The organism is Helicobacter sp. 11S02596-1 (genome assembly GCF_002272825.1).
GTDB lineage: Bacteria > Campylobacterota > Campylobacteria > Campylobacterales > Helicobacteraceae > Helicobacter_J.
The window spans coordinates 1-57671 of sequence record NZ_MLAM01000004.1 but is presented as its reverse complement, the minus strand read 5'-3'; the positions used below and the strand labels follow the sequence as shown (position 1 = coordinate 57671).

The window sequence follows — 57671 nt, the reverse complement described above, 5'->3', positions numbered from 1 at the left end:
AAGAAAGCTAGAAATGCTATAGTTTTATGTATAATGAATTAATAAAATCTCAAGCAAACCCAAATGGGTAAAAAAATATTTATCAGAACGCTCAAAAACACTAAGGTATAGAATGAAAGGGAGTTGGTGGCATTTTTGGAAGATGTTTTGAATGTGTATGAAAAACACCAGCTCAAGGGGCGTTTTGTGTGGGGAATAAAACATTCAGAACGACTTGATAGTGCTAAATAACAGGATTTGAGAGGATAAAGATATGCCAGATAGAGAAAAATTTTTCACCCAAAAAACGCCTCTGTATGTTTTTGCCACAAGGCGGAAGCTAAAGGAATTTTATCTCTCGTGTGGGGAGGGCTTTTTGCCTGTGGCGATGAGTGTGAGCGAGTTTTTTGAAAGCATTTTGTTTGTGAAAGATCGCAGAAAAATCCCCAAAAATATCCGCAAGGTTTTTTTGCTTAGCGCCATCGCTTCAGTGGTTGATTCTAGGCAGGGATTTGAGCGAATGCTCGTGTTTGAAAAGAGCTTTTTAGCTTACTTGGAGAGCAGTTCGTTTTTGTTTGGATTTTTTGATGAGCTGGCTTTGTCTTGTTTGGATTTTGAGGATATTCCTTTGAAAGACACATATGGGGATTATGAGGAACATTTGGCGATTTTGGGCGAAATTTATGCGATTTATACCCAAAAGTTGCGTGATTTTGGTTTTTTTGATCTGATTTATGGTCAAGATTATGAGATTTTGAGCGATTTTTTTGAGCGATTTTCTTGTGTGGAATTCCAGCTCGATGGGTTTTTGAGCAAACAAGAAAAAAATATTCTTTACAAAATCAGCTCCCTTTTGCCTGTGTTTGTTCATATCGAATGCGATAGATACAATCAGGAGCATTTTGGATTTTTGGGGGTTGGTTTGAAGCAAGATTTTTGTTACAAAATCAATCTCTCAACCTCTGAAATCTTATCTGAAACGCCTATGCGGGCAAATATGGATGTCGATATTTTTGCCTTTGGTTCCAGGCTCAATCAGTGTGCTTTGGTTTTTGAGCGTATCACGCAATGGCTTAATCTTGGACTAGACCCGCAAAAACTCGCCATCATCACGCCTGATGAGGGATTTTGTGAATACCTCAAACTCCTTGATAAGCACCATAATTTAAATTTCGCCAGAGGTGAGGGATTGGCGAGTTTTGCCTATGTCCAAGCGCTCAAAAAAATGCTCCAAGATTGCAAGCAGACCCCAGTCGTGAGTGATTTGCACCCATTAGAATGGCTACGCCAAGAAACCGAGTCTTTGCTTGCAACAACGCAAGATAGCGAGATTTTAGCGGGCTTTCATTCGGAAATCTTGATGGGTTATGACAAGGTCGCCGGGAGTTTTGATGCGTTTTTGCCCGCAGAGATTTTGGAGCTGTATATTTTGGATTTGAATGATTTTCGCCTCGATGATGTTAGCGGGGGGCAAATCAAGGTGATGGGCGTTCTTGAGTCGCGGGGATTGTGCTTTGATCGGGTGGTTATTGTGGATTTTAACGAGGAGTTTGTTCCTAGCCTCAAAGATAGCGATATGTTTTTGAACTCTAGCACGAGAAAAGCACTTCAAATCCCTACACTACGGGATAGGCAGGATTTGCAAAAGCATTATTATCTCCAGATTTTGCATAATAGCCAAAAGGTGGATATTACCTTTGTGGATACCGATAGCGTTTCGCATTCTAAGATGATTGATGAGCTTGCTTTGGGTGAGAAGATTTGCAATGGCGATGAGAAATACCGCATTTTTCCATTTGAAGAAAAAAAGATTTATAAAGAAGAAAATTTTATTGCAAAGCTCCCGATTGATTTTAAATTTTCAGCTACTAGGATTAATACATTTTTTTCTTGTAAAAGAAAGTTTTATTATTCTTATATCAAAGGCATAGAAACCCCTGGCGAAGAGCAGGCAAATATGGGGAGTATATTTCATAATTTGCTTGCGAAAGCCTACCAAAATTATATCGGACAGACCCCAGATATTAGACATATCAGAGAAGAGCTGGCATTAAAGATTCAAGATTACCCCGGGCTTAGTGCGACAGAACGCCTTAAACTTGAATTGGACTTTAAAAAACTTGATAAATTTTGGGAAAATGAGTGCGAGCGTGCCAAAAATGGCATAAAAATCTTGGCTTGTGAGAAAGGATTTGAGACCAACATCGGGGGGTTTGATTTTAGGGGGATAATCGATCGGATCGATTCTTGGCAAGATAAAATCTTGCTTATAGATTATAAATTCAAATCCAAAGTAGAAATCCAAACAGATTTGGAAAAAGCGAGCGATTTTCAGTTGCCTATTTATTGGTATGGGGCAAGGGCGTTGGGCTATGATGGCGAGATTGAAGCTTATTTTTATGACCTCAAAGATGACAAATACAAAAAAGGTGGTGGTGAGCTAAAAAATGAAGAAATGCTAGGGCAAAAAATCGAGCTTTTAAAAGACAGGCTCAAAGACTTTCACAAAGAGATTGATTTTGTTAAAACCGAAGATAGAAAAGTTTGCCAATATTGTCCTTTTGTCGATATTTGCGGGATCGATGCTAGTCTTTGATCGCAGCGATTTGTTCTTTGGAAACAATCGTAAATTTCGTATCGTGATTGTATTTTGAGTTTCTAGCTTCTTCGATGAGCTGTTTGACATCAACATCAACATAAGGATCGATATAACCGAGTTCAAATTTTTGTTGGTTGATGTTGGAATAAAATTCCCCATCTTTTTTGACAATAATAACGCTGTAATTTTTTGAAATAGACATAATTTGGATTTTTAAGGAAGTTTCGAGTTTTTGATTGGAAGTAAAGATAAGGAATTTTTTTTCATACGATTGTTTGTATTTGTAGTAATAATTATAGACCGCCCTTTCGTTTTCGCTTAGCTTGTTTTTGTCAAGACGGCTAAGATACTGCCCCAAAAAGGTCATCGCACAATAAGAATCATTGATATTATGCTTGAAAAACATATTTTTGATAGCAGTCGAAGCCATCCCGAGTTTCCATATTTTGTCATCAAGCATTGTGGCGCAAATATCCATCGCTTCTTTTGTTTTATTCACAAGGATTTCATAAATTTTTTTGAATACAACCCCAAATATTTGGAAATTCTGGCTTTTGAAACCATCTGTAAGCGTGGTGAGATTTTCAACAGCTTTTCTGAGGATTTTGATCTCTTCTTCAGCCTTTGCCATATTCATTCTGATATTTTCAAGCTTGATATTCAGGGTTTTTTCATCATTTTTTTTGTTTTCAAGTTTGGCTTTGATTTGCTTGATTTCATAAATAGAATTTTTTATTTTATTGTTGAGTTGGAGGATTTTTTCTCTTGCGCTCAAGATTGCCTTGATCGCACCGCGGTAGTTGTATTGCATTTCCAAAAAGCATTCTTCATAGATTTTTTCAAGATTGATATTGACATTTTTTGTGAAATTTTTATAGGAATATTCGAGTTGGTTGAGCCTTTGGAGATCGTTTGTGAATGTGTCTATGGTGATGTTTCTATCGGTAAAAACCAAATAATCCATCGCTTTGATCAAAAAACGCTTGGTGGCTAGATAGTTGATTTTTCCCATCGTATTGGAGTCGTTTTCATCCATAATGAATTTGATAGCATTGAATTCTTGGGCGAAATATTCTTTGATACAATCTTGAACCGGGGAGGTTATTTCAATGGTTTTTAATGTGAAATAATTGGTCTCTTTGAATATTTTTTGTGCGATTTGATTGCGGGTATCTTGTTCTTTTTGCTTGAGTTCTTCATCGGTATCGCTTTTCCAAAAGTCAATTTCCTTGATAATGCCATTGGGCGGGAAATCTTGATAATAAGAAGCCTTGGCGTCAGTGATGGAATACCCATTGGTGTTGCACCTAAATTCCACAAGCATCCCCACAACAGGTAAGAATCTCGTATCGTGCCAGCTTTCTTTGCGAAGTTCGAAAATTTTTTTTGAGGCGTTGGTAACGACCCCAGAACCTGTCGATATGGAGTATCTTAGAATTTTTCCGTGCATTTTAAACCCTAAATGATTGTTGTAAGCGAGTGTGCTATAATTTCAAACAAATTTATCAAAGGACAAATATTAAAAAATTATACCTATTTGTAATTTTTTCTGCAATACTCATTTTTTTGTCTATCGCAACAATATTTGGAGATAGTGGGCTTGTGGGGAATTTTGGGGCTATTTTTGCAAAAATAAATATAGCATTTTTTGGTTATGGGGCATATTTTTATTTATTATTTTTGATTTATCCTGCTTATCTAATGTATCGCAATATGGCATTTACCCAGCGAAAAATCGAGGTGATTTTGGCGGGCATTTTGGGGTTTGTGGCGTTTTTGATTTTGCAAGCTATCATTGTCAAAAAAGGCGAGATAGGCAAAGCGGTTGTGGATTTTTTGCAACCTTTTATTGGTCTTTTTGGGATTTGTGTATTCATTTTTATTTTGATTTTTTTGTCTTATATGATGTTTTTTCCTAAAAATTTTGTTTTTTTGCTTGCTGGTTTGAAAAGATTTTATAAAAAAATTTCTTTTATAAAAACCTCTTTTGATAGTAAGCATTTATTGGAACAATTTTTGGCTTTAGATATGCAAAAATTTTTTCCCAAGCGCGAGATTCTGCAATCTAGCAAGCCAGCTCTCCAACAAGATTTACCGCAGGATTTGCCACAAGATACCCCACAAAATACCCAAGATGACCCTATCCCTGTTTTTAACGAAAGCAAAATCAAAATCAGCTACACCCCCGCGCCCAACAAAGACAATGAAGAAAAAAAATACGCCAGTATGGTCCGACTTGTCGATGAAAATGAGGAAGGCGAGGTGCTTGAAGCTAATATCGAAAGGATTTTGAATCGTAATAAAAAATTTTTTGAAGAGTTGAGTGCGAAGCATTTTAGTGATGAGGCTTCAAAGCCAAAACCAGAAGCGATACCAAAGGATTTGCCTAAAGAAGATAGTGCTTTCAACCCTCAAAAAGAAGCCGTTTCTTGGCTTGAAAAATTGCCAAAAAAAACTATATCTGAAGTCAATGCCACTGAAAAAAAAGTTGAAAAAAACTTGATGAAAGAAATTTTTAGAGATGATGGGTTGGATTTTCCAAAAAATATACAAACAACAGAAGATGGAGAAAAAGACAAGACATTGGTTTTTAAAAAAATATTCCCAACAATCCAAAAATCAGAAACACCAACAGGGGAAGAAAAACCCAGTCCCTCTGCTTTCAAAACTACATTCTCGACACTTCAAACCCCCACGCCCAAGCAAAAGCCTCTTATTGTCAAGGAGCTTGCAGAAAATAAACAGCTTCTTGAAGCCCTTGATTTTGGCGAAGTCGAAAAGCCCAAAGATTACCAACTCCCCAGCACGCAATTACTTGAGATTCCCAAATCCCAGTCTTTGCAGGTGGATGAAAATGAGATCGACAAAAAGATCCAAGACCTCCTTGTTAAGCTCAAGTTTTTCAAAATCGATGGCGATATTGCCCGCACGTATTCAGGACCCATCGTTACGACTTTTGAATTTCGCCCCGCACCCGATGTCAAGGTGAGTCGGATTTTGACATTAGGCGATGATTTGGCGATGGCACTTTGTGCGCAATCTATCCGTATCCAAGCGCCCATACCCGGAAAAGATGTCGTGGGTATTGAGATCCCTAATGCCAAAAGCGAGACAATTTATCTGCGTGAGATTTTAGAAAGCGATTTGTTTAAAAATTCTGCTTCGCCTTTGACATTAGCACTTGGTAAGGATATTGTGGGGAATCCCTTTATCACGGATTTAAAGAAATTGCCCCATCTTCTGATCGCTGGGACGACAGGGAGTGGGAAGAGTGTCGGGGTGAATGCGATGATTTTATCTTTGCTGTTTAGAAATTCTCCTGATAATCTCAAACTCATTATGATCGACCCTAAAATGGTCGAATTTAGTATGTATGCTGATATTCCTCATCTCCTCACGCCGATTATTACCAATCCCAAAAAGGCGATTAGTGCGCTAGGGAGTGCTGTCAAAGAGATGGAGAGGCGTTACAAAATGATGAGTGAATGCAAAACAAAAAACATCGATAAATATAATCCAAAAGCCAAGCTTGAGGGGCTTGAGGTCTTCCCATTTTTGGTGATTATCATCGATGAATTAGCCGATTTGATGATGACAGGGGGCAAAGAGGCAGAATTTCCCATCGCCAGGATCGCCCAAATGGGGCGGGCAGCCGGTCTGCACCTTATCGTCGCCACGCAACGCCCGAGTGTCGATGTTGTTACCGGGCTTATCAAGACCAATCTTCCCTCAAGAATCAGTTTCAAGGTTGGCTCAAAGATCGATTCACGGGTGGTTTTGGATACGGAGGGCGCACAGAGTTTGCTCGGTAGGGGGGATATGCTTTTTACACCTCCGGGTATTGGTGGCGTGGTGAGATTGCACGCCCCGTGGGCTTCTGAGGAAGAGATAGAAGAAATCGTCGAATTTATCAAATCCCAGCGAGAAGTTGCCTATGATAAAGATTTTTTGATTGAAGAATCTGATGTGTCGTTGCCATCGACATCTAATGGGGCTTTGAATGAAAGCGGGGAAATCCTTGATGAAGCCAAACGCATTATCTTGCAAGATAAAAAAACCTCTATTAGCTATCTGCAAAGGAAGCTTGGTGTTGGGTATAATAAGGCGGCTTCGATTATTGAGGAATTGCAAAATCAAGGTTTCCTTTCTGAACCCAATGCCAAAGGGGTTCGCGAGATTATGAACCTCTAAAATCTCGTTGATGGTTTTTTGTTAATGTTTTTAAATACAATTATTTTTTAAAATTAAAGGACAATAATGTGGATTACCCGACAGATAAGCCCAAATTTTCGTCAAGAATATACAATCGATTCCAAAATGCTTGATGCGAGGAGTTCTGAGCATATTTTGGAGATTTTTAAAAGCAATGATTTTGATCAAATCGCCATTATTGATGAATGCCATATTATGCTTAAAAAATTTCTTTATATTGAAAGCGAGCTTTATGCGCATTTGCCAGCGTGTTCGCATCCAAATCCCAAAAATGCTTTGGTATTGGGAGGATTTAATCTTGAGATTGCTTTTGAGCTTTTGAGACATCAAGAACTCCAGATTGATTTTGTGCAAGGTGATGCAAAGATTTTGGACTCTCTGATTAGCTTTTTGCCGAATTTTTCTTCGGTGAGTATGAATCCAAGATTTAAGCGCTATGAAAAAGCTATCGATTTGGATGTGAAAAAATATGATGTGATTATTTGTTTGCATAGACCCAATATCCACGAGATCGATGGCATCTCTCGAATGCTTTCTCCTGATGGGATTTTGGTGTTTGCCACCAAGCACCCGTTGCTCGAATTTGCAGATTTTGAAGCCAGCATTTTAGATGCTGGGCGGTTTTTTGGGATTGTAATGCCATTTTTTGCCCCGCTTTCTATCCTCACAGATAGGGGCTTTGTCTTTGCTTCAAAAAAATACCACCCTCTAGCAGATATGTTGCTCCAAAAAATCGATATGCTTGAAAATCTCAAATACTATAATGCCGACATCCATCAAAGTGCCTTTGCCCTGCCGAATATGCTGGTATCTAGGCTCAAGGGTGTTTTGAAAAATTGATATGGATTTGCAATACGCTATCGCTCTCACAGGTGGGATAAGTTCGGGAAAAAGCACCGTAGCAAGCCTGCTTTCCCTGTATGGTTATTGCGTTGTCGATGCGGACAAGATAGCCCACGAGCTTTTAGAAACCAACAAAGAAAGGCTTATTGAGCTTTTTTCTTCTGAAATTCTCGATACTTTTGGCAAGATTGATAGGAAGAAATTAGGCAAAATCGTTTTTGAATCCAAACACGCCCGCAAAATCCTTGAAGATTTGCTCCACCCTCAAATCCGCCAAAAGATCTTAGAAACTGCTAGAGCGCTTGAAAATCATCATAAGTTTTATTTTTTGGATATCCCATTGTTTTTTGAGGTTGGGGGCAGAGAGGTTTATGGGGTTTCAAAAGTTTTGCTTGTATATGCCCCGCAAAATATCCAGTTAGAAAGACTGATGGGCCGGGATGGTTTGAGCAAAGAAGAAGCATTGCAAAGAATCTGTGCTCAGATGGCTATCGAGGACAAAAAGACCCAAAGTGATTTTGTGATTGCAAACACCAAAGATATTAAAGCATTGCAAAAAGAAGTCGAAGATTTTCTTCAGCGCCTTTCTTGATGTTGTCGTGATGGTGGCGTGATGTTATAAGATTTTTTTATAAGCAATAAAGTTTTATAATTTTGCAAAAAAAGAATCGATTCTATTTTATTGCAAGGAATATTTGATGATAACCCTCAAAAAAGCACTTTCATTACCCAAAGAAGAACTCCAAGCTATCAAATTAGACATCTCTGAAAAGGTGAGGCAAAATATGGAACTCAATGCCTATATTGATGAACCCATCGAGAGTGCAGGCAATGAAAATGCAGGCAGTGGCGTGCCGATACTCATCAAAGATAATATCAATGTCAAGGGCTGGGAAATCACGTGTGCGAGCAAGATACTCAAAGGCTACATTGCCCCCTATAATGCCAGCGTGATCGAGCGATTGCACCAAAATGGGATGTGCGGGTTTGGGCGGGCAAATATGGACGAATTTGCGATGGGAAGCACCACAGAATCAAGCTGTTATGGCAGGACAAAAAATCCGCGCGATATTTCACGGGTGCCTGGCGGGAGTTCTGGCGGGAGTGCTGCAGCGGTTGCGGGGGGCTTGGCAATTGCGGCATTAGGGAGTGATACGGGCGGGTCGATCAGACAGCCGGCGGGGTTTTGTGGCTGTGTGGGACTCAAACCTACCTATGGGCGGGTGAGTAGATACGGGCTTGTAGCCTATAGCTCAAGCCTTGATCAGATCGGACCTATCACGCAAAACATCGAAGATTGTGCGATATTATTTGACGCTATCAGCGGGGCGGACAAAATGGATTCCACGAGTGCGCCAATGCCACCAACCCAGACATTTTCCAAACTCGATGGAGACAGGCGTTTTAAGATAGCGATTTTGGAGGATTATCTGCGTGAGGCTAGCCCGGATATCCAAAAAGCTTATGAAGAAACCATCAAAACCTTAGAATCAATGGGACATCAGATCGTTTCTAAAACAATGCTAGACACCCAATACCACATCTCGGCTTATTACATCATCTGCACGGCTGAAGCGAGTTCAAATCTTGCGAGATTTGATGGGGTGCGTTATGGCAATCGTGCAAAAACATCAGAAAATCTCAAAGATTTGTATATCAAAACCCGGAGCGAGGGGTTTGGTGAGGAAGTAAAAAGACGCATAATGTTAGGAAATTTTGTCCTAAGTAGTGGCTATTATGACGCTTATTACATCAAAGCCCAAAAAATCCGGCAAGCCATCAAAAAACAATACGAGGAAATATTTAGCGATACCGATATGATTCTCTCCCCTGTCGCCCCCAGCGTTGCCCCGAGCTTTGGGAGTATGCATTCGCCTTTGGAGATGTATTTGAGCGATATTTATACCATAGGGGTAAATCTTGCTGGATTGCCAGCGCTTTCGTTGCCTGTAGGGGCTTCAAAAGAGGGCTTGCCACTTGCGATGCAGTTTATTGGGAGAAGTTTTGATGAGCAGAGCATTTTGGATGCTGGTTATGGGCTTGAGCGGGTGTTAGAAATTAAATTTGACTAGGAGATAAAATGAAATTGATACAAAAAGCCTTGACATTTGAAGATATTTTGTTGGTTCCGGGGTATTCAGAGGTATTGCCAAAAGAGGTTTGTATAGTTTCAAAGCTCACGAAAAACATCAGCTTAAATATCCCTTTTGTTAGCGCAGCGATGGATACGGTAACCGAATACAGGACAGCCATCGCAATGGCACGGCTTGGGGGTATCGGTATTATTCACAAAAATATGGACATCGCTTCGCAGGTAAATGAAATCAAAAAGGTCAAAAAAAGTGAAAGCGGTGTTATCACCGATCCTATCTATATCCAAGCCAATCGCTCGCTTGCAGACGCCAAGGTGATTACGGATAATTATAAGATTTCGGGCGTGCCGGTGGTCGATGAAAATGGCTCGCTCATTGGGATATTGACGAATCGCGATGTGCGTTTTGAGACAGATTTGAGTAAAAAAGTCGGCGATGTGATGACAAAAGCCCCATTGATAACCGCCCCCGTTGGTATCAGCCTCGAAGAAGCTAGAGAGATTATGCACCAGCACCGCATTGAAAAACTCCCGATTGTCAATGATAAAAATATCTTGAAAGGTCTCATCACGATCAAGGATATTCAAAAACGTATCGAATATCCCAATGCTAATAAAGATGAACTTGGTAGGCTTCGGGTTGGGGGGGCGATTGGGGTCGAGCAACTCGATCGTGCTGAAGCACTGGTGCAAGCAGGCGTGGATGTGCTTGTTCTTGATAGCGCGCACGGGCATTCTATCAATGTAATGCGGACACTAGAAAATGTAAAAAATAAGTTTTCTGTTGATATTATCGTGGGGAATGTTGTTACCCCGAAAGCCACGCAAGACCTCATCAATGCGGGTGCTGATGGGATTAAAGTCGGCATTGGTCCAGGAAGCATTTGCACCACGAGGATTGTTGCAGGCGTTGGGATGCCCCAAGTTTCAGCCATTGATGGCTGTTCAAATGTCGCTATCAAGCACGGGGTCCCTATCATCGCTGATGGGGGTATTAAATATTCTGGAGATGTTGCCAAAGCGCTTGCTGTAGGGGCGTCTTCGGTGATGATTGGGAGTTTGTTGGCAGGCACTGAAGAATCCCCGGGGGATTCGATGATTTTTCAAGGACGCCAGTATAAGAGCTACCGCGGTATGGGGAGTATCGGGGCGATGAGTAAGGGGAGTTCTGATAGGTATTTTCAAGAAGGGACAGCCCAAGAAAAGCTCGTGCCAGAGGGGATTGAGGGCAGGGTGCCTTATCGGGGGAAGATCGCAGATGTCATCCACCAGCTTGTTGGCGGGTTGCGCTCTTCGATGGGGTATTTGGGTAGCAAAAACATCGAATATCTATGGGAAAATGCCGAGTTTGTAGAGATTACATCAGCAGGTCTTAGGGAATCGCACGTTCACGATGTCGATATCACCAAAGAAGCCCCGAATTATCACGGATAAGGGTTGATGATGGCGGGGGCTTGTGATGGTGCTATCGTGGTAAAAATAGGTGTGTGGGAGTAGTGAAAGTGATGTTTGAGAGTTGTGTGCAAGAATGGTGTGTAAAAATAGTGCGTGGAAGCCGTGCTTAAGAGCCGTGATGGTAGCCTGACATTTTTCAACCAAGAATTTGGCGAGTGTTACCATAGCCTCAAAGATGGGGCATATACGGAGACATTGCATAAACATATTTTGCCCCCGATTTTGTTTGCAAATTCACTCCAGAAACCTTGTTTGAAGATATTAGATATTTGTTTTGGTTTGGGATACAATACATTTACCACGGCTATAGAATATCGCAAGATGGGCTATAAAGGGAGGATTGAGATTTTTTCTCCCGAGAAAGATAGGGGCGTATTTGAGAAAATTTTAGCTTTGAAATACCCTTGCGAACTCTTAGGGCTTGATATAGCAAAAATTATTCATACATTGCAATCTACCAATAATATTTCTGGCACTTCAAGTGCCTCGAGCGTTTTTATCACACCACATACGAGTTTAGAATTATTTATTGGGGATGCGAGGGATTATTTTCATCAATTTAGCGATGGGAGTATGGATATTATTTATCAAGATGCATTTAGCCCGAGGGTGAATCCAGATTTGTGGGATAAAGAGTATTTTTTGGAGCTTTTTAGACTGAGCCATTCTGAATCGATTATCACGACATATTCTACAAATACTGAAATCTTTTTGAATGCAAAAAATGCGGGCTTTTTGGTCTATAAATACAACAGCAAGCATACAAGAAAAAGCACACTTTTCCTCAAAACACCGCTAGCAGAACACAAGGATTTATCATTATGGGGATAGGCGTGTGCTATTTTGCTTTGATATTTTTGTCTAAAATTGATTTGATTTCTTGGATATTGTTAGGATCGGTTGAGAAAAATATTTCAACGCGGTTGTTTTTGATTTTGTTTTCGGTCGAATCATTTGGGGCTAAAGGCTTGTATTTTCCATATGAGGAATAGGACAGCTGTTTGGGAGAAACGCCATCTTGGATCAATGCTTGCATTACGCTCAAAGCCCTACTGGCGGCAAGATCATAATGGTCTTTGAAGTGTGAATTTTTTGGCAAGGGAGAATTATCTGTAAAGCCCCTGACATCAATATTGACTTGAGGGGGAAATTTTTTGATGATTTGGGCAATGCGTTTGATATACATCATCATATCGCTGTTGTTAATATCAGCACTCCCTTGTTTGAAAATGAGATTGGCAGGAAGCTTCAAACTAACACCTTGTTCAATTTGTTCAAGAATGCCACCTTCTTCAAGCAGATTTTCAAGTTGGCTGATATTGTCAATAGCAACAGAAGAAGCACTTTCTTGGGATTGGTGGATCTTGCTACCTTCTGTATCTTGGGATTCTTCACCTGGATTAGGGGGGATAGGGATAACAGGTTGGATGGTTTCAGGTTTGGTAGTGGAGCTAAAAATCTTGATAAATTCGGTTTTTAACGCTTCGACTTTGGCTTTATTGGTTGCTGAAATGGCATAAAGAGCGATAAAGAGTGCCAAAAGCAATGAAAGGAAGTCCGCATAAGGAACAGCCCATTTTTCTCCGGCAGGGCATTCGACTTTTTTATTTTTTTTTGCCATCGCTTGCCTTATTCAAATTGAGAAATTTTTGGTTCATCAGGACCCAAAAAGCTCAAGAGCTTTGCTTCAAGGCTTCTGGGATTATCACCATTGGCAATCCCTACGATTCCCTCAAGCACGACGATTTTTTCTTTGACAATATCTTTTGATTTTGCTTTGAGTTTGTTTCCCCAAGGACCAAAGATAGCATAACTGCACATAATCCCCGTAACCGTTGCAGTAAATGCCCCGGCGATACCTGCAGCCATTTCTGCGGGATTATCGAGCTTTTGGAGTGCGAGCATTAGGCCCATAACAGCCCCAACAAGCCCAAATGTAGGGGCTGATTCGCCTGCGATGAGCCAGTAATGGGAAGCGCCGTGATAATATTCTTCTAGTTCTTCAATCTGGACTTCCATATCCTCTTTGACGGATTTGGCATCTTTTCCATCGATAATCATCGAAAGTGCCTCACGGGTAAAATCATCTTCGACTTGCGCTGCTTTGGCTTCAAGGGACAAAACACCATCTCTTCTTGCAAGCGTAGAAAATTCGACTAGTTGGCGGATGGTGGCGTTGAGATTGACTTTGGAGCCTAAAAAGACAATTTTGATTTCTTTATATGCTGCTTTGACAAAACGGGCGTGAGTGCCTGTCATAGCAGAAAATAATGTTGTAGGCACGATGATGATAACCGAGCTTAGATGGACAATATGTAGCGGATTTCCGCCCTCTAGGATGTCGCCCAAAGAGATTGAAGCAAGAGCCAGAACCATACCTAATAGCGTCGAAAGATCCATATTTTTTCCATTTTTTTAATTTGATTTTTTAGAAATTATATCCAATATCGGCTCTAAATTTTAAAGTTTTATGATTTCTTTGTGAATTTTTTCTTTTCCGATCCGAAAGCAAGCGATGTTTGGCTGATTTTCTAAGGAGATAATACAATAGCTTTTTGTGTCATCATCAATGTATTTTAGGTCTTCTTCTGATGGGTAGGCTTGGCTAAATGGATGGGAATGAAAGATACCAATGATGTCAAGATCTTGTTTTTTGGCTTTTTGGAGAGCTTTGATTTGATCGTTTGGGCAAAATGTAAAAAAATGCTCGGGATTTTGATGGATATTTTTGACCTTAAAAATCTCCTTGACATTATTTTGGAGGGTTTGCGTATTTTGTTTCCCCAAAAAATACCCGCAACATTCTTTGGGATAGCACGATTGCGCATAAGCAATCAGTTTGTCATAAAGCGTTTTGGGCAAAAAAATCATTGGGGGTAGTCTTGGAGCTCTTTGATACCATTTTCCCCACAAATTCGGCATTGAGGATTTTTGCATACATCTATTTTTCTAAAATTCATTGTTTTTGTATCTATGCTGAGGAGTTTATTGGTCAATAAATCCCCAATTCCTAGGCAATATTTGATGGCTTCAGCTGCTTGGATACACCCAATGAGCCCGGGCAATACCCCAAATAAGCCGGCTCGAAAGGTCGGATTGAGTTCGACTGGTGGCGGGGTGTCAAACGCACAAGCAAAGCAAGCGCTTTGATGGGGTAATATTGTCATTGTCTGCCCTCTGTATTTGAGGATTCCTGCGTGGGAATAGGGTTTGTTGGCTAATACGCACGCATCGTTGATGAGGAATTTTCCGGCAAAATTATCCGTAGCGTCGATGATAAAATCATAATCGCTGATGATTTTTAACGCATTTGAGGCGGTGAATTTTTCAAAATACGTTTCGATTTTGACTTCGGGGTTGATGGCATTCATCCTGTTTTTTGCCGAGCGGGTTTTGGGAAAGCCGATTTCTTCGGTTGTGTGGATGATTTGCCTTTGAAGATTACTGATTTCAACGATGTCAAAATCTAATATGCCGATTCTGCCTATCCCAGCGGCTGCAAGATACATCGCATTCGGAGAACCCAAGCCCCCCGCCCCAATAATAAGAACGCTGGATTGGAGCAATTTGATTTGCCCCGCTTCGCCCACATCCTCAAGCATAAGATGTCTCAAATAACGTTCTTTTTGATTTTGAGTAAGTGTCATTGTATTTCCTTTTAGGTGTAGATTCTTTGAGCCCATAGGCTGGCATTGGCTTGTTCGTCAAATAAAAAAGTTTTTTCTCCGTGTCCTGGATAGATGGTTTTGTTTGTTGCTGAGGGTAGTTTTTGGAATCTAAGTAACGATTCTTTCATATCTGCGGGGTTTGAGTAGGGGAAATCATACCTCCCGATGGAGCGATAAAAAATAAAATCGCCACTGAAAATCATATCATTGATTTCAATCATCGAACACCCGGGTGTATGACCGGGAAAATGCCAATAACTTACATCAAGATCGCCAATTTTTAGCGTAGTTTTTCCTTTTTGCCCTGCGATGAGAAAATCGGCATTACAAGGCTCTAATCCCGTGCCAAAGCAGTCTGAATGCAACATAAATGCGTCTTCTTTGGGAGAATATACCGGAACGTTTGGTAGGGCGGATTTGAGCGCTGCGACACTCCAAATATGGTCGTAATGCCCGTGTGTGATGAGGATGGCTAAAGGTTGTTTTGAATGCTCTAGCACCCATTGACTCGCCCCGATACCTGGATCGATAATATAATCTCCTGTAGGAGTTTTTAATAAATAACAATTCGTTTGGGGAGGACCAAACGCCTTTAGAAGCAACTCCATAAAGACCTTTCTTGATTTGTTTTGGTATCTCAAAAACGTATAGCGATTTTATCGAATGTTTCGATAAGATTGTATAAATATTTTGCCAAAAATAGTAGAATCTTCCCAATATCAAAGCGAAAATAATATTAAGGAGAAAGCAATGTTTGATAAAAATTACAAAATTGATGATTTGATGGGTTTTGATGAAAAATATGTATTACCGACCTATGCACGCACCAAGATACGTTTTTCTTATGGGCAAAATGCCAAGCTTTATACGCCTTGTTCACGAGAGTTTATCGATTTTGGTAGCGGGATTGGGGTGTGTAGCGTGGGGCACGGGAATGAAAAGTTAGCCGATAGTATTGCCCAGCAGGCTAGGGATTTGCTCCATTTATCAAATCTCTATCTCATCGAGCCTCAGGCTCTTTTGGCAAAAAAACTCATTGAGCTTTGCGGGTATGATATGCGGGTATTTTTCAGCAATAGTGGGGCTGAAGCCAATGAATGCGCCATCAAAATCGCTAGAAAATTTGGCGAAAAAGATGGGAAAATGGATAGGTATAAAATCGTAACCTTAGAGTCAAGCTTTCACGGCAGAACCATCAGCACGCTCAAAGCAACCGGTCAAGACAAAATGCACGTGCATTTTGCACCCTTTCCGGATGGATTTTTGCGTGCGAAAGACATCGATGATATTTATAATGTTGTAGATTCTAAAACCTGTGCGGTGCTTATTGAGTTGATCCAGGGCGAGGGGGGGATTTCTCCGATGGATAAACAAAAAGTTCAAGAATTGGCAAAATTTTTGAAAGAAAAAAATATCTTGTTGATGGTCGATGAAGTCCAAAGCGGGATTTATCGGACAGGCGAGATTTTTGCTTCTAAGGTTTATGGGATTACCCCTGATGTTATCAGCACGGCAAAAGGCTTGGGTGGGGGCGTGCCTATCGGGGCGACGCTTTGTGGTCTAAAAAATATATTTGAACCCGGCGACCACGGCAGCACATTTGGCGGGAATTTTCTCTCTAGCAGGGCAGGGTTGTGCGTGCTTGAGATTTTAGAAAACGAATACAATTCGGGGGCGCTTGCCAAGATTATTGATTTGTTTCATCATTATTTAGATGGGATGGTTTCTGATTTTCCTTTGTTGTTTGAAAAAAAGGTCGGGATTGGGCTGATGTGTGGTTTGGTAGCAAAAAATGCAAACATTCAAAAAAATGTCATCAGCACCGCATTTGAAGAGGGGCTTTTGATACTAAAATCAGGCAAAAATGTCGTGAGATTTTTACCTCCTTTGACTATCAGCGAAAAAGAGGTTTGCGAGGGCTTTACTCGATTGAAAAACGCTTGCCAAAAACTATGATACCCTTTAGCGTGTATATGCACGAGTGGCTTTATGGAAAAAATGGGTATTATCGCCACGCTTATGTAGGCAAAGGTGGGGATTTTTATACTTCAGTTTCTGCGAGTCGGTTTTTTGGCGGGACGATCGCTTATCATTTGCTTGGGCTGTTGGAAAATTCAAAACTTACCTTGCCGCTAAAGATTATCGAAATTGGGGCAGACAAGGGGCATTTATTGGGCGATGTGGCACAATTTTTGTCCGCCCTTTCTGTGGGGGTATTGCAAGATTGTGAATTTGTGAGTATCGAACCATTGCCCAATCTAGCCCTAGTGCAAAAGAAAAATTTTTTGGCACGCATTGGCTTAGAGTTGCGAGTATGTAGCGATTTGGATGAGCTAGATGTGGATTCTTCAGATTGTGCGTTTGTTTTTTGTAATGAACTTTTTGATGCGTTTGTTTGTGAGATTTTTAGAGATTCTAAGATGGCATATGTAGATAATCATCGTATATTTTGGCAGGAAGCCTGCGAAGAAATCACATCTTTAGCACAGCGGTATGGGGTGGCTTTGGGGCAGATTCCATTGGGTTTGAAGGATTTTATTTTTGGGCTTACTAGCAAGCTTGCACGAGCTAAAAAATGGAGATTTTTAACTTTTGATTATGGGCAATGGGGGGCTAGGAATGCGATTGATTTGAGGGTTTATGAAAACCATCAGGTTTATCATTTTTTAGAAGTTCAAAAAAACTTGGAACATTTTTATCAAAAATCTGACATCACTTATGATGTTGATTTTTCTTTGATTAGCGATTTTTTTGAATCTTTTGGTGCAAAAAAATTATTTTTCGAGGCACAAGGAAAGGCATTGTTGGATTTGGGGCTGGGTGATTTGCTCCAAAAGTTTAGTGAAAATACAAGCTATGAAAATTATTTACGAGAAGTTTCAAAAATCAAACCCCTGATAAGCCCGGGGGGCTTAGGGGAAAGATTTCAAGCGATAGGTTTTCAGGGGGGTTTGCAGGCAGATTAATCAATGATGAGCTTATTGGTGAGTGTTTGGATTATTTATCGTCTATTATTTGTCAATCTATCATTCATCATCTTGAGCGTGTTTTGGATAGCAAAAGCGATAGCCTCTCCGACGAACGGTTTCAACGGTGGAAATATTGAGCGGTTTATCCATTTTTTGCCTGATCTGGTTGATGGCTACTTCAATGACATTCGGCGTTACGAGTTCAGGCTCTTCCCAGATGGCATCGAGCAATTGCTCTTTGGATACGATTTGATCTCGGTGTCTTGCTAGGTGCGTGAGAACCTCGAAAGGCTTGCCTTTGACTTCGATTTCTTTACCTTTGTAGGTGATTTTTTCTTCATCAGGATTAATAATCAAATCTTCAATTTCAATAACACTAGAACCCCAGAACCTAAGTCTCGCTTCAATCCTTGCAATCAAGACATTTAAATCAAATGGCTTGGCGATAAAATCATCGACACCGATTTTGAATGCTTCGATTTCTTGTTCGGGTTTGGGTTTGGAAGCGAGCATAATGAGGGGGACGCAGGGATGTTTTGATTTTATTTGAGCAACAATGCTGATACCATCGCCATCAGGGAGTTTTGAATTGATCAAAATGAGATCGTAGTTTCTAATATTGATGAAATATTCACCATCTTTGAGATTTTCAGCAATATCGGTTTGGTAGCCGTGTTGGTTTAGGAAATCACTGATAGTCTTGCCTAGCGAAGAATCATCTTCTATTATTAAGATACGCATCCATTCATCCTTGATAAAGATATTATTAAATCTTGAGATTATAGCATAGTTTTAGATTAATTTAAACGAAATTCAATGAATTTTAAGAACCTATATATGAGTTGTGTGCATAACTCAAATCTTTTGCAAATGGGGTGGTTTAGATTTCAAAGAGGTGAAAATTTTTGAATGTTATAAAAATCCATTGACTAAATATATACTTTTTGTTTGTATTATACCCCTAACCAAATTTCAGTTTATCTGGTTTGGCCAGATGCACAGGAGTAGAGTCACCTCCCCCTCCTTTCTCTACTCTAAAATTTGTGCATCGATCTCCTTTTTGTTTTGTTAAGTTATAAAAAATACAATGTTATTGTTATCGCCATCCCTGATATTGCTTCGGGGGTGGCTTTATAGTTTTTAGAAGATATTTATGCTGGTTTTATAGGTAATTTACCAAAGACATTTGGTTGATTCTACTTGTAGAAGATAAAACAGCGTTGTAGTTGGTTGTAAGGTTTGAAAATTTATTATAGGTTTCTGCAATATCTGTCCCCATAACCTCCCCTTTTATCGATTCAACTTGAACTTTTAAGACTTCGTTTCTTCTGATGATATTTTCAAATGTTTTGCTGTGAGATCCATTTAACGCTATCATTTTTTCGATATGGTCGCTGAGATGGTCAAATGCTGTTATGCCATTTTGTATGCCAAGTTTTCTCATATCCGTTGTATAGGTATTTCCAAAGCTATCGGGTCGATAAATCCCTTTTCTGACAGATTCGATAATATCATCAATTTGTTCGAAAAAATTAATATCGGGTTCATCAATCGTGAGGGCGTTATTGGCATTGAGGCGGATACCTGAAGTATCGTTTTTCAAGGCTTGGGCAGAAAAGTCGTTGGTTGTGTTGTTGTAAATCATAAATTTCATCTTGCTGATAGAGCGCATATTGTCTTGAATCTCGATTTTTCCATTTCTTGTCATACTGACAGAGAGGACACCTTTGGCTTGATCTAGGAGTGCTTCATAGGCGTTTTTGTTTTCTTGCGATGGCGCATTGTCTCTGTTTTCGGCTTTCAGGTAAGCTTCTTGGGGCTGATTGCTGTAATTAAGCGCAATACTCATCGCATCCATTAATTGCTGGTATGTTACATCATCGGCTTTGGTGATACTGATTGCTGGAGGCTCATCGTTGGGATTATAAAGCGGGATGATGTATTCGGCTTTATTGGGGGTTTTGCTCGGGAGCTTTAGATACGAGCCATTTTTGTCAAAAAGTATTTGGGCTTCGATAGGGACGCCATTGTGATCTTCTAGCTTGAATGTGTATGATTGCCCCGCAATGCTCCCGCCAGCAACCTCTGAAAGCTTTGTGCCTGCATTGGCAAAGCCACTCCCATCGGCTAGGACTTGAGAGATATTGCCTGCGAGTTTGGAGCCTTTGTTGGCAAAATAAGTTTTTTCATATTCATTTTCGTAGTCTGTGGGGATGCCATCGGTTTCTAAGCCATTTTTATCCAGCGTTTTTAGAGAAATGCTAAAGCCGTGTTCGCCATCAAATGGGGGTGTTTTGCTATCGTGTTCTTTGTTTTTGACATTATTATCAACAATATTTAGCCTGCCATTAGAAATCTCTACATCAATATCGCCTCCAAAATGCGATTTGATCTGATCTATCAAATCGCCCATTGTGGTGTCTGTTGTATCGATATAGAGGGGTTCTATGGGTTCTATATCGGGCGTTCCATCTTTGTTATTGGGTCGTGTGCCATCAATCTGTATAGTCGCAACGCTTTCACCTAGCACATCAGAAAGTTTTGTATTTTTTGTCGCTGGTGCATTATCATTTGTGATAAACGCTGTCGGGATATGGACAAATCTAAAATCATAATTATCCACCACGCCCTGAATGCTTGAGAGGCTTTTGTCAGTCAAAAAGGGGCTTTTGTTAAATGAAGTCACCCTTGCGCCATTGGTTTTGAGCTCTTCTAAATTATCCACATCCATATCGCTAGAAATCAGATGAAAATCGATATTGGAATTTCCGGGACGCAAGTCTTTGATCTCAATCTGCCCCCACGCATTCAAAGAAATATCAACGACTTTGTTTTGGGGTGTATTGCCAAATTCTTTCCCAATACGAATGAGCAAGTCATTTACGCTGGTGGCATTTTCTTTATTGCTATAGGCTTTATCAAAGCTAAATTTTGCCTTGAAATTGCTCCCATCAGGTCGCACCCCACGCAGATAAAAATATTCTTTGGAAGCTGTGGCGGGGTCATTGTTATCATCGCCGATGAGATCTCGCAATGTGTCTTCAGGCTTGATGTATTCTTCTGATGGCGGGTTGGTTTTGTTCAAAGCGTCCATAACATCAGGATGGAGCTTGCTTTGGTTGAGCATTTTTATGTTGGTAGTGATGATTTTGTGTTTGTCAGAATCACGCCCAAAAAACAATTCGTGTCCGGTGATATTATAAGGCACGAGGTTGTTTGAGCTGATGAGGGCATTTAATCGTTCATCATTGCCATAATATTTGCCTGAAGCATCAAATGGCGCTCGATCGACCTTGCTACCCCCAAATAAAAAATCCCCGCCTATGGAGGTGTTAGCGATATTGATGATATGGTCTTTGAGTTTTTCTAAATCACTTGCGATAGCCTCTCTGGAGTTTGCGGAGTGGATGTCATTGCCTGCTTGGATGAGTTTGGTTTTGAACTGCACCATTGTTTCAGAGAGTTCGCTGAGGGCTTTATCCGTGCTTAGTGTGGAATTATGCGCATCTTGGGCGACATCTATGCCTTGATCAAGCGTATTTTTTTCAAATTCTAGCTTGAGGTTTTGATTGTTGATACTGCTATTTTGGTAGCCATATTGGATTTTGAGTCCTGAGGCGATTTTGGTGTTCATATCATTGAGCTTATTTTGGAGAACATTTTGGTAATAATTCATTTGGTTGTATTTTGTTCCAAAAGTAATGCGCATTTACAACACCTTATATCATATTAATTAGAATCGCTTTGGGTTTTTCCAAGCAAAAATAATTCCCAAAAACAATTCAAGCTGGTATTTTACTATCGGAATTTTGTTTAAATATTTAATCTGATGGAATTGCCCCCTCGATAGTTTCTTCTTGGATCAAAAAAGGGATTTGTTTTTTATCCCATTCTCTTTTTTTCTGAATAAGTGATTCATCGGGTAAGGGTTTATCGGGTTTGTTTGATGGCGTTTTTGATTCGTTGGTTTGGGGTTTGGCTAGGGATGTGATTTTTTCTATAAGAGGGCTTTTTGGCAAGGGTAGTCGCACAAATTTGCCCGTATCTGTAATCTCGATGATACCAACAGGTTTGTGGGTGCGATGATCGATGAGTAGGACTTGATTGGGCTTTAGCGGGATTTCTGCTTCGGCGAGTTCTTCAGGGGATTGGGAATTTTGGGTATCTTGGGCGACAATGATACTATCAGAGAAAAGCATTCCAGCTACCAAAAAAATCATCCAAAAAAATTTCATCATTGCAAGCCTTTTGAAATTTATGTTTTACAAATCAAACATATTATATAGTAATAAAATAAAATCTTAGGAGTAATGCAAATGACAATCGTATCGACTTCCAATGCCCCACAAGCCATTGGACCTTATTCACAAGCTATTATTCATAATGGACTTATCTATACATCGGGGCAAATCGCCCTCAAGCCCGATGGGAGCTTTCTTGATGGTGATATTACAGCACAAACCAAGCAGGTTTTGCAAAATCTAAAAAATGTCTTAGAAGCAGCGGGCAGCTCGCTTTCTGGCGTTATCAAAACATCGGTTTTTTTGTCTGATATGGATAATTTTAATGAACTTAATGCGGTTTATGCCCAATTTTTTGACAACCATAAGCCTGCACGCACGACCATTGCGGTCAAAACACTCCCAAAAAATGCACTCGTAGAGATCGAATGTATTGCCAGGGTGTAGTTTGGTGCAGGTTTTAAGTAAAAATTAGGTTTTTTTTAATATAATTCGAGGTTTTTTGTATCGCTTTGAAGCGACGTTTGAAAACAATAAACTTCTCAAGGAAAAACTAATGTATGCAGTGTTTAAGAATGGAGGCAAACAATACAAGGTCCAAGAAGGCGATATCGTCTTGCTTGATAAAATGAGCCTTGAGCCAAAGTCAAAGTTAGAATTGAGCGAAGTTCTAGCCATCTGCGATAATGATGATCTCAAATTAGGCACTCCTTTTGTTGGGGGAGCAAAGATTGAGGCGGAAGTTATCAATGAGGGCAGGGGCAAAAAAGTCGTAACATTCAAGAAGAGAAGAAGAAAAGACAGCAAAACCAAACGAGGTTTTAGACGCGACTTCACTCGAGTAAGAATCTTAAAGATAGTAGGATAAAGGAGCTATAGATGGCACACAAGAAAGGTCAGGGAAGCACCCAGAATAATCGTGATTCTGCCGGTAGAAGACTAGGTATTAAAAAATTTGGCTCGCAGTTTGTGCGGGCGGGAAATATTATCGTCAGACAACGAGGCACAAAAATCCATCCCGGTAGCAACGTTGGTATCGGCAAGGATCATACTATTTTTGCTTTGATTGATGGGGTGGTAACATTCCAGCAAAAAGACAAGCACCGCAAGAAAGTTTCTGTTATATCTGCTTCCGTTTAATACTTCGGGCTTCATATTTAGAGAGGATTCTTGATTGTAGTCCTCTCGCATCCTCATTCAAAAAATTTTCATTTTAAATTTATCCTGCGATTGTTTTGCGACCATTCTACAGATAGATTGTTCTATCATTATTTTGCGATGATTAAGTTTATTTTTCCTATAATATTTAGTTCATAATAATTTTAAAGATTAACAATAAGAAATCATCGTGGCATATAGGTTTTTTGGTGCAAAATTATTAAAAGATAAGAGTTTTCAGATTTCGATGCGTCGATATTTTCGTTTTTATCTAAGAAAAATCGCTTTTTATTCTTATGTGTTGCGATTTGAAAAATTTATAAACAAAAATCCATTTTTGATTGATCTTATCCAATCAAAGCCGATGAGTGCGTATGTGCTTATCAAGTGTTTTTGCAATAGAAAATTCAATGCAAAAGAACGTTTCAAACTCATCATCTCTGATTTGTCTTTTATGCAAAAATTCCATTTTAATTCGGGCATTTTGCCATTGTGGAAAAATAGTATTGAGATTTTTAGCATAGATGCTAAAAACCCAGATGATACGCCCTATATTTTGAGCTTGGAGGCAAATCCATTGATTTCTGAAGAGGGATTTTGGGCGCTTATTTTGAAAAATACCACGCGCGGGGGGGGGGGGTCAAAATTGGATTTATCAAGCGACATTTGCCTTTACCCCTGAGAATGATTTATTGATCGCTTCGATTCAAGGTGCTAAGATTACTGAAGTGGGCAATGATGAAATCAAGCTTTTGACAAAAAAATGTTTTGGTCTGCGCCCACCAGCTTTGTTGATTGAGGTGCTAAAAATGTTGGCAAAATCGCTGGCTTGCCAACGCACATTAGGTATCACGCAAAAGTCTCAAGTCCGTTCAAATAAGGGGCTTAAAAAGGGTTTTAATGTGGATTATGATAAAATGTTTCAAGAATCTGGCGGGGAGTTGCTTCAAGTTGGCAGGCATTACTATCACTGGCTATCACCTACACGCAAAAACCTTGAGGATATTTCAAGCCATAAGCGTTCGATGTATAAAAAACGTTTTGAAATGCTTGAAGAAATACAGGGCAAAATGGATAAAATATTTTCTGTAAAAGAAGTCAATAATTAGGGATACTCAATGTTTGTGGATAATGTAGATATTTTTATCGCTTCGGGCAAAGGTGGGGCGGGGGCGGTGAGCTTTCGGCGGGAAAAATTTGTCCTTAATGGCGGGCCTGATGGGGGCGATGGGGGCGGGGGGGGCGATGTTTATTTTGAGATTGATCCCAATACCGATACGCTCTCTAGCTTTCGTGGGACCAAGCATTACAAAGCTAAAAATGGCCAACCCGGTGGGGGGAAAAAATGCAGTGGGAAGCGTGGCGAAGATATTATCATCAAAGTCCCTCCCGGCACGCAAATTTTTGATTTTGAGAGTAATGAGTTGCTTTATGATCTGATGGGGCAAGCCCCTAAGGTCAAGGTCTTAAAAGGCGGCAAAGGTGGGCTTGGGAATGCTCGATTTAAAAATTCTGTGAATCAACGCCCTACTTACGCACAAAGCGGGCTTCCTGGTGAAGAAAAGCATATCCGATTAGAATTGAAACTCATCGCTGATGTTGGGCTGGTGGGTTTCCCTAATGTCGGCAAATCCACGCTGATTTCTGTGATTTCAAATGCTAAGCCTGAGATTGCTAATTATGAATTTACGACGCTAGTGCCTAATCTAGGCGTTGTCCAGCCTGATGAGTTGCATACGTTTGTGGTGGCAGACATTCCAGGAATCATCGATGGAGCGAGCGAGGGCAGGGGGCTTGGGATAGAATTTTTGCGGCATATTGAGCGAACCAAAATCCTGCTTTTTGTGCTAGATGTAAGTTCTCAAAAAAGCCTGTTGTCTCAATATCAAAAATTAAGAGCTGAGCTTAAAAATTTCTCCACACAATTGCATTCAAGACCCTTTGGAATCGTTTTGAGCAAGATAGACGCATTGGAAGAATCGTTGCAAAACATTCAGGAATTTTATGTTTTTTTAGGGATTGAAGGTTTAAAATGCGATCGTTTTGGATTGCAAAAGGATTGGGAGTATTTTATTGATGGAGCGTTGCTTGAAAGCACACCCCGAGCAGATGAAAAAAAATCTTTGGAGGGAATGCCTTTGTTTGTGATCCCTATATCTTCGCTTACTCAAACCAACACACGATCGTTGCAGTTTGTTCTTTTGGAAGCTATAAAAATTCAAAAACAATTAACGCAACAAGCTACAAAAGAGTGTTTGGGCTAGCAAAATAATTCATAAATTTGATGGATTTGGATGCAGATTTTAAAGGGTTTTGAATGAGAATTTTATTTATGGGAACGCCTTATTTTGCGCAAGTTATTTTGGAAAAAATCTTAGAAGATTCGCATTTTGAGGTTGTCGGATTGTTTGCCCAGCCCGATAGACCATTTGGCAGAAAACAAGAGCTCAAAAGCCCCGCAACAAAGGAATATGTCATTCAAAAAAATATCCCTATCCCTATTTTTCAACCGCAAAATCTTGATGAAGAAAGTTTTGGCGTGATTGCCAAACTCAAGCCCGATGCGATTGTGGTCGTTGCTTATGGGAAGATATTGCCCAAGCAGATACTTGCATCTGCTAAGTGCCTGAATATCCACGCTTCTGTGCTTCCGAACTATCGTGGTGCTTCGCCTATCCACGAAATGATTTTGAATGATGATAAGATTTATGGGGTTAGTGTGATTGCGATGGAAGCGGGGCTTGATAGCGGGGATATTTTGGGTGTGAGTGCGTTTGAGCGTGAAAAACCGCTTGGCTTAGAAGCTTTGCTACCAATATTGGCAGAAATGGGTGGGGCATTGGCAATCAAGGTTTTAAAAAACTTGAAAATTATCCAACCCCTCAAACAGCGCCACGCCGATGCGACATATTGTAAAAAAATCATCAAAAATCAGGGGCTTGTCGATTTTGAGAATGCCAAAGAGATTTATTTGAAATTTTTGGCATATAGCACGTGGCCACAGATTTTTTTGCCTAGCGGGTTGAAGTTGTTTGGAATCGAGCTGGTTTGCCAAACTGAGGAATATCAAAAAGGAGAAATCTTATCGGTTCAAAAAGATAGCATTGTTGTTGGGTGTTTGCGTGGGACGCTTCGTATTGGGGCATTGCAGTCCCCGGGCAAGCAAAAAATGGATGCGAAAACTTACATTCAGGGAAAACGACTTAAAATCGGGGATGTGTTAGCCTAATGCGTATTAAATATTTTGAAGAATTGGATTCAACACAGAAATATCTTTTGGAAAAAATCAGGACCAACGAGCTAGCCTCGCCGATTTGTATTGTCGCAAACAAGCAGAATGCTGGGATTGGCAGTCGGGGCAATCGCTGGGAGCAGGTGCAAGATTCGCTTGCTTTTTCATTTGCCTTGAGTCTTTCTAGCCTGCCTCAAGACCTGCCGATCCAGAGTTCTTGTATTTTTTTTGGATTTATTTTCAAAGAAATTTTAGTCCAGATGGGATTTGATGTATGGCTAAAATGGCCTAATGACCTTTATATCGGGGATTTGAAAGTCGGGGGCATTATGGCAAATACTTCTAAATCTGATTTGGTTTGTGGTATTGGGTTGAATATTTATGCAGAAAAATTTGGCTCTTTGGGGGCGAGTGTTTCCAAACAAGGGATTTTGGAAAGTTTTTTTGAGAAAATCAAAAATCTTCCTGAATGGAAGCAGATTTTTAGTAAGTATGCGTTAGAATTTCATAAAAATTTTAATTTTTCATTTCATTATGACGATAATAGCGATAATGTTCTGAGCTTGAAAGGGGCAAAATTGCTTTTGGATGGAGGACTTTATTTAGATGGTGAAAAAATTTACAATTTTAGATGATAGGGGCAGAATATGTGTGAGATCATAACGGTTGCAAATCAAAAAGGCGGGGTTGGCAAGACCACCACAGCGGTCAATCTAGCAGCTTCTTTGGCACTGGCAGAAAAAAATGTCTTGCTGATTGATTTTGATCCCCAGTCAAATGCCACAACGAGCTTGGGGTTTCGGAGGAATGATATTGAGTTTGATATTTATCACGTGTTGATGGGGAGCAAAAAGCTTTCTCAGATTATCCAAAAGACGGAAATGCCCTTTATGCACTTAGTGCCTTCTAATATCGGTTTGGTGGGTATTGAAAAGGAATTTTATAACAAAAAAGGGGCGGGTAGGGAGCTTATCCTCAAAAAGAAAATCCAAGAAGTGCTTGATTTGTATGATTTTATCATCATTGATTCCCCTCCCGCACTAGGACCTTTGACTATCAATGCCCTTTCAGCGGCTGATTCTGTGATTATCCCCATCCAGTGCGAATTTTTTGCATTAGAGGGGTTGGCGCAGTTGCTCAGTACTATCAAGATTCTTCGGGATTCTATCAATCCCAAACTAGAAATCAAAGGATTTTTGCCAACGATGTATTCTTCTCAAAACAATCTTTCTAAGCAGGTTTTTGCCGATTTGTCCCAGCATTTTGATGCCAAGCTTTTTAAGGACAAAACAGACAATTCTTATATCATCGTTCCGCGCAGTGTCAAGCTTGCAGAATCCCCTAGCTTTGGCAAACCTGTCTTGCTCTATGATGTGAAATCAAACGGGAGTATTGCGTATCAGACATTGGCTCAAACTATATTAGAGGGGGCATAATTTGGCAAAAAAGAATTTAGCGCTTGGGAGAGGCTTGGGTGCGATATTGAGTGAAGTTGGTCAGGCATATGAAAACAATCTTTCTGATAATTCTGAATTGGTCGTTGAGCTTGATGTCGATATTATCAAGCCAAATCCTTACCAACCTAGAAAGCATTTTGTGCAAGATTCTGTGAGCGAACTTTCTCAATCAATAGCCGAACACGGCTTACTGCAGCCAATTTTGGTTTATGAGGATAACAACAATGATTATGTTTTGATAGCTGGCGAGAGGAGGCTTCGTGCGTCTAAGCTTGCGGGGTTAAAAACGATTCGGGCTATCGTTGTAAATATCGATACTGCCAAATTGCGTGAAGTTGCTTTGATTGAAAATATCCAGCGGGAGGATTTGAACCCGATTGATTTGGCAAATTCTTATAAAGAATTGATTGAAGATTACAAAATCACTCACGATGAGTTGGCAAAAAAAATCAAAAAATCACGGGTTCAGATTACCAATACATTGAGATTGTTGGGCCTCTCATCCAAAATCCAAGAATCTTTGATAGAGGAAAAAATCACTCAAGGACACGCCAAGATTCTTGTAACGCTAGATGAAGATGAGCAGGGCGTTGTGCTTGATTCGATTTTGGGGCAAAAGCTCTCTGTTAGGGATACCGAACTCCTTGTCAAAAAGCTCAAAAAAAGCGATTCTGCGCCAAATGATAGGGCTTTAAAGCCAACAAAAACACCGAATTTTGATCAAAAGATTGCCAAAATCAAAGACATATTGAAAGATTATTCCATTTCAAGTTCGTTTAAAGATAATCGATTGGTGCTAGAACTATCTGATGAGTCAAAAATTGATATATTGATTAAAAAATTATCCTTGCATTAGAGGTTTATTTTAAGATAATTTTTGATAGAATATCCCAAATCTGCGATTGTAATCTCGATAATAGGAGTCTGAATGACCATAACCGTAAATCCTTATCTGATGTTTTTGGTTTTTGTTGTATTTATTATTACACTTTATCTCCTCAATATTTGGCTTTACAAACCTATAATTTCTTTTATGGACAATCGGAATGCTTCTATCGATCACGATATGCAATCCATACAAAATAACACCCAAGAAACGCTTGAGATTGATAAAGAAATCAAACAGATTCTTGAAAATGCTCGTTTGGAATCAGCTCAAATTGTAGAGCAGGCTACAAGTGAAGCAAAGATTGCTTATGAAGCAAAAATAATGAAGAAAAAAAATGAATCTGCTGTTAAGTTTGAAGAATTTTTAAGCAAGTTGCAGATCCAAAGAAATGACCTAAAAGGTCAGCTTTTGGAAAAAATGCCGGACTTTCAAGAGTCTTTGAAGCTAAAAATATCTCAAATATAGGGGGAATCTGTGAAATATATCCTTTTTTTATTACTTCCTGCTTCTTTGTTGTTTGGAGCAGATGTGAATGTTTCAGATACCGATATTGTTGAGCGTGTCATCAACTTTGTGATATTTGTAGCGATTTTATGGTATTTGGTGGCAGACAAATTAAAGAATGTTTTTGCCACTCGGCGGGAAAAGATTTCTAAAAGGCTTGATGAAGTTCAAGACAAGCTCAAAACTGCCAAAAAAGCAAAAGAACAAGCCCTAAGGAGACTAGAAGAAGCAAAAGAAAAGGCTTCTGATATGGTCGCTACAGCAAAGAAAGAAGCTTATTTGGTGATGCAAAAGATTGATGAGCAATCCAAGATTGATATTGAAAATATTATGAAGAATAATGAGACTTTGATGGACTTTGAGCAAAAAAAGATGGAAAGAGAAGTTGTCGAGGAGATACTTTTAGAGCTTTTTAAAACCAAAATCGGTTCTTTTGAGACTTCTGATTATATCAATATATTGAATAAAAAGGTCGCATAATGGTTGAAATCGTTGCCAAAAAATATACAAAAGCACTGATAGCAAGCTTTGATGATAATCATTTGGAGGCTTTTTTAAAAGATATAGAAAAGATGGTGGGTGTCTTTGGCTATGAAAAATTTTTGGATATTATCCACTCTCCTTATGTTTCAAAATCCCATAAACAGGCTTTTTTGCTTGAACTAATTAATTCAAACAATGAAAAGACTATCAATTTTGTAAAGCTTTTGGGAGAAAATGATAGGTTTGATATTATCCCTTCTTTGTATGCGGGATTGCAGGCTTATATGAGTCAAAAAAGTAAGTCCTATGTTGGTTTATTGTATTTGAATCAAAAGGTTGACCCAAATGTTGTCGATCGGATTGCCAAAGCACTTTCTGGGCGTTTTGGAGTTAGTCTTGAGATCAAGCAAGTAGAAAACCCGATAGAGGGTATCAAGCTAGTTATTGATGATTTAGGCATTGAGATTTCTTTCTCTCGAGAGAATTTTTTGAATGAATTAAAATCATATGTATTGAAAGCAATTTAATTTTAAGAAAAGGAGAAAAGTGTGGTAGCAAAGTTAAAGCCCGAAGAAATCAGTTCAATTATCAAGGAAAGAATAGAAAGTTTTGATATTGATGTCAATATAGCCGAGACAGGTAAAGTCATTGCTTATGCTGATGGTGTTGCTAAAGTCTATGGTTTGAAAAACGTTATGTCCTATGAGATGGTTGAATTTGATACGGGGGACAGGGGTCTTGCTTCAAATCTTGAAGAAGGTAGTGTTGGGGTTGTTGTTCTTGGTGCTGGAAAAAATATCAAAGAAGGCACATCGGTCAAAAGATTGGGCAAATTGATGAAAGTCCCCGTTGGGGATGTGGTTGTCGGCAGGGTTATCAATACGTTGGGCGAACCCATTGATGGAAAAGGGGCGATAGAAGCTGTTGAACATCGTTTTGTTGAGCAAAAAGCTCCCGGCATTATGGATAGAAAATCTGTCCACGAGCCACTTCAGACAGGTATCAAGGCAATTGATGCGCTTGTGCCTATCGGTCGAGGGCAACGAGAGCTTATCATCGGGGATAGACAAACCGGAAAAACCACCGTCGCCATCGATACTATCATCAACCAAAAAGGTCAAGATGTTATCTGTATTTATGTCGCCATCGGTCAAAAAGAATCTACCGTCGCCCAGGTTGTCCGAAAGCTAGAAGAATATGGGGCGATGGAATACACTGTGATTGTAAATGCCTCTGCTTCAGACTCTGCAGCTATGCAATTCTTAGCACCTTATACGGGTGTTACTATTGGTGAGTATTTTAGAGATAATGCAAGACACGCTTTGATTATATATGATGATTTGAGCAAACACGCTGTAGCTTATCGAGAAATGTCTTTGATCTTGCGAAGACCACCAGGCAGGGAAGCATTTCCCGGAGATGTCTTTTATATCCATTCCAGACTGCTTGAAAGGGCTGCAAAAGTTAGTGATGAAAAAGGAGCAGGTTCTCTGACTGCCTTGCCAATCATCGAGACCCAAGCAGGCGATGTTTCTGCCTATATCCCGACAAATGTCATCTCCATCACAGATGGACAGATTTTCTTGGAGACAGATTTATTTTTCTCAGGTATCAGACCTGCTATCAACGTAGGGCTTTCAGTTTCAAGGGTCGGTGGGGCTGCTCAGATCAAAGCAACCAAGCAAGTTTCTGGGACATTGCGATTAGATTTGGCACAATACCGAGAATTGCAAGCTTTTGCACAATTTGCCTCGGATTTGGATGAGCTCAGCAGGAAGCAACTCGATAGAGGGCAAAGAATGGTAGAAGTTCTCAAGCAACCCCCTTATTCTCCCTTGCCTATTGAAAAACAAGTTGTGATCATTTATGCTGGTGCTAAGGGCTTTTTAGATGATATTCCTGTTAATAGGGTTGTGAAGTTTGAAAGCGAGCTTTATCCGTTTTTGGAAGCAAAATATCCCAAAATTTTTGAAGATATCCGAATGAAAAAAGCTTTGGATAAAGACCTAGAAAGCATTCTTGTGAAAGCATTGGAAGAATTCAAGATAAGTTTTACAGCTTGATAATAGGATAAATCAATGGGAAATAATTTAAAAGAGATCAGAAAACAGATTGGCAGTGTTAAAAATACTCAGAAAACAACTCGTGCGATGAAGTTGGTCTCTACTTCTAAACTAAAAAAAGCTGAAGAAATGGCGAAACGTTCAAAAGTTTTTGCCAATAAGTTGAATGAGGTTTTCAATGATATATTATCAAAAATAAAAATTAGAGGTTTAGAAAACATCAACAGCAAATATTTTTTAAATCTAAAAGATAGAGATATTAAAAAAGTTGATATTATTTTTGTAACTGCAGATAAGGGTTTGTGTGGCGGTTTTAATTCAATGACCATCAAGGAAGTCATCAGGCTAATGAATGAATATAAAAGTCAAGGCATTAAAGTCAGACTTCGAGGCATAGGCAAAAAAGGAATCGCTTATTTTGTTTTTAATGAGATTGAAGTTTTGGATAAAATTGCAGACTTGAGTTCATTCCCTGATTATGACCGAGCTGCCGCTTTTGCAATGAAGGTCGTTCAGGATTATCTTGATGGTTTGACTGATGAAGTGTTGATTGTGCATAATGGTTTCAAAAATATGATTTCCCAAGAACTTAAGGTAAAAAATCTTCTACCTTTGGGAATAGATACTAAAACACTTGATGTAAATTCGAGCGCTGTTACGATTGAACCTGATGATGAAGAAGACCTTGTTTTGGATGAGTTGGCTAAAAAATATATCGAATACAATATGTATTATGCGTTGATTGATTCTTTGGCTGCAGAGCATAGCTCTAGAATGCAAGCAATGGACACAGCGACCAATAATGCTGGAGAATTGGTAAAAAGCTTGACGGTTTCTTATAATAAAGCGAGACAAGAAGCGATCACTACGGAATTGGTAGAAATCAATGCCGGCGTTGAGGCGATGAAATAAAATTAGGAGAAAATAAATGGAAGGAAAAATCATTCAAGTTATGGGACCGGTTGTAGATGTTGATTTTGAATCATATCTGCCTGCAATCAATGAAGCCCTAGATGTTAAATACAATTTTGATGGTGTTGAAAAAAATCTCGTTTTAGAGGTTGCTGCCCATCTAGGAGACAATCGGGTCAGGACCATTGCGATGGATATGACAGAAGGTCTTACGCGAGGGCAGGCTGTCGTAGCTAGGAACAAGATGATTGAGGTTCCTGTGGGCGAAGAGGTGCTGGGTAGGATTTTTAATGTTGTTGGGGAGGTTATTGATGGGGGTGAGCCTGTAAAAAACTCTCCCACCTGGCCAATCCACCGCAGTGCTCCTACATTTGAAAACCAAAGCACCAAAACAGAAATGTTTGAAACAGGTATCAAAGTAGTCGATTTATTAGCACCTTATTCCAAAGGTGGTAAAGTGGGCTTGTTTGGTGGTGCTGGTGTTGGTAAAACCGTCGTAATTATGGAGTTGATTCATAATGTTGCTTATAAACATAGCGGGTATTCTGTATTTGCAGGTGTTGGCGAGAGAACTCGAGAAGGAAACGATCTCTATCACGAGATGAAGGAAGGCGGTGTTTTAGATAAAGTTGCCCTCTGCTACGGGCAGATGAATGAGCCCCCAGGAGCGAGAAATAGAATCGCTTTCACAGGGCTTACAATGGCTGAATATTTCCGTGATGAAAAAGGTCTTGATGTTTTGATGTTTATCGATAATATCTTTCGATATGCCCAATCAGGAGCTGAAATGTCAGCGTTATTGGGGCGAATCCCCTCTGCTGTTGGCTATCAACCGACATTAGCAAGTGAGATGGGGAAACTTCAAGAAAGAATTGCTTCGACAAAAAAGGGTTCGATTACCTCCGTTCAGGCTGTTTATGTTCCTGCAGATGACTTGACAGACCCGGCACCTGCTTCGGTTTTTTCCCATCTGGATGCGACAACGGTTTTGAATAGAAAAATCGCTGAAAAGGGTATTTACCCAGCAGTCGATCCATTGGATTCTACTTCGAGAATCTTAGATCCTCAAATTGTCGGTGAAGACCATTATAAAATCGCCACAGGCATCCAGCAAATTTTGCAAAAATATAAAGATTTACAAGATATTATTGCTATTTTGGGTATGGATGAATTGTCTGAAGAAGATAAAAAAGTGGTCGAGAGAGCTAGGAAGATTGAGAAATTTTTATCCCAACCTTTCTTTGTTGCTGAAGTTTTTACAGGAAGTCCGGGCAAATATGTTACTTTGGAAGAAACACTTGAAGGTTTTAGGGGTATTTTGGAAGGCAAATACGATCATATTCCTGAAAATGCATTTTATATGGTTGGTAATATACAAGAGGCAATAGAAAAAGCAGAAAAAATGAAAAATGCTTAAGGATAAGCGATGGAAGAATTGGTTGTAAATATAGTCACCCCTTATGGAGAGATATTTTCAGGTGGGGTCAAAAGTGTGACTTTGCCGGGCGTAGAAGGTGAGTTTGGTGTTTTGATGGGGCATAGCGATATGCTTTCTTTGCTCAAAAGCGGGGTGATTGAAATCGAAAGAACCAATAATGAAAGGGATCTTGTTGCTATCAACTGGGGCTATGCCGAGGTTACATCTTCTCAGGTGGATATTTTAGCAGATGGGGCTGTGGTCATTGGTGGTAAAGATGAAAATGAGATTTCCAATGCGATTTCTAGTGCAAAAAAACTTTTAGAAGAAGCCACTTCCGATAGGGTTGCGATTTCAAGCGTTGTTTCAAAAATAGAAACTTCTGCAAAGGGTAAGTTATAAGAGATGGCAATGTTGCAAAATTTTTTCTATGAGAGCGGTCCTGTTACATTATTTGTGTTATTTTGGTTGTCTTTGTATTTTATTTTGACCCTGTGGATTTTTATCTATAAATTTATCTCCATCCGTGCTTTTATTGCAAAAGAAAAGATTTCTTTAGATAGGATTATCAAAGACGAACAGAGACTTCCAGATTATCCCATATTTTATTTCAATGGGGATACGGGCACCAATATTTCAAAAGAAATGCTTCATATTTGGAAAAATCAGATTTTGAAGCAAAGCACAACGGGTTTGGTTGTTTTGAGTATTGTTTCTTCCACCGCACCTTTTATTGGCTTGTTTGGGACCGTGGTTGAGATTTTGGATGCTTTTGCGAGGCTTGGGATGGGGGGGCAAATTTCATTTGATGTCATAGCTCCCATCATTTCTAAGGCTTTGATTGCCACGGCAGCAGGAATATTGACAGCTATACCTGCGTATTCTTTTTTTCTTATTTTGAAACGAAAGGCTTATGATTTGTCTGTATATATCCAAATGCAGATTGATATGATTCTTTCCAAAAATACCGAGAAATGATTTGATGGAAAATGATTTTGATTGGGATGAGAAGCCCGAATTAAATATCACCCCTCTGGTTGATATTATGCTTGTTTTGTTAGCTATCTTGATGGTTACCACGCCAACAATTACTTATCAAGAGAATATTACGCTTCCCAAGGGTTCAAAAACTTTGAAAGCTTCTCAGGATAAAGTTCTCGAAATCAGGATGGATGCAAAAAAGAAAATCTATATCCATAACAGCGTTTATGATTATCGTTCATTCCCCGATACCTTCAATCTTTTGGCAAAAAAATACGATAAAAATACCAGTATCCATATTCGAGCCGATAAAAGTTTGACTTATGAAAATATTGTTTATTTGCTTAAAAGCATCAAGGAAGCAGGGTTTTCAAAAGTTTCTTTGGTTACGAATGGCTAATGAATACACGAATTTTATTCATTTGTTCGGGCTTTTTTGCTTTTTTGCTTTATTTTCTTATTTTGGCATTCTTGATTTTTGGTTTTGATTTTTCCAATCCCCTCAAATATGTTTTCAAAACGGACACGCAGATAGAGCAATCTATTGCTATTGATGCTATTTTGGATACATCATCTGAAAGTCAAAATACAGAAGATGGTGGCAATCCTTTGGAGGGAACGGGTATTAAAGATATATTTTCTTCAATCGATAGCAAGGTGAGCCCAGATCAAGCTGTATCGGACAATCGTGATCAGGTTGCCAAAAACCTAGCGCTTAAAAAACAAAGGCAAAAAATTCTTGAACGGCTTGAAAGTGATATGAAAGACATCAATTCCAAGCTTGAAACCATCAAAAACAAAACGATTGATATCCAGTCCCAAAACCCCAAACCCGATACTTCTGATGGTCTTTATGATCAATGGTTTGGCGAAGTTTATAAGATTTTGTATTCAAAATGGAAGCTATCTTTTTATAAAAATGCCTCTGTGAGTGTTTTACTCACGATTACAGATACGGGAGATTTTAGCTATAGAATACTGCGATATTCGCCTTATGATGATTATAATCAAAGCGTCGAAAGTTTGTTGAAATCGCTAAAAAATCAGAAATTCCCTCCTTATCCTAAAGGAAAATTTGTTAATATTGAAGTTAATTTTAGAACAGAGGAAAAATAATGAGAATTTTATTGTTGCTTTTTATTTATTGTGGGAGTTTGTTCGCTATTGATGCGACATTGGATGTTGTCAAAACCATCCAAAAAATTCCCAATGTGGAAGTGAGTTATTCTGATTCTAAAAATTCAGAGCAGGCAAAAAAAATCTATAAAATTTTGATGACAGATCTAAAAATCAGTAGCCATTTTGAGGTTTTTGATGGGGATAAGTATAAGGGCGGGTCTGTTGATTATGCAACTTATCAAGCCAAAAAAATTGATCTCCTTGTTCGCGTGGAAGTCAAAAATGAAAATAATGGCATTCAGGCAATGATGTATTTGTATGACATCAATTCATCAGAATTTAAAATCAGTAAAATCTATACGATTTCTAATCAATCTTTGTATCCCTTTGCAGCCCATAAGATGGCTATTGATATCAATAATTATATCAAAGCCCCCTCGATTGATTGGATGAATCGATTCGTTGTTTTATCGAAGTATATGGGTTCAGGCGAGACAGAAATTGTAATTTCTGATTATACTTTGACTTATCAAAAGGTTGTTATCAAAGGTGGATTGAATATTTTTCCCAAATGGGCAAATCTTGATCAAACAGAGATTTATTACACAAAATATCTTCAAAAACCCACAATAGTTAAATATAATCTTTATACAGGCTTGAGTAAAAATATCATTCAAAGCGATGGTATGGCAATCGTTTCAGATGTGAGCAAGGATGGCACGAAGCTTCTTTTATCTCTCGCTCCAGAAACCCAATCAGATATTTTTCTATATGATTTGAATACAAAGAAAAATACACAACTCACAAAATACACTGGTATCGATGTTTCTGGCAATTTTATTGATAATGATACGGCAATGATTTTTATTTCTGATCGGGCGGGATATCCCAATGTATTTGCAAAAAAGCTCGCTATCGATGCCCCGGTCGAGCAAGTCGTCTATCACGGGCGCAACAACAGCTCGGCGTCAGCTTATGGGGATTATGTCGTTTATACTAGCCGTGAAAGTGCCAATGAATTTGGTTTAAATACATTTAACTTATATTTGATTTCTACAAAAAGTGATTATATCCGCCGATTGACCGCTAATGGCACAAATCAAATGCCTAGATTTTCGAGCGATGGGGGGAGTATTATGTTTTTGAAACATACGCAAAATCAAAGCGCTTTGGGGATTATTCGATTGGATTATAATCGTAGTTATTTATTTCCGTTAAATCATATCAAAATACAAGCTTTTGATTGGTAAAATAAATAAAAATTTTAGATATAATCAAGAAATAAAAAAATCAGAAAAGAGGAGTTTTCTATGAATAAAGTCTTAACAGCGGGTTTCGTTTTTGCAGTTTTGTTGATTGCAGGTTGTGCCCAAAAGGATGTTTCGATTTCTGACTCAGGATCTACAGAGCAAGAAAGTATCCAAAATAATGTTGCAGAGGCACCACAAGAGGTTGCTCAACCTAAAGAAGAAGATCAAAAAATCGCCAATGGAACAATTGTTGGTAGTGTGTATTTTGATTTTGATAAGTTTAATATCAAACCTGATATGCAAAATGTGGTTGATGAGAGTTCTCAAAAAATCAAAGATGCCGATATGAATGTTTTGATTGAAGGCAATACCGATGAGTTTGGTAGTGATGAATACAACTATGCCTTAGGGACAAAGCGAGCTTTGAGCGTGAAAAGTGCTTTGGTAGTAAAAGGAATCAACAAGGCTAATATCAAGGTGGTTAGTTTTGGCGAGAGCAAACCAATCTGCAAAGAACAAACAAAAGCTTGCTACCAAAAGAATAGAAGAGCTGATATTAAACTTGTAAAATAGCGCTCAATATGAGGCAAGTCGCATTTTTTCATTGCAATAAATTTTTGTTGGCTTTGTTGGCTTGTCTGACTTTGAATGCAGAGCCATCCGCCTTTGAGCTTCAAAGTGGTGCTACAAAAAAAGAGCTTAAGACGCTTCAATCGAGTAGCAAAAATCTTGAGTCTATCATTACCGATTTGCGGGATAGGGTAGCCTCTCTTGAGCAAACCCAAGATGGCTTGAGAAGCCTGTTTGAAGGTCAGAGTCTAAAGATTAAAAATTTATTGGACACTGCTGTTATATACCAAAATTCCATCAAGTCGTTGCAATCTGTTCAAGAGTTACATTCTGAAACCCTTAAGAAACAATCTGATTTGCTCGATAATTTGAAAAATCAAGTCGAGGCAAATAAGCAATCTATCAAGGATTTGGATAAGAAAATAACCGATATGGGTGAGTTGTTGTCGCATATCAATACGACAATGGTTGCGCAGTTGGAAGTAATTAAAAAAAATTTAGAAATCCAAACCCCCGATCCTGATGTAAATAAAAAACCCAAACAATCAGAACTGCCAAAGCCTGCCGATAAGGTTTCTTTTGAAAAAGATATGAGCAAGCAAAAACAGATTTTTGAAGATGCTACAAAATTGTTTTATCAAAAGAAACTCAAGGAATCAAAAGCAAGATTGGATTGGTTGGTCGAGACAAATTATAGACCTGCCAATAGTCTGTATTTGCTAGGAGAGATCGCTTACAAAGAAAAAAAGTATCAAGAAGCGATCGTTTTTTACAAAAAAAGTGCATTGTTAAATGACAAAGCCAACTATATGTCCATTTTATTGTGGCATACGGCTTGGGCTTTTAAGTATTCTAAAGATTTGGCAAATTACAATAAATTTTTGGAATCTTTGATATACTTGTATCCTCAGAGCGAACAAGGACAAAAAGCTAAAGAAATCATAAATCGAACAAAAGGTAAGAAATGAGTAATATAGAAGCAAATAAAGTCGTGGCTATTGAATATGAAGTGATGGATTTTGACACCAAAGAAATCGTGGATTCAAATGTGGGTGCAAAACCTTTGGAGTTTTTAGTCGGTGCTGGTCAGGTGATTACCGGATTAGAAAAGGCGATTATTGGTGCAGAGATTGGAAAAAAATTTGAAGTGGAAGTGAAGCCTGAGGAGGCTTATGGAATCTATAGAAACGATTTTCTGCAAGAAGTCCCCAAAGAACAATTTGAAGGTATTGAGCTAGAAAAAGGGATGACGCTTTTTGGGCAAGGGGAAAATGGACAAACCGTTCAAGTAATAGTGAAAGATTTTGGCGATAAAATGGTGATGATCGATTACAATCACCCTCTAGCTGGCAAAACTCTTTTGTTTAATATTACGGTGTTGGACTCAAGAGAGCCAACCGAGCAAGAAATCATTAGCGGTGGTGTTGTTGGGGGTTGTGGCTGTGGTTCAGAGGGAGGACATCATCATCACGAACACAAAGGCGATGGGGGTTGCTGTGGCGGTGGAGGCGGTGGGTGCGGTTGCTCGCACTGAAAAAATTTTAGGATTCAATACTTTCATTTGCCCTTATGGGGCACTCCAAACATTCAATTTTCCCAAAAACCAAAGTTAAATTAGAAAATTTACAAACTTTAATCTTCAAATATCTTAAATTGATTCAAATAAATTTAGGAGATGCGTTCATAACTTCTTTTTAGGGCTTTCAATATATTAGGCTATTTTATGTTGATTTTTTCCACCAACAATAAAAATGAAAGCTTATCAAAGTTATACAAAGTAAAAACTAAAAAATATTTTATTTTAAGATTAAATATATTAATTTTTAATTAAAATTAATTACTCATATATGGAAATGACAAATATTATTAATGGTGATGGGTAAAAAGGATACAAAAATGAAAGTGATAAAATTTTATTTGCTGGCGTTATTATTTTTGGCAGGCTTCGTGAGTGCTAGCTACGCTGACACTTGCAATTATTCGGAATGTGAAGGGATAGCTTTACCCGATAATGTTAAAAAAATCCTTGATGAAGGGTATTGGGAAGTGGATGGAATTGAGAACTTGTTAAATAAAAAATATTTGTTTTTAAGTGCCGAGAATGTTAACGATGCCTATAAATGTTCGATATTGTTTAGAGTCAATAATAATAAAATAGAAAGCCAACCTGTATCTGGATGGCATTTTTTTAATTACAAATCCGATGTAAACTCAGGCATTGAACCACCAACGTTCGCTAAATATGATCCCTTGATGTTATGCGACATCTCTGTGGTAAATGGCAATGTGGTTAGTTCTTCCAGATACCAAGGGGGTTGGGAAGAAAAGGTATATCATATTGACCAGGAAAATAATTTTATACTCCTTTTATCGGATGCTTGCTTTGGATTTGGTTTCGTGCAAAGGATGTATTTCAATAATGGAAAAGTAGACAGAAAGCTTGTGTATGATGGAGAAGCTTTTCATTTTGATTATCTCTCTCGCCAGCCATTGACAGGGAAAGTGAAAACCCAAAAGGCTTTTTTATATAAAAAACCAGATGAAAAACAAAAAACCAAAGCGTATTTAATCAAAGGCGATACTTTTACGTTGCGTGATTATTCACTTGAATGGTATTGCACAAATTTGCCGTGTGATTATAATTCCAAAAAAAAATCACGATTTTATTTTCAAATAGACTATCAGAAACCATCAGGAGAGCACCTTATTGCCTGGATCAGATCAGAAGGTATTCGGCTATATGGGGGTGATTTAGGTGAGATAGATACAGAGCGATACAGCGATAATTGAAAACGCCCTGCAAAGCAGGGCGAATATTGGCAATATTAAATAGCTGATCGTGCTATTGAGCTTGGTTCAAATCTGTAGATGCCAATAATTTAATTCAAATCGCTGAGTTTTATTTTCTCACTTGCAAGTATTTTTTGCAATTCTGCTTCATCAATCGTCTGAACGCCCAACCCTGTGGCTTTTTCTAGCTTGCTGCCAGCATTCTCTCCATAGATGAGAATATCGGTATTTTTACTCACGCTCCCACTCATCTTCGCACCCAAGCTCTCAAGCAATGCACTTACCTTGTCTCGGGGATTTGAGAGGGTTCCGGTTAGCACGATGGTTTTGGAAGCAAAAAACGAATCTGGGGCAATCGGGCTAATCTCTGGGGCTTTGGGCGTGATGATTTCAAATAATTTTTCTATCAAATCGTGATTGACAATCCCAAAATCAATCACAGAAGCCGCCATTTCCTTGCCAAAACCATCAATAGCAATCAAGTCATCATATTTTTTATTAAAAACTTCTAGCCCAAAGCTAGAGGCAAGTTTTTTGCTTGCACCCTCGCCAATATGCTCCATCCCAAGAGCATTCAAAAGCCTCCATAACGGCACATTTTTTGTGTTTTTTATAGCATTGATGAGATTTTGCGCCTTTTTTTCTTGCCAGCCCTCTAACCTCAAAAGTTGCTCTGCCTGAATGGAATAAATATCAAGAATATTGGCAATAATCCCATTTTCAAATAATTGCTCGATAATTTTTTCTCCCAAACCATCGATATTGAGGGCTTTTTTGGAAGCAAAATAAAAAATAGATTCTTTCACGCGTGCCTTGCAAGAGAGATTTTGGCAACGGATAAAAATATCTTCTACCAGTAGCTCACTCCCGCATACTGGGCAATGTGTGGGCTTGATGATATCGATTTGGCTACCATCTCGCAAAGCCGTGATGGGTTTGATGATCTTTGGGATAACATCGCCACTGCGGATAATGATAACCGTGTCGTTGATTTTGATGTCTTTTTTTTCGATTTCAGAATAATTATGCAATGTGGCACGCGAGATCATCGCCCCTTCGATCTCGACAGGCTCAAGCTCTGCAACGGGCGTGATGACGCCTGTTCTGCCGACTTGGTTGGTGATAGAGAGGATTTTTGAGCTTTTTTCGATAGCGGGGAATTTATACGCACACGCAAAACGCGGGGATTTGATAGTATAGCCAAGACTTTTTTGTGCCTCTATAGAATCCACTACAATCACCATCCCATCAAGCATAATCGGGTAGGTATGGCGAATGCTCACAAGCTTTTCATAAATGGTTTGGATCGCTTCAATACCCGCACAATGCGTGATAAACGGCGTCGGGTGGAAGCCATATTGCAGGATTTTGTTGATGACTTCCAAAAAGCTCCCGCTATTTATATGGTGCTTGCCGATACCCCAAGGGATAAATTTTAATTTTCTTTTTGCTGTGATTTTGGGATCGAGTTGTCTGAGGCTTCCCGCTGCCGCATTTCTAGGATTGGCAAATAGATTTTCTCCTGTTTGCATTCTTTCTTGGTTGATTTTTTCAAAATCATCTCGACTAATAACCACCTCGCCCCGAATCTCGATTTCTTCTTGATATGGGATTTCAAGCGGGATGGATTGGATGGTTTTGGCATTTTGAGTAACCAGCTCTCCAGCAATCCCATCCCCTCGTGTGGTAGCACTTTGTAGCATCCCATTTTGGTAATATAGATTCAAAGAAACCCCATCAAATTTTGGCGAACATACAAATGTCGCCTCCGGATAGGATTTGTAAATGCGATTGACCCATTCTTGGAGCTTTGTGCGGTTGAAAATATCATCTAAACTCCACATCCTCTCTATGTGTGTGTTTTTTTGGAATGCACTCAGTGCGGTCCCGCCCACTCTTTGGGTCGGCGAAGAAGCGATGATGGATTGGGGATTGGCTGTTTCGTATGCTTGGATTTTGTGATAAAGATCATCGTATTCTTCATCTGTGGCTATGGGGTCATCAAGGACATAATAATGATACGCCATTTTTTTAAGCAAAGCAGTAGAGCTTTGATAATCTTGAAGATTTTTTAACATTGATGCCTCGTTTAATATGAAAATCTCTGTATTTTTTGGGTAATATTATAGCATTGAATTTGCATATGCAACAAAAGGAGTTGTTTTGATAAGTGATGTTGATAAAACCACTTCCCTACACCTCAATAATGAGGTGCAGTTTTTGTGTTTTACCCTAGATGAAGAGTCAGGTTCCCAGCTATATGCGATGAATGTTTTTAAAATCAGAGAAATTATTTATTATGATGGCGAATTTACCGAGACAGCGGGGGAGAATGATGGGATTATGCTTGGTTTTTTGACCGTTCGGGGGGAGTCTATTCCTTTGATTGATATGAGAAGATGGCTTTATTATAGTCCTAGCGACCCTCGAAGGGATTTGAGACCTTATTCGATTGAGGCTGAAAAGAGCTTGGTCGTGATTTGTAATTTTTCAAACTATACCGTGGGATTGAAGATTCTTGGTGTCAAGCGGATTGTGCAAAAAAATTGGTCAGAAGTCAGCGTGGGTAGCGAATATGGTTTTGATGGTAGTAGCAAAGTAACCGCAACAACAAAATACGATGATGGTTCGGTGATCCAGATTTTAGATGTCGAAAAGATGGTTGCAGAAGCATTCCCAATGTTTGATAATTTTTCTGGGCTTGAGCTCCAGCCTATTGAGGCTATTGATAGCGATAAAGTCATTTTGCTTGCTGAGGATTCCCAGTTTGCGGCTAAATCGTTGCAAAAGATTATCGAAAAACTTGGACTAAAATATTTTACTTTCCCCAATGGCAAGGCACTTTTGGATTATCTATTTACCGATGGCGATATCCATCAGGTTGGTGCGATCATTACGGATTTAGAAATGCCAATGGTATCGGGTTTTGAAGTATTAAAACGTGTCAAAGAAAATCCCGAAACCAAGCATATTCCGGTTATTGTCAATTCTTCAATGAGCAGTGATTCGAACAAACAAATGGCAAATACTTTGCGTGCTGATGGGTTTATCACCAAATCCAACGCAACAGAGATTGAAGAATTGTTAAAAAAATTTTTATGAATAAAATAAAAAATATTTACAAAAAAGAAAGGTAATAATGCGAACTCACTTGTGTGCGGATTTGGATGAAAAAAACATAGGACAAGATGTTATTTTGTGTGGCTGGTGTAATACCTATCGTGATCACGGCGGGGTGGTGTTTATTGACCTGAGGGATAAAAGCGGGTTGATCCAGTTGGTTTGCGACCCCGCTTCAGGGGCGTATAGCACTGCTGCTAGTGTGCGTGATGAATATGTTTTGATCGCCAAAGGCAAGATCAGGACTCGTGGGGTAGGGCTTGAAAATCCCAAGCTAAAAACGGGCAAGATTGAAGTCGTGCTTGATGGGCTTATTATCGAAAACAAAAGCCTCACCCCGCCGATTCTCATCGGAGATGAGAGTGTGAATGAAGATTTGCGGTTGAAATATCGTTATTTGGATCTGCGTTCAAAAAAATCTTTCCATATCTTTAAAATGCGTAGCGATATTGCCATCACTGCGAGAAATTCGCTTGCCCAAATGGGATTTATCGAGGTTGAAACCCCGATTTTGTCCAAAACCACCCCAGAGGGAGCAAGGGATTATCTCGTGCCAAGCAGGGTGCATAGCGGGGAATTTTTTGCATTGCCACAAAGTCCCCAGCTTTTCAAGCAGATCTTGATGGTAGGCGGGATGGATAGGTATTTTCAGATAGCGCGGTGTTTTAGAGATGAGGATTTGCGTGCGGATAGGCAACCTGAATTTACCCAGATCGATGTGGAGATGAGCTTTTGCCAGCAAGATGATGTGATGGCAACGGCTGAAAAACTACTCAAGGATATTTTTGCGGCCGCTTCTATAGAGGTCAGCACGCCTTTTGTGCGGATAAAATACGCCGAAGCGATGGAAAAATATGGCTCAGACAAGCCTGATTTACGCTTTGATATGCCCCTTGTAGAGGTTGGGGATTTGTTTGTGGATTCTTCTAACGAGATTTTTAGCACCATCGCTAAAGATAGCAAAAAAAATCGTTTCAAGGCTCTAAAAGTGCAGAGCGGAGATGAATTTTTCACCCGCAAAACCTTGGGCGAGGCTGAAGAGTTTGTGAGAAAATTTGGAGCAAAGGGCTTGGCATATATCCAATGCAAAGAAGATGGTCCTAAAGGCCCTTTGGTGAAGTTTGTTTCTGAAGAAAGTCTCAAAACGCTTTTGGAGCGTGTTGGGGCGAGGGCTGGTGATATTATTTTCTTTGGTGCTGGGGAGAAGAGGATTGTTTGGGATTATATGGGGAGGCTTCGGGTCAAGATTGCCCAAGATATGGGATTAATTGATGAGAATATGCTGAAATTTTTGTGGGTTGTTGATTTCCCTATGTTTGAAAAATCAGATGGGAAAATTTCGGCGTTACACCACCCTTTTACAATGCCCAAAAATCTCGATACAGATGATATTGAAGCCATCGAATCGATTGCTTATGATGTTGTGCTTAATGGCGTGGAGCTTGGTGGGGGGAGTATCAGAATACACAAGCAAGACATCCAGGAAAAAATCTTTGAAATCCTTGGGATTGCGCCAAATGAGGCAAAAGAGAAATTTGGATTTTTGCTTGAAGCCCTAAGTTATGGCGCACCGCCACACGGGGGTTTTGCGATTGGGCTTGATCGGCTGGTGATGTTATTGACAAAATCCAGTAGTATTCGAGATGTGATTGCATTTCCTAAGACCCAAAAAGCGACTTGTTTGCTTACAGATGCGCCTAATAGCGTGGATGAGGAGCAGCTCAAAGAGTTACATATTCGCCTAAAAAACCAGCCTCGTGGCTAGAAATCATTAGATAAGGAGATGAAATGAAAAAATTATTTTTGATAATCGGTGCGCCCGGCAGTGGAAAAACCACCGATGCCGAGCTTATTGCCAAGCAGTGTAGCGATACGATCGTGCATTATTCTACCGGAGATTTGTTGCGATCTGAGGTCGCTAGCGGGAGCGAAAGAGGAAAATTAATCGAGGGTTTTACAAGCAAAGGCAATTTGGTCCCTTTGGATATTGTCGTAGAGACCATCGTTACAGCGATTAAAAATGCCCCTAAAGATGTGATTTTGATTGATGGTTATCCCAGAAGTGTCGAACAGATGGCGTCGCTTGATAAGGTGTTAAAATCCCAAAATGATGTGGCATTAAAAAGCGTGATCGAAGTCGATGTGAGCGAGTTGGTCGCAAGAGAAAGGGTGCTTGGGAGAGCAAGGGGGGCAGATGATAATGTCGAGGTTTTTAATAATCGTATGCAGGTTTATAAAACCCCGCTCAAAGAAATTCAAGATTTTTATTCCCAAATGGGGATTTTGAAGCGGATCAATGGCGAGAGAAAGATTGAAAAGATTGTCGAAGAAATGCAAGATTTTATCAAATCAAAAATTTAAGGAGCAAAAAATGGATATTTCAAAAATCCCTGTCGGAGAAAATCCAGACAAAATCAATGCCGTGATTGAGATCCCTTATGGGTCAAATATCAAATACGAAATCGACAAAGAAAGCGGTGCGGTTGTCGTAGATAGGGTGATGTATAGTGCGATGTTTTATCCGGCAAATTATGGTTTTGTGCCAAATACATTGAGTGAAGATGGCGATCCTGCTGATGTTTTGGTGCTGAATGAATACCCTCTGCAAGCGGGGAGTGTTATCAAATGCCGTTTGATTGGCGTGCTGATTATGGAGGATGAAAGCGGGCTAGATGAGAAGCTTTTGGCAGTGCCACTTACCAAGATCGATCCGCGCTATGAGGCGATCAAGACATTGGAGGATCTACCCAAAATCACTCTGGATAAGATCAAAAACTTTTTTGAAACCTATAAAATGCTAGAGCCGGGCAAGTGGGTAAAGGTAAAAGGTTTTGAAGACAAAGACAAGGCTTGTGCGATATTGGATAAAGCTATCAAATCTTACAAATAAGGCTTAAGGCAAAAAATTCCTACCATCGCCTTTTTTTGGCGATAAGGTGAAAAAGCATAGCGAACTTTTTTCCTAGCAATTCTAAACTTTCAAATCTTAGAAAATGGGTTGATATTCCTGCGTTAGCAGGATATAACCCAATAACTTTAGGAACGAAAACGGGCTTTGCCCGTTGGAGCGATCTTCAGATTCGATTTATCGAATCGAGTAGAAAAATAATGAAAACCTTAGAAGACTTATCTCGAATATTCAAGGCAAGCTTAAATATGAGATGGTAACTTTAGGAGCGTAGCAAGATTTTACATCTTGCGTAGCGGTCTTCAGGTTTGCAAAGCAAACCGAGTAAAACATAGATGTAGCGGTCTTCAGATTCAGTTTTTTAAAACTCAATCAAGTAACCATAATATTTATCCCCAATCTTCCCCAATGCCAAGCAAAATACAATGATTAAAATGAGGCAACACGCAATATGCATAAAGCTCGCTCCCCATTCCCAAAAATTCAAGATCGCTCAAATATCTCCCATCAAATTTGAGATAAAACATTCTTGGCTTTTTGTCTTTTGCCTCTGAAACCAAAACACCGCCCACGCCAACCCCTCCGAGATGGCTATACTTGACAAAATCCCTAAGTATAAAATAGCTCAAAACCAACTCGCCTTTGAGCGCATTTTTTTGTGCATTTGTTAGCCCATTATAAACGGAATGTTCGATGATTTTTCTACCTCTAAAAACGGGGTATTGGGCGTTTTTGGATTGCAAGATCACTTGTTGGTAATACGATTTAAGCGTTTGACTCTCTCTTTTGAGATAAAAAGTTGCATCTTTGATAGCCCTATTTTCGGCACTTATAAGAAAAAATTGGCAATTTAAAATCAATAGTGCTAATAATATTTTTTTCATCATTTAAAAAGCGATATTGAGTTCAATACTCCCAAAATTATGCGGTTTGGGCTGGGTTTGGAATGTCTTGCTCCTATGCGTGTAAGTATAGGCAAATCGCATCCCTCGATACAAAAAAGCCAACCCAATCTCCCCATCATAAACAAAATATTTCATATCCAAACCGGTCTGGCTACCAAAACTATTACCCTGTATAAAAATATTTCTCGCTTGATAACGCCCAGAAATCCCACCAAAAACATAAAATGAGAATCTGTCATTATAAGCCTCGCCACCACTAAAACTCGAATTTACTTTATCCACACCAAAATCAGAATCCAGATTGTAGCCCACACGCCAACGCGAGCCAATCTGAAAATGCGTATCCGCATTCCCCAAACTCACATCAAGCCCGGGCAGAATATCAGAAGAAATCCATCTAGAATCCCATAAATAAATCTTTTTTATCAATTGGTAGTTGAGATTGAAAATAAATTCATTTTTGAGTTGGTTTCCCCAACCATAGAATGTAGGATTGTTGGTTAGATAATGGATGAGTTTTTGAGTTTCATAACCGAGTGCTGAGGGACCGACCATCCCTATGGATACAACCATACTTTCCAAAACACTCCCACTACGATGATGGACGCCGAGATTTAATCGCAGATAGGCTGCATACGGGTGATCAGAGGGGTCAGGCAGGGCAACTCGGGAATAAGGGGTATAAATATCTTGTGTCAAAGAAACGCTAAAACGTGTCATCTTGCTATGATTAAGACCACCTAGAAGGCTCAAATACCGACTCCAAGCCATCGGGGAATCTTTATCCTCGCAGTCAAAATTATATTCTGCAGAAGTGTAGCCAAGACTTGTCCCGGCGGTGTAATACCTATCGACGTATTGATCGGCATAGGCGTCATTTTCGCTCAGCAGATTGACAAACTGCCTTTTGTAGGGTATCAATTCGGTATCACAGATTTCATTGGCAAAACTAAGGGTAAAACACAACAATAACCCCGAAGCAATTTTTTTCATTATTTTTTCCTTAATCTAAATGGGGTGCTGGCGTGAGATGGAGTTTTGTTTGAAAGCTATTAAAAAATATTTCTTTTGCCCGGGGTAAGCCCATCTTGATAAAATCGATTTCAATGCCCTCATTAGCGTCCAACACCTCGCCAAGCAGGGTGGTTGTAATCTGATAAATTTGTGCTAATTCATTAAGGCGCACAAGATTTTGCGGAGAAATCTCAACAACAATACAACTTTGCGATTCAGCAAAAATCATTTCTTTTGGTGTGTTCATACCTTTGTTTTTATCAAAAGAAGTTTTTACACGCACGCCTTTTTCACCCAGCAATGCCATTTTTGCCAGTGCCATACCAAGCCCGCCCTTGCCAATATCTTTGGCAGAAACCACCAAACCATCGGCAATAGCCTCCAGCAATAATGCCCACAATCTCGCTTCTTTTTTGAGATCTATCTGGGGGGCTTTCCCACTGCATTCACCTTGAAAAATCTTTTGGATCAAGCTCCCCCCAAAATCAAGACCCACATCGCCCAAAAGCACGATCTGATTGCCTGTTTGCTTCAAACCTGCCTCAATGATTTTATCTTGGATAAGCCCCACAGCTACGATGGTAGGCGTGGGATAAATATCTTTGCCATCGGTTTGATTATACAGCGATACATTCCCGCTCACTACGGGTGTTTGGAGAATCTCGCACGCCTCTTTGATACCCGCGCACGCCTCTTGAAACTGCCACATCACTTCGGGATTTTCAGGACTGCCAAAATTCAAACAATCGCTAATCGCCAAAACCTTTGCCCCCCGCAGCACGCAATTCCTGCCTGCTGTGCTCACCGCAATCTTTGCACCCTCTTTGGGATCAAGATAGCAATAACGGGGATTGCAATAAACATTCATCGCCAAAAAAGAATCATTCTCCCTCACCCGAATCACGCTAGCATCGCCCCGCCCACTCCCTACAATCGTATTTGTCCCCACACTCCCATCATATTGGGAATAAATCCAACCTTTATCACAAACCTCAATGCTCCCTAGCAGGGTTTCAAAAATCTCTTGCTGGCTTGCTTGTGTGGGGATGAAGCATTTTTGATTGAGCGTCCCAAGATAGGCAGGTTTTTGGACCTCTCTATCCAAAACAGGGGCATTTTCACTCAAAGGTGCTATCGGAATCTCTGCGCATTTCTCCCCCTGCCAAAACAATTCCATATGCCCGCTGTTAGTTACTTCACCGATAATCTCTGCGTCTAATTCCCATTTTTGGAAAATCGCCATCACCTCTTTTTCACAGCCTTTTTTCGCACAAATAAGCATCCTTTCTTGCGATTCACTCAACATCAATTCATAAGGTCCTAGCCCAGATTCTCGCATCGGGACTTTATCAAGGTGCATCACCATACCGCTCCCGCTTCGCCCAGCCATCTCAAAGCTCGAGCTCGTCAGCCCCGCAGCGCCCATATCCTGAATACCGACAATCAAATCCTTTTTGAAAAGTTCCAAGCACGCTTCTAAAAGGAGTTTTTCGCTAAATGGATCGCCGATCTGCACGGTTGGGCGGAGGGATTTGGAATCTTGTGTGAAGCTATCACTACTCATCACCGCCCCGCCAAGCCCGTCTGCACCGGTTTTGCTACCGACATAAATCACAGGATTGCCAATCCCGCTAGCCTTGCCATAAAATATCTCGCTTTCTTTTACAATACCGAGCGTAAAGGCATTCACGAGGATATTACCATTGTAACAATCCTCAAAACTACTCTCCCCGCCAATCGTAGGCACACCCATACAATTACCATAATCCCCAATCCCAGCAACCACGCCACGAAGCAAATAACGATGCAACTTGCCGATTGCATCATCTTTGTAGGCTTCTCCAAAACGGATCGAATCAAGGCTTGCCACAGGACGTGCGCCCATCGTAAAAATATCCCTCATAATCCCGCCCACACCTGTAGCTGCCCCAGCGTGTGGTTCGATGAAGCTCGGGTGATTGTGCGATTCGATCTTAAAAACCGCTCCATAACCTTGCCCAATAGCTATCACACCCGCATTCTCACCCGGTCCTTGGATGACCCACGGGGCAGTTGTGGGGAAGCCCCGCAAATATTTTTTGCTCGATTTATAACTACAATGTTCGCTCCACATCGCTGAAAATATGGCAATTTCAAGCAAATTTGGCTCACGGGATAAGATTTTTTTGATTTGTTCATAATCTTCTTTGCTTAATTTGTGATTTTTGAGCACTTCAGAAATATCTTGTATTGGTGGGATTATTGGCATTAATTTTCCTCATAATATTGGTAGTTTTGGCAGTTTTGCCAAAGAATCATTTTATCAAAAATCCCCCACAAACTAAAAAAAATAGAAAAAAATTGAAATTTTATAATTTCCTAAGTATCAAATAAAGATTTATCTACTAAAATGCTAAGCACAACAGATGATTAGGAGAACGTAAGAATATGAAATACATTAAGTTTTTCAAGGAACTCAACAACAAGGATGTCCCTCTGGTGGGTGGCAAGAACGCTAGCATTGGCGAGATGTTCCAAGAACTCGTGCCTGTGGGTATCAAAGTCCCCAATGGATTTGCCATCACCAGCGAGGCTTACTGGTATCTGCTAGAAAGCGGGGGGATCAAACAAAAGATAATCGATTTGCTCGATGGTGTCGATGTTACCGAAATCGATGTTTTAAAAACCCGATCAAAAAAGATTCGCGAACTTATTTTTGGCACACCTTTCCCTGCTGACCTTAGGGATGAGATTTTTCAAGCTTACAAAATACTCAGCGATGAATATGGTATGAAAGAAGCCGATGTGGCAGTCCGTAGCTCAGCAACAGCTGAAGATCTCCCAGATGCTTCGTTTGCTGGGCAACAAGATACGTATTTGAGCGTAAAGGGACAAACCGAACTAATCCATTACATCAAATCGTGCTTTGCTTCGCTTTTTACCGATAGGGCGGTGAGTTACCGGGCTTCACGGGGGTTTGATCATTTCAAAGTCGCCTTGAGCGTGGGGGTGCAAAAAATGGTGCGTGCAGACAAAGGCAGTGCGGGCGTGATGTTTTCTATCGATACAGAAACGGGCTTTAAAGACGCTGTTTTTATCACTTCAAGCTGGGGATTAGGAGAAAATGTCGTCGGTGGGACGGTCAATCCTGATGAGTTTTATGTATTCAAACCTACGCTAGAACAAGGCAAACGCCCCATCATCAAGCGCCAACTTGGCACCAAACACCAAAAAATGGTCTATGCTCCCAAAGGGAGCGATCACCCCACAAAAAACATCAAAACCACCCAAAAAGAGCTCCATACATTCTCCATCACCGATGAAGACATCCTCACCCTTGCCCGCTATGCTATCATCATCGAAAGACACTACACAAAAGAAGCCGGCGAATACCGACCAATGGATATGGAATGGGCAAAAGATGGCGAAAGCGGGGAGATTTTCATCGTGCAGGCTCGCCCTGAAACCGTGCAGAGTCAAAATATCAAAAAATGTGGCGGGCAAAAGATCGAAAAATTCCGATTCCAAAACAACAATGAGAAAAAAGAAATCATCATCACCGGAAAAGCCATCGGCGGGAAAATCGGGACCGGAAAAGTTCGGATTATCAACGACATCGAGCATATGAATACATTCAAAGAGGGCGAGATTTTGGTCACAGATAATACCGATCCTGACTGGGAACCAGCGATGAAAAAAGCTGCTGCTGTTATCACCAATCGAGGGGGACGCACCTGCCACGCAGCCATTGTCGCCAGAGAAATAGGCGTGCCTGCCATCGTGGGGGCAGTGGGGGCGACTGATAGGCTTTATACCGGGATGGAGGTCACAGTCTCTTGTGCAGAGGGTGAGGAGGGCTACGTATATGCTGGGATACACCCCTATGAGGTCGAGAGTATCGAGCTAGCCAATATGGGGGAAACCAAGACAAAAATCTATATGAATGTCGGCAATCCTGAAAAAGCTTTTGGCTTCTCCCAGCTCCCCAATCACGGGGTAGGGCTAGCCAGAATGGAACTCATTGTCCTTAATCAAATCAAAGCCCACCCGCTCGCACTTTTGGATTTGCAAAATGGCAAAAAAGACATCAAAGATAAAGATCAGATCGAAAAGCTCATTGCTGGCTATGAAAGCCCCAAAGACTTTTTTGTCAAAAAAATCGCTGAGGGTATGGGGATGATCGCTGCAGCGTTTTATCCTCGCCCAGTCATCGTGCGCACGAGCGATTTTAAAACCAACGAATACCGCGGGATGATAGGCGGGACTGCCTACGAACCCCAAGAAGAAAATCCGATGTTGGGATTCCGTGGGGCGAGCCGTTATTATTCTGACCTCTATCGTGGGGCTTTTGAGTGGGAATGTCAGGCATTAGCGATGGTGCGTGATGAGATGGGGCTAACGAATATGAAAGTGATGATTCCGTTTTTGCGAACACCCGAAGAGGGCAAAAAGGTGCTTGAGATCTTGAGAAGAAATGGGCTGGAATCAGGCAAAAATGGGCTGGAAATCTATGTGATGTGCGAGCTTCCTGTGAATGTGATCTTAGCTGATGATTTTCTATCGATGTTTGATGGGTTCTCTATTGGTTCTAATGACCTCACACAGCTGACTTTGGGCGTAGATAGAGATGGGGAGCTGGTGAGTAATATTTTTGATGAGAGAAATCCTGCGATGTTAGAGATGTTTAAGCGTGCGATTGGGGCTTGTAAAAAACACGGCAAATATTGCGGGATTTGCGGGCAAGCCCCTAGCGATTACCCTGAAATAGCAGAATTTTTGGTGCGTGAGGGGATCGACTCGATTTCTTTAAACCCTGATTCTGTGATTGCAACGTGGAATCTTGTTTCCAAGCTTGAAAAAGAGCTCAAGCGTTAATCGCTATGCCAAAAATGCGTGATTGATGATGATAGAATTTGAGCGAGCCAAAACAAAAGCGGATTTTGAGCGTATCGCTTTGCTTGCCAAAGAGATTTGGGAGGAGCATTATGCCACTATCCTCTCACTCGCACAAATCCGCTATATGATAGAAAACTTTCAAAGCACTGAGGCGATCGAGCAACAAACCAAGCAGGGGTATGAATATTTTTCCATTCTTAATGGCAATGCGCTAGCCGGCTATTTTGCCATCGCAAAAAAAGACGATACGGCATTGGTCTATAAGATGGGTTTAGAGCCAAATCAAAGCCCTAAAAGCATTTTTTTAAGCAAACTTTATATCCAAAAAAATCACCGCCATCAAGGTATTGGTAAAGCTGTGATATCCCATATCAAGGCACTTGCTAACACTTCTGGTATTGAACGCATATGGCTAAGTGTCAATAAGCATAACACAAACTCCCTGCACGCTTACAAAAAGCTAGGATTTGCAATCTATCGGGAAGATAGGGTTTCTATCGGGGCGGGCTATGTGATGGATGATTATTTTATGCAACTTGTTTGGGGGTAAAAACCCCTTCTTTAGCCCCTATTATTAATATCTTTGAATTTTTCAACAAATGCGGTGATTTTTTGCAAAACATTTTGTTTTTGCGTGCGATGTTCTGGTTTTAGTGGGCTGATTTTTGGCAAGATACCATTGAGATCAGTGCCGTATTCACTCGGATAACCACGTTTTAGCGATAGTGCGATATACCGCCTTGCTAGGTCGGGTTTGAGATTATGCTCATCAATGATATTTTGCTCTTCTTTGTCATATTCTATGCGGGCATAGGTGAAAAACGCCTCAATCAAGCTTTCTTTATCAGGAATATCTTCAAAATCCATCTCTTCAATAAAATCCACTAGCAAGCTTTCTTTTGCCCGATTACCAATGCTTGATCGGATAATGCGACGCACCTCCTTGATGAGCTCCTCTTTATCGTGGCTTTTCTTGCTGTGGTTAAATAGCAATGCCAAAATATAATCCAGATTGATTTCTTGGGATTTCAAAAGCTCGACTTCAAAAACAATATCACCCCAAGTAATCAGCTCATCTTTGCCACCACTTTTATCCCCATCTATTTTGCCCCGGACAATCATTTCACGGATGTCGTTATACGTGGATTTATAATCTTGCAATTTACGCTCGCTAGGCAATGGGATTGCTTGCAATTCTTTGATTTTTTCTTTATCGATTTGATAAGTCTCCTGGAATGCCTCTAAGGCTTTGGGGTCTTTTGTATCAAGATTTTGTGCATTTTTAAGCGCACTGAATTCATCATAATTTTGCAAAATATTTTCAAGACGCAAATACTCCCCAAATAATTTCACAAAACCCTTTTTATCAGCTTCTGTTTCAATCGCACTTGGATTGGGAAATTGGCTCTCCAAAGCCTTGTTTACTTCGATAAATCCCCGCCTTGCCTCGCCAGTAATAATATCTTTAAAGCCTTCCATATATTCTTGGTAGCTTTTTTCTAGCACCATATTTTTGGTATTGCTTTTCCCAAATAGCTCAATCGCTGTTGCGGTTTCTTTTTCCAAATCACGGAATGTTACGACATTGCCGAATGTTTTGGTTGCATCATAAATGCGATTGGTGCGTGAATAAGCCTGAATCAGCCCGTGATAACGCAAATTTTTATCGACAAATAGCGTGTTTAGTCTGGGTGCATCAAAGCCAGTCAAAAACATCCCTACTACGATAAGCAAATCCACTTCTTTATCTTTTACCTTTTTGGCAAGATCGCGATAATAATTTTGAAATTCTTTGCTATCGACGCCAAAATTGGTTTTAAATAATGCGTTGTAATCATCAATTGCTTTACTCAAAAATTCTTTAGCTGTGCAATCTAGTGCTGTGGGTTCAAATGTCTCATCAGCAATATCCCCGATAGCATCTTGGTCTTCATTGGCAACAAAGGAAAAAATAGTCGCGATTTTAAGCGGGGGTTTATCAGGGTAGGGGTGTTGTTTTTGCAGGTTATTTAGCGTTTCATAATAGAGCTTTGCCGCATCAACTGAGTTGACCGCAAACATCGCATTAAACCCGCCAGTGTTGCCATAGAGGCGATGGGTTTTTTGATGAAAATGCCTCAAAATATATTGAGAAATTTCTTTAACCCGCTCAGGATGCAATAGTGCTTTTTCTGTAAGCTTTAATTTTACTTTATCTTGCTCGGTAATATTATCAGCAGATTCTTCGTTTTTAAATTTGGCTTTTACGTTGTTGTAATCGACTTTAAATTTCAAAACCTTATCATCTCGGATCGCATCAGTGATCACATAAGAATGCAACTCTGTGCCAAATACGCTCGCTGTGGTTTCTGTGCCCAATGCGTTCTCGGGAAATATCGGCGTGCCGGTAAAGCCAAATTGATAATAATATTTGAATTTTTTCTTTAGGTTTTTTTGTGCCTCGCCAAATTGGGAGCGGTGGCATTCATCAAATATAAACACCACTTGCTTGCCATAAATAGGCAAATCTGCCTCGCTTTTCATCAAAATATTAAGCTTTTGAATAGTCGTAACGATGATTTTGTTATCATCTTTTTGGATATTTTTCTTTAGCCCCGCCGTGCTATCTGAGCCATTGACACTATCGGGGGAAAAGCGCTGGTATTCTTTCATCGTTTGATAATCAAGATCTTTTCTATCGACTACGAAAAAAACCTTATCGATAAAATCTAGCTCAGTAGCCAGGCGAGCAGCTTTAAAGCTGGTGAGCGTTTTGCCTGATCCTGTGGTGTGCCAGATAAACCCCCCGCCGTGAATGTCAGCCCATTTTTTGGCGTTATAGCTACTCTTTATCTTCCATAATATCCGCTCAGTCGCAGCGATTTGATAAGGGCGCATCAATAGCAAATTATCATCTACATCAAGCACCGCATAAGTCAAAATAATATTTAATAAGGTGTTTTTTTGCAAAAACGTAGCGGTAAAATCTTTTAAATCTTTGATGGGCGTATTATCCGCACGCGCCCATTCCATCGTAAAATCATAGCTATTTTTATCCCGCTTGGTAGTATTAGCAAAATAGCGAGTGTCTGTGCCATTAGAAATGATAAAGGCTTGCAGGTATTTATAAAGCGAGCTTTCGCTATTAAAGCTTTCTTTGCTGTAGCGATGGACTTGGTTAAAGGCTTCTTTGATAGCAATGCCCCGGCGTTTTAGCTCGATTTGTGCTAGTGGCAAGCCATTGACCAAAATCGTTACATCATAGCGATTCGTGTGTTCGCCGGTTTGTTCAAACTGATTGATGACTTGCACTTTATTGCGGGCAATGGTTTTTTTATCGACCAGATAGATATTTTGCAAACGCCCATCATCAAAGGTAAAATCACAAATATAATTATTATGGATTTTACGGCTTTTTTCTATCGTGCCATCGCTGGCTTTATCCAGAAATTCTTCAAGGAAGCGTTGCCACTCGCTTGGATTAAATCGCACATTATTCAAGGCTTCGATTTGGGTTTTGAGATTATCTAGCAAGGCTTTGGGGGTCCTGATCTCGGGGCGGTATTCATAGCCTTGATTTTTGAGATCATTGATAAACTCTTTTTCAAGATCTTCTTCACTTTGAAAACTCTCCGATAAACTTTCTATGGGCTCGTATTTATCAAGAATAATAAAATTTGGGGTTTCCAAAATAGGTGCTGTGTGTTCTATCATTTTCAAATCCTTTTTCATCTATGTTTTACTCGGTTTGTTTAAAAACAAACCTGAAGACCACTGCGGGCAGTTAAACTGCCCTACGTTCCTAAAGTATGGGGTTATTCCCAGCTACCGCTGGTCATCAACCCAGTTTTATAGGTTTATACTCGGTTTGTTAAGAACAAACCTGAAGACCGCTACATCTATTTTTTACTCGATTCACGTTGTGAATCTGAAGACCGCTACGCAGGGAATAAATCCCCGCTTCGCTCCTAAAGCACAGGGTTATTC

Annotated in this window: 55 protein-coding genes (1 of these 55 running past the window's edge); 41 read left to right on the top strand and 14 right to left on the bottom strand. The window is 39.9% G+C overall.

Annotated features, from left to right (window positions below; all coding sequences use genetic code 11):
• Both BJI48_RS03480 and BJI48_RS03475 read left to right on the top strand, forming a co-directional pair.
• Positions 1-22 carry the 3' portion of a site-specific DNA-methyltransferase gene (locus BJI48_RS03480; protein WP_095331951.1) on the top strand. It extends 794 nt beyond the left edge of the window, so the window shows 22 of its 816 coding nt (coding positions 795-816); the start codon falls outside the window, past its left edge; its stop codon occupies positions 20-22.
• Positions 23-253: 231 nt separating this feature from the next.
• A complete protein-coding gene (locus BJI48_RS03475; RefSeq protein ID WP_095331948.1) occupies positions 254-2575 on the top strand; it encodes a PD-(D/E)XK nuclease family protein in 2322 nt (773 codons plus the stop codon).
• Here BJI48_RS03475 and BJI48_RS03470 read toward each other — a convergent pair.
• Positions 2565-4028, bottom strand: a complete 1464-nt coding sequence (locus tag BJI48_RS03470) for a hypothetical protein (protein ID WP_095331946.1) — start codon at positions 4026-4028, stop codon at positions 2565-2567. The genes BJI48_RS03475 and BJI48_RS03470 overlap by 11 nt on opposite strands.
• A gap of 116 nt (positions 4029-4144) precedes the next feature.
• Here BJI48_RS03470 and BJI48_RS03465 point away from each other — a divergent pair, with 116 nt between their 5' ends.
• The 6 genes from BJI48_RS03465 (at position 4145) to BJI48_RS03440 (ending at position 12011) form a co-directional block, all read left to right on the top strand.
• The gene (locus tag BJI48_RS03465) at positions 4145-6769 is read left to right on the top strand and encodes a DNA translocase FtsK (protein ID WP_257874369.1); all 2625 of its coding nucleotides are present in this window, start codon (positions 4145-4147) and stop codon (positions 6767-6769) included.
• A gap of 66 nt (positions 6770-6835) precedes the next feature.
• Positions 6836-7630 carry a spermidine synthase gene (locus BJI48_RS03460; RefSeq protein WP_095331942.1) on the top strand — a complete coding sequence of 265 codons (795 nt, stop codon included), beginning with the start codon at positions 6836-6838 and terminating at the stop codon, positions 7628-7630.
• Position 7631: 1 nt separating this feature from the next.
• The gene (coaE, locus tag BJI48_RS03455; RefSeq protein ID WP_095331939.1) at positions 7632-8225 is read left to right on the top strand and encodes a dephospho-CoA kinase; all 594 of its coding nucleotides are present in this window, start codon (positions 7632-7634) and stop codon (positions 8223-8225) included.
• A gap of 106 nt (positions 8226-8331) precedes the next feature.
• A complete protein-coding gene (gene gatA, locus BJI48_RS03450) occupies positions 8332-9705 on the top strand; it encodes an Asp-tRNA(Asn)/Glu-tRNA(Gln) amidotransferase subunit GatA (RefSeq protein WP_095331936.1) in 1374 nt (457 codons plus the stop codon).
• 8 nt (positions 9706-9713) lie between these two features.
• On the top strand, positions 9714-11159 hold the full coding sequence (gene guaB / locus BJI48_RS03445) for an IMP dehydrogenase (protein ID WP_095331933.1): 1446 nt from the start codon (positions 9714-9716) through the stop codon (positions 11157-11159).
• A 114-nt stretch (positions 11160-11273) separates the two neighbouring features.
• A complete protein-coding gene (locus tag BJI48_RS03440; RefSeq protein WP_095331931.1) occupies positions 11274-12011 on the top strand; it encodes an MnmC family methyltransferase in 738 nt (245 codons plus the stop codon).
• A gap of 7 nt (positions 12012-12018) precedes the next feature.
• Here the strand turns inward: BJI48_RS03440 and motB are convergent, their stop codons facing one another.
• Genes motB through BJI48_RS03415 form a run of 5 tightly spaced genes read right to left on the bottom strand, consistent with a single transcriptional unit; the run spans position 12019 to position 15456 of the window.
• The gene (gene motB / locus BJI48_RS03435) at positions 12019-12801 is read right to left on the bottom strand and encodes a flagellar motor protein MotB (RefSeq protein ID WP_095331929.1); all 783 of its coding nucleotides are present in this window, start codon (positions 12799-12801) and stop codon (positions 12019-12021) included.
• A gap of 8 nt (positions 12802-12809) precedes the next feature.
• Entirely contained in the window at positions 12810-13580 is a 771-nt protein-coding gene (motA, locus tag BJI48_RS03430) for a flagellar motor stator protein MotA (RefSeq protein WP_095331927.1), read from the bottom strand.
• Positions 13581-13640: 60 nt separating this feature from the next.
• Positions 13641-14051: a M67 family metallopeptidase gene (locus BJI48_RS03425; protein ID WP_180763033.1), complete on the bottom strand. Its 411-nt coding sequence runs from the start codon at positions 14049-14051 to the stop codon at positions 13641-13643.
• Entirely contained in the window at positions 14048-14827 is a 780-nt protein-coding gene (locus tag BJI48_RS03420) for a HesA/MoeB/ThiF family protein (RefSeq protein WP_095331922.1), read from the bottom strand. The genes BJI48_RS03425 and BJI48_RS03420 overlap by 4 nt, the downstream gene beginning before the upstream one ends.
• Positions 14828-14838: 11 nt before the next feature.
• Positions 14839-15456 (bottom strand): MBL fold metallo-hydrolase, encoded by a 618-nt coding sequence (locus BJI48_RS03415; protein ID WP_095331919.1) that lies wholly within the window; start codon positions 15454-15456, stop codon positions 14839-14841.
• Between the two features lie 142 nt (positions 15457-15598).
• Between BJI48_RS03415 and BJI48_RS03410 the strand changes: the two genes are divergently transcribed.
• Positions 15599-16804, top strand: coding sequence for an aspartate aminotransferase family protein (locus BJI48_RS03410; protein ID WP_095331917.1), 1206 nt, complete (start codon positions 15599-15601; stop codon positions 16802-16804).
• Positions 16801-17814, top strand: a complete 1014-nt coding sequence (locus BJI48_RS03405) for an SAM-dependent methyltransferase (protein ID WP_095331915.1) — start codon at positions 16801-16803, stop codon at positions 17812-17814. The genes BJI48_RS03410 and BJI48_RS03405 overlap by 4 nt, the downstream gene beginning before the upstream one ends.
• A gap of 60 nt (positions 17815-17874) precedes the next feature.
• Here BJI48_RS03405 and hsrA read toward each other — a convergent pair whose 3' ends face one another.
• The 3 genes from hsrA to BJI48_RS03390 form a co-directional block, all read right to left on the bottom strand.
• Positions 17875-18558 carry a homeostatic response regulator transcription factor HsrA gene (hsrA, locus tag BJI48_RS03400; protein ID WP_095331913.1) on the bottom strand — a complete coding sequence of 228 codons (684 nt, stop codon included), beginning with the start codon at positions 18556-18558 and terminating at the stop codon, positions 17875-17877.
• A gap of 421 nt (positions 18559-18979) precedes the next feature.
• A complete protein-coding gene (gene flgL / locus BJI48_RS03395; RefSeq protein ID WP_095331911.1) occupies positions 18980-21526 on the bottom strand; it encodes a flagellar hook-associated protein FlgL in 2547 nt (848 codons plus the stop codon).
• A 112-nt stretch (positions 21527-21638) separates the two neighbouring features.
• Positions 21639-22055, bottom strand: coding sequence for a hypothetical protein (locus BJI48_RS03390; protein WP_143428764.1), 417 nt, complete (start codon positions 22053-22055; stop codon positions 21639-21641).
• A gap of 78 nt (positions 22056-22133) precedes the next feature.
• Here BJI48_RS03390 and BJI48_RS03385 point away from each other — a divergent pair, with 78 nt between their 5' ends.
• The 25 genes from BJI48_RS03385 to BJI48_RS03265 all read left to right on the top strand — a co-directional run bounded on the left by BJI48_RS03385 (position 22134) and on the right by BJI48_RS03265 (position 40883).
• Positions 22134-22505, top strand: a complete 372-nt coding sequence (locus BJI48_RS03385) for a RidA family protein (RefSeq protein ID WP_180763032.1) — start codon at positions 22134-22136, stop codon at positions 22503-22505.
• A 109-nt stretch (positions 22506-22614) separates the two neighbouring features.
• On the top strand, positions 22615-22926 hold the full coding sequence (rplU, locus tag BJI48_RS03380) for a 50S ribosomal protein L21 (RefSeq protein WP_095331905.1): 312 nt from the start codon (positions 22615-22617) through the stop codon (positions 22924-22926).
• 11 nt (positions 22927-22937) lie between these two features.
• Entirely contained in the window at positions 22938-23198 is a 261-nt protein-coding gene (gene rpmA, locus BJI48_RS03375) for a 50S ribosomal protein L27 (protein WP_095331903.1), read from the top strand.
• Positions 23199-23463: 265 nt separating this feature from the next.
• Positions 23464-23898 (top strand): DUF535 family protein, encoded by a 435-nt coding sequence (locus BJI48_RS03370; RefSeq protein ID WP_180763031.1) that lies wholly within the window; start codon positions 23464-23466, stop codon positions 23896-23898.
• A gap of 10 nt (positions 23899-23908) precedes the next feature.
• A complete protein-coding gene (locus tag BJI48_RS03365) occupies positions 23909-24325 on the top strand; it encodes a VirK/YbjX family protein (RefSeq protein ID WP_257874368.1) in 417 nt (138 codons plus the stop codon).
• Positions 24326-24334: 9 nt separating this feature from the next.
• Positions 24335-25480, top strand: a complete 1146-nt coding sequence (gene obgE / locus BJI48_RS03360; protein ID WP_095331897.1) for a GTPase ObgE — start codon at positions 24335-24337, stop codon at positions 25478-25480.
• A 53-nt stretch (positions 25481-25533) separates the two neighbouring features.
• Complete coding sequence (fmt, locus tag BJI48_RS03355) at positions 25534-26445, top strand: methionyl-tRNA formyltransferase (protein ID WP_095331895.1); 912 nt, start codon at positions 25534-25536, stop codon at positions 26443-26445.
• Complete coding sequence (locus tag BJI48_RS03350; protein WP_095331893.1) at positions 26445-27083, top strand: biotin--[acetyl-CoA-carboxylase] ligase; 639 nt, start codon at positions 26445-26447, stop codon at positions 27081-27083. The genes fmt and BJI48_RS03350 overlap by 1 nt, the downstream gene beginning before the upstream one ends.
• 12 nt (positions 27084-27095) lie before the next feature.
• A complete protein-coding gene (locus tag BJI48_RS03345; protein WP_095331891.1) occupies positions 27096-27884 on the top strand; it encodes an AAA family ATPase in 789 nt (262 codons plus the stop codon).
• A 1-nt stretch (position 27885) separates the two neighbouring features.
• Complete coding sequence (locus tag BJI48_RS03340) at positions 27886-28761, top strand: ParB/RepB/Spo0J family partition protein (protein WP_095331889.1); 876 nt, start codon at positions 27886-27888, stop codon at positions 28759-28761.
• Positions 28762-28833: 72 nt separating this feature from the next.
• Positions 28834-29259 carry a FoF1 ATP synthase subunit B' gene (locus tag BJI48_RS03335; RefSeq protein WP_095331887.1) on the top strand — a complete coding sequence of 142 codons (426 nt, stop codon included), beginning with the start codon at positions 28834-28836 and terminating at the stop codon, positions 29257-29259.
• A gap of 9 nt (positions 29260-29268) precedes the next feature.
• Entirely contained in the window at positions 29269-29778 is a 510-nt protein-coding gene (locus BJI48_RS03330; protein WP_095331885.1) for a F0F1 ATP synthase subunit B, read from the top strand.
• Positions 29778-30308 carry a F0F1 ATP synthase subunit delta gene (locus BJI48_RS03325; protein WP_095331883.1) on the top strand — a complete coding sequence of 177 codons (531 nt, stop codon included), beginning with the start codon at positions 29778-29780 and terminating at the stop codon, positions 30306-30308. Before BJI48_RS03330 ends, BJI48_RS03325 begins: the two co-directional genes overlap by 1 nt.
• Before the next feature lie 21 nt (positions 30309-30329).
• Positions 30330-31844 carry a F0F1 ATP synthase subunit alpha gene (atpA, locus tag BJI48_RS03320; RefSeq protein WP_095331881.1) on the top strand — a complete coding sequence of 505 codons (1515 nt, stop codon included), beginning with the start codon at positions 30330-30332 and terminating at the stop codon, positions 31842-31844.
• Positions 31845-31859: 15 nt separating this feature from the next.
• Positions 31860-32756: an ATP synthase F1 subunit gamma gene (atpG, locus tag BJI48_RS03315; RefSeq protein WP_095331879.1), complete on the top strand. Its 897-nt coding sequence runs from the start codon at positions 31860-31862 to the stop codon at positions 32754-32756.
• 16 nt (positions 32757-32772) lie between these two features.
• Positions 32773-34173, top strand: a complete 1401-nt coding sequence (gene atpD / locus BJI48_RS03310; protein ID WP_095331877.1) for a F0F1 ATP synthase subunit beta — start codon at positions 32773-32775, stop codon at positions 34171-34173.
• A gap of 9 nt (positions 34174-34182) precedes the next feature.
• Positions 34183-34575 carry an ATP synthase F1 subunit epsilon gene (atpC, locus tag BJI48_RS03305; RefSeq protein ID WP_095331875.1) on the top strand — a complete coding sequence of 131 codons (393 nt, stop codon included), beginning with the start codon at positions 34183-34185 and terminating at the stop codon, positions 34573-34575.
• Positions 34576-34578: 3 nt separating this feature from the next.
• Entirely contained in the window at positions 34579-35151 is a 573-nt protein-coding gene (locus tag BJI48_RS03300) for a MotA/TolQ/ExbB proton channel family protein (RefSeq protein WP_095331873.1), read from the top strand.
• A 4-nt stretch (positions 35152-35155) separates the two neighbouring features.
• The gene (locus BJI48_RS03295; protein ID WP_095331871.1) at positions 35156-35554 is read left to right on the top strand and encodes an ExbD/TolR family protein; all 399 of its coding nucleotides are present in this window, start codon (positions 35156-35158) and stop codon (positions 35552-35554) included.
• The gene (locus BJI48_RS03290) at positions 35554-36270 is read left to right on the top strand and encodes a TonB C-terminal domain-containing protein (protein ID WP_095331869.1); all 717 of its coding nucleotides are present in this window, start codon (positions 35554-35556) and stop codon (positions 36268-36270) included. Before BJI48_RS03295 ends, BJI48_RS03290 begins: the two co-directional genes overlap by 1 nt.
• A complete protein-coding gene (gene tolB, locus BJI48_RS03285; protein WP_095331867.1) occupies positions 36270-37523 on the top strand; it encodes a Tol-Pal system protein TolB in 1254 nt (417 codons plus the stop codon). Before BJI48_RS03290 ends, tolB begins: the two co-directional genes overlap by 1 nt.
• 60 nt (positions 37524-37583) lie before the next feature.
• A complete protein-coding gene (locus BJI48_RS03280) occupies positions 37584-38096 on the top strand; it encodes an OmpA family protein (RefSeq protein WP_095331865.1) in 513 nt (170 codons plus the stop codon).
• Positions 38097-38104: 8 nt separating this feature from the next.
• Complete coding sequence (locus BJI48_RS03275; protein WP_257874367.1) at positions 38105-39061, top strand: tetratricopeptide repeat protein; 957 nt, start codon at positions 38105-38107, stop codon at positions 39059-39061.
• Positions 39058-39627: a peptidylprolyl isomerase gene (locus BJI48_RS03270; protein ID WP_095331863.1), complete on the top strand. Its 570-nt coding sequence runs from the start codon at positions 39058-39060 to the stop codon at positions 39625-39627. Before BJI48_RS03275 ends, BJI48_RS03270 begins: the two co-directional genes overlap by 4 nt.
• Before the next feature lie 362 nt (positions 39628-39989).
• Positions 39990-40883: a hypothetical protein gene (locus BJI48_RS03265; protein ID WP_095331861.1), complete on the top strand. Its 894-nt coding sequence runs from the start codon at positions 39990-39992 to the stop codon at positions 40881-40883.
• 89 nt (positions 40884-40972) lie between these two features.
• Here the strand turns inward: BJI48_RS03265 and ligA are convergent, their stop codons facing one another.
• Complete coding sequence (gene ligA, locus BJI48_RS03260) at positions 40973-42961, bottom strand: NAD-dependent DNA ligase LigA (protein ID WP_095331859.1); 1989 nt, start codon at positions 42959-42961, stop codon at positions 40973-40975.
• 85 nt (positions 42962-43046) lie between these two features.
• Here ligA and BJI48_RS03255 point away from each other — a divergent pair, with 85 nt between their 5' ends.
• The 4 genes from BJI48_RS03255 to ppa are packed head-to-tail and all read left to right on the top strand — an operon-like array spanning position 43047 to position 46893.
• Positions 43047-43985, top strand: a complete 939-nt coding sequence (locus BJI48_RS03255) for a chemotaxis protein (protein WP_095331857.1) — start codon at positions 43047-43049, stop codon at positions 43983-43985.
• 37 nt (positions 43986-44022) lie between these two features.
• Complete coding sequence (aspS, locus tag BJI48_RS03250) at positions 44023-45768, top strand: aspartate--tRNA ligase (protein ID WP_095331855.1); 1746 nt, start codon at positions 44023-44025, stop codon at positions 45766-45768.
• 23 nt (positions 45769-45791) lie between these two features.
• Entirely contained in the window at positions 45792-46364 is a 573-nt protein-coding gene (locus tag BJI48_RS03245; RefSeq protein WP_095331853.1) for an adenylate kinase, read from the top strand.
• Positions 46365-46374: 10 nt separating this feature from the next.
• The gene (gene ppa / locus BJI48_RS03240) at positions 46375-46893 is read left to right on the top strand and encodes an inorganic diphosphatase (RefSeq protein ID WP_095331851.1); all 519 of its coding nucleotides are present in this window, start codon (positions 46375-46377) and stop codon (positions 46891-46893) included.
• A 407-nt stretch (positions 46894-47300) separates the two neighbouring features.
• On the opposite strand, the gene BJI48_RS03235 is transcribed toward ppa, so the two are convergent.
• The 3 genes from BJI48_RS03235 to purL are packed head-to-tail and all read right to left on the bottom strand — an operon-like array spanning position 47301 to position 51078.
• Complete coding sequence (locus BJI48_RS03235; RefSeq protein WP_143428763.1) at positions 47301-47798, bottom strand: hypothetical protein; 498 nt, start codon at positions 47796-47798, stop codon at positions 47301-47303.
• Positions 47799-48809 (bottom strand): lipid A deacylase LpxR family protein, encoded by a 1011-nt coding sequence (locus tag BJI48_RS03230; RefSeq protein ID WP_095331847.1) that lies wholly within the window; start codon positions 48807-48809, stop codon positions 47799-47801. It abuts the gene before it with no gap.
• A gap of 10 nt (positions 48810-48819) precedes the next feature.
• Positions 48820-51078, bottom strand: a complete 2259-nt coding sequence (gene purL / locus BJI48_RS03225) for a phosphoribosylformylglycinamidine synthase subunit PurL (protein ID WP_095331845.1) — start codon at positions 51076-51078, stop codon at positions 48820-48822.
• A 179-nt stretch (positions 51079-51257) separates the two neighbouring features.
• Here purL and ppsA point away from each other — a divergent pair, with 179 nt between their 5' ends.
• Both ppsA and BJI48_RS03215 read left to right on the top strand, forming a co-directional pair.
• Entirely contained in the window at positions 51258-53684 is a 2427-nt protein-coding gene (ppsA, locus tag BJI48_RS03220; protein ID WP_095331843.1) for a pyruvate, water dikinase, read from the top strand.
• 25 nt (positions 53685-53709) lie between these two features.
• Positions 53710-54255: a GNAT family N-acetyltransferase gene (locus tag BJI48_RS03215; protein ID WP_095331841.1), complete on the top strand. Its 546-nt coding sequence runs from the start codon at positions 53710-53712 to the stop codon at positions 54253-54255.
• Between the two features lie 11 nt (positions 54256-54266).
• Here the strand turns inward: BJI48_RS03215 and BJI48_RS03210 are convergent, their stop codons facing one another.
• Positions 54267-57398, bottom strand: coding sequence for a type I restriction endonuclease subunit R (locus BJI48_RS03210; protein WP_095331839.1), 3132 nt, complete (start codon positions 57396-57398; stop codon positions 54267-54269).
• Between the last annotated feature and the right edge of the window lie 273 nt (positions 57399-57671).

Bases quoted from the DNA above. Each gene is read 5' to 3' on its own strand.
- BJI48_RS03390 (WP_143428764.1), bottom strand. From the start codon at position 22,055: ATGATGAAATTTTTTTGGATGATTTTTTTGGTAGCTGGAATGCTTTTC.
- BJI48_RS03410 (WP_095331917.1), top strand. From the start codon at position 15,599: ATGTTTGATAAAAATTACAAAATTGATGATTTGATGGGTTTTGATGAA.
- ppa (WP_095331851.1), top strand. From the start codon at position 46,375: ATGGATATTTCAAAAATCCCTGTCGGAGAAAATCCAGACAAAATCAAT.
- guaB (WP_095331933.1), top strand. From the start codon at position 9,714: ATGAAATTGATACAAAAAGCCTTGACATTTGAAGATATTTTGTTGGTT.
- BJI48_RS03470 (WP_095331946.1), bottom strand. From the start codon at position 4,028: ATGCACGGAAAAATTCTAAGATACTCCATATCGACAGGTTCTGGGGTC.
- BJI48_RS03325 (WP_095331883.1), top strand. From the start codon at position 29,778: ATGGTTGAAATCGTTGCCAAAAAATATACAAAAGCACTGATAGCAAGC.
- BJI48_RS03245 (WP_095331853.1), top strand. From the start codon at position 45,792: ATGAAAAAATTATTTTTGATAATCGGTGCGCCCGGCAGTGGAAAAACC.
- BJI48_RS03415 (WP_095331919.1), bottom strand. From the start codon at position 15,456: ATGGAGTTGCTTCTAAAGGCGTTTGGTCCTCCCCAAACGAATTGTTAT.
- BJI48_RS03425 (WP_180763033.1), bottom strand. From the start codon at position 14,051: ATGATTTTTTTGCCCAAAACGCTTTATGACAAACTGATTGCTTATGCG.
- motB (WP_095331929.1), bottom strand. From the start codon at position 12,801: ATGGCAAAAAAAAATAAAAAAGTCGAATGCCCTGCCGGAGAAAAATGG.
- aspS (WP_095331855.1), top strand. From the start codon at position 44,023: ATGCGAACTCACTTGTGTGCGGATTTGGATGAAAAAAACATAGGACAA.
- BJI48_RS03370 (WP_180763031.1), top strand. From the start codon at position 23,464: ATGCGTCGATATTTTCGTTTTTATCTAAGAAAAATCGCTTTTTATTCT.
- BJI48_RS03210 (WP_095331839.1), bottom strand. From the start codon at position 57,398: ATGATAGAACACACAGCACCTATTTTGGAAACCCCAAATTTTATTATT.
- atpD (WP_095331877.1), top strand. From the start codon at position 32,773: ATGGAAGGAAAAATCATTCAAGTTATGGGACCGGTTGTAGATGTTGAT.
- obgE (WP_095331897.1), top strand. From the start codon at position 24,335: ATGTTTGTGGATAATGTAGATATTTTTATCGCTTCGGGCAAAGGTGGG.
- ppsA (WP_095331843.1), top strand. From the start codon at position 51,258: ATGAAATACATTAAGTTTTTCAAGGAACTCAACAACAAGGATGTCCCT.
- motA (WP_095331927.1), bottom strand. From the start codon at position 13,580: ATGGATCTTTCGACGCTATTAGGTATGGTTCTGGCTCTTGCTTCAATC.
- rplU (WP_095331905.1), top strand. From the start codon at position 22,615: ATGTATGCAGTGTTTAAGAATGGAGGCAAACAATACAAGGTCCAAGAA.
- BJI48_RS03235 (WP_143428763.1), bottom strand. From the start codon at position 47,798: ATGATGAAAAAAATATTATTAGCACTATTGATTTTAAATTGCCAATTT.
- BJI48_RS03280 (WP_095331865.1), top strand. From the start codon at position 37,584: ATGAATAAAGTCTTAACAGCGGGTTTCGTTTTTGCAGTTTTGTTGATT.
- hsrA (WP_095331913.1), bottom strand. From the start codon at position 18,558: ATGCGTATCTTAATAATAGAAGATGATTCTTCGCTAGGCAAGACTATC.
- BJI48_RS03460 (WP_095331942.1), top strand. From the start codon at position 6,836: ATGTGGATTACCCGACAGATAAGCCCAAATTTTCGTCAAGAATATACA.
- coaE (WP_095331939.1), top strand. From the start codon at position 7,632: ATGGATTTGCAATACGCTATCGCTCTCACAGGTGGGATAAGTTCGGGA.
- atpG (WP_095331879.1), top strand. From the start codon at position 31,860: ATGGGAAATAATTTAAAAGAGATCAGAAAACAGATTGGCAGTGTTAAA.
- BJI48_RS03270 (WP_095331863.1), top strand. From the start codon at position 39,058: ATGAGTAATATAGAAGCAAATAAAGTCGTGGCTATTGAATATGAAGTG.
- gatA (WP_095331936.1), top strand. From the start codon at position 8,332: ATGATAACCCTCAAAAAAGCACTTTCATTACCCAAAGAAGAACTCCAA.
- BJI48_RS03295 (WP_095331871.1), top strand. From the start codon at position 35,156: ATGGAAAATGATTTTGATTGGGATGAGAAGCCCGAATTAAATATCACC.
- tolB (WP_095331867.1), top strand. From the start codon at position 36,270: ATGAGAATTTTATTGTTGCTTTTTATTTATTGTGGGAGTTTGTTCGCT.
- BJI48_RS03385 (WP_180763032.1), top strand. From the start codon at position 22,134: ATGACAATCGTATCGACTTCCAATGCCCCACAAGCCATTGGACCTTAT.
- BJI48_RS03345 (WP_095331891.1), top strand. From the start codon at position 27,096: ATGTGTGAGATCATAACGGTTGCAAATCAAAAAGGCGGGGTTGGCAAG.
- BJI48_RS03420 (WP_095331922.1), bottom strand. From the start codon at position 14,827: ATGACACTTACTCAAAATCAAAAAGAACGTTATTTGAGACATCTTATG.
- flgL (WP_095331911.1), bottom strand. From the start codon at position 21,526: ATGCGCATTACTTTTGGAACAAAATACAACCAAATGAATTATTACCAA.
- BJI48_RS03275 (WP_257874367.1), top strand. From the start codon at position 38,105: ATGAGGCAAGTCGCATTTTTTCATTGCAATAAATTTTTGTTGGCTTTG.
- purL (WP_095331845.1), bottom strand. From the start codon at position 51,078: ATGCCAATAATCCCACCAATACAAGATATTTCTGAAGTGCTCAAAAAT.
- fmt (WP_095331895.1), top strand. From the start codon at position 25,534: ATGAGAATTTTATTTATGGGAACGCCTTATTTTGCGCAAGTTATTTTG.
- BJI48_RS03215 (WP_095331841.1), top strand. From the start codon at position 53,710: ATGATGATAGAATTTGAGCGAGCCAAAACAAAAGCGGATTTTGAGCGT.
- BJI48_RS03350 (WP_095331893.1), top strand. From the start codon at position 26,445: ATGCGTATTAAATATTTTGAAGAATTGGATTCAACACAGAAATATCTT.
- BJI48_RS03300 (WP_095331873.1), top strand. From the start codon at position 34,579: ATGGCAATGTTGCAAAATTTTTTCTATGAGAGCGGTCCTGTTACATTA.
- atpC (WP_095331875.1), top strand. From the start codon at position 34,183: ATGGAAGAATTGGTTGTAAATATAGTCACCCCTTATGGAGAGATATTT.
- rpmA (WP_095331903.1), top strand. From the start codon at position 22,938: ATGGCACACAAGAAAGGTCAGGGAAGCACCCAGAATAATCGTGATTCT.
- BJI48_RS03335 (WP_095331887.1), top strand. From the start codon at position 28,834: ATGACCATAACCGTAAATCCTTATCTGATGTTTTTGGTTTTTGTTGTA.
- BJI48_RS03230 (WP_095331847.1), bottom strand. From the start codon at position 48,809: ATGAAAAAAATTGCTTCGGGGTTATTGTTGTGTTTTACCCTTAGTTTT.
- ligA (WP_095331859.1), bottom strand. From the start codon at position 42,961: ATGTTAAAAAATCTTCAAGATTATCAAAGCTCTACTGCTTTGCTTAAA.
- BJI48_RS03475 (WP_095331948.1), top strand. From the start codon at position 254: ATGCCAGATAGAGAAAAATTTTTCACCCAAAAAACGCCTCTGTATGTT.
- BJI48_RS03290 (WP_095331869.1), top strand. From the start codon at position 35,554: ATGAATACACGAATTTTATTCATTTGTTCGGGCTTTTTTGCTTTTTTG.
- BJI48_RS03405 (WP_095331915.1), top strand. From the start codon at position 16,801: ATGATACCCTTTAGCGTGTATATGCACGAGTGGCTTTATGGAAAAAAT.
- BJI48_RS03265 (WP_095331861.1), top strand. From the start codon at position 39,990: ATGAAAGTGATAAAATTTTATTTGCTGGCGTTATTATTTTTGGCAGGC.